The sequence below is a fragment of the Streptomyces albipurpureus genome (assembly GCF_023701525.1).
In the GTDB taxonomy this organism is placed as follows: Bacteria; Actinomycetota; Actinomycetes; order Streptomycetales; family Streptomycetaceae; genus Streptomyces; species Streptomyces albipurpureus.
In genome coordinates this window covers 157,268-201,028 of record NZ_JAMQAW010000009.1, presented here as the reverse complement: position 1 = coordinate 201,028, position 43,761 = coordinate 157,268, and the positions used below count along the sequence as shown (strand labels likewise).

At 67.2% G+C, this 43,761-nt stretch carries 34 protein-coding genes; 14 read left to right on the top strand and 20 right to left on the bottom strand.

Annotation, left to right across the window (positions count from 1 at the left end; genetic code table 11):
* Nucleotides 1-683: 683 nt before the first annotated feature.
* Nucleotides 684-2,435, bottom strand: a complete 1,752-nt coding sequence (locus NBG84_RS11870) for a peptidoglycan-binding protein (RefSeq protein WP_250919317.1) — start codon at nt 2,433-2,435, stop codon at nt 684-686.
* 933 nt (nt 2,436-3,368) lie between these two features.
* Here NBG84_RS11870 and NBG84_RS11865 point away from each other — a divergent pair.
* The gene (locus NBG84_RS11865; RefSeq protein ID WP_250919370.1) at nt 3,369-4,289 is read left to right on the top strand and encodes an endonuclease/exonuclease/phosphatase family protein; all 921 of its coding nucleotides are present in this window, start codon (nt 3,369-3,371) and stop codon (nt 4,287-4,289) included.
* Between the two features lie 519 nt (nt 4,290-4,808).
* On the opposite strand, the gene NBG84_RS11860 is transcribed toward NBG84_RS11865, so the two are convergent.
* A complete protein-coding gene (locus tag NBG84_RS11860; protein WP_250919316.1) occupies nt 4,809-5,159 on the bottom strand; it encodes a hypothetical protein in 351 nt (116 codons plus the stop codon).
* 500 nt (nt 5,160-5,659) lie between these two features.
* Between NBG84_RS11860 and NBG84_RS11855 the strand changes: the two genes are divergently transcribed.
* On the top strand, nt 5,660-6,064 hold the full coding sequence (locus NBG84_RS11855) for a hypothetical protein (protein ID WP_250919315.1): 405 nt from the start codon (nt 5,660-5,662) through the stop codon (nt 6,062-6,064).
* Between the two features lie 383 nt (nt 6,065-6,447).
* Here NBG84_RS11855 and NBG84_RS11850 read toward each other — a convergent pair whose 3' ends face one another.
* Nucleotides 6,448-6,927 carry a DUF7144 family membrane protein gene (locus NBG84_RS11850; protein ID WP_250919314.1) on the bottom strand — a complete coding sequence of 160 codons (480 nt, stop codon included), beginning with the start codon at nt 6,925-6,927 and terminating at the stop codon, nt 6,448-6,450.
* A 59-nt stretch (nt 6,928-6,986) separates the two neighbouring features.
* Nucleotides 6,987-8,432, bottom strand: coding sequence for a hypothetical protein (locus tag NBG84_RS11845; RefSeq protein ID WP_250919369.1), 1,446 nt, complete (start codon nt 8,430-8,432; stop codon nt 6,987-6,989).
* Between the two features lie 403 nt (nt 8,433-8,835).
* On the opposite strand from NBG84_RS11845, the gene NBG84_RS11840 reads away from it, so the two are divergent.
* The gene (locus NBG84_RS11840; protein WP_250919313.1) at nt 8,836-10,140 is read left to right on the top strand and encodes a chloride channel protein; all 1,305 of its coding nucleotides are present in this window, start codon (nt 8,836-8,838) and stop codon (nt 10,138-10,140) included.
* A gap of 99 nt (nt 10,141-10,239) precedes the next feature.
* Here NBG84_RS11840 and NBG84_RS11835 read toward each other — a convergent pair whose 3' ends face one another.
* Both NBG84_RS11835 and NBG84_RS11830 read right to left on the bottom strand, forming a co-directional pair.
* Nucleotides 10,240-10,647 (bottom strand): hypothetical protein, encoded by a 408-nt coding sequence (locus tag NBG84_RS11835; protein WP_250919312.1) that lies wholly within the window; start codon nt 10,645-10,647, stop codon nt 10,240-10,242.
* A gap of 195 nt (nt 10,648-10,842) precedes the next feature.
* Entirely contained in the window at nt 10,843-11,322 is a 480-nt protein-coding gene (locus NBG84_RS11830) for a hypothetical protein (protein ID WP_250919311.1), read from the bottom strand.
* A gap of 678 nt (nt 11,323-12,000) precedes the next feature.
* Between NBG84_RS11830 and NBG84_RS11825 the strand changes: the two genes are divergently transcribed.
* The gene (locus tag NBG84_RS11825) at nt 12,001-13,335 is read left to right on the top strand and encodes an NsdA family TPR-like regulatory protein (protein ID WP_486679373.1); all 1,335 of its coding nucleotides are present in this window, start codon (nt 12,001-12,003) and stop codon (nt 13,333-13,335) included.
* A gap of 19 nt (nt 13,336-13,354) precedes the next feature.
* On the opposite strand, the gene cutA is transcribed toward NBG84_RS11825, so the two are convergent.
* Together cutA and NBG84_RS11815 are read right to left on the bottom strand one after the other, a co-directional pair.
* Complete coding sequence (gene cutA, locus NBG84_RS11820) at nt 13,355-13,672, bottom strand: divalent-cation tolerance protein CutA (RefSeq protein WP_250919309.1); 318 nt, start codon at nt 13,670-13,672, stop codon at nt 13,355-13,357.
* Nucleotides 13,673-13,832: 160 nt separating this feature from the next.
* Nucleotides 13,833-16,328, bottom strand: a complete 2,496-nt coding sequence (locus tag NBG84_RS11815; RefSeq protein ID WP_250919308.1) for a hypothetical protein — start codon at nt 16,326-16,328, stop codon at nt 13,833-13,835.
* Nucleotides 16,329-16,701: 373 nt separating this feature from the next.
* Here NBG84_RS11815 and NBG84_RS11810 point away from each other — a divergent pair, with 373 nt between their 5' ends.
* Nucleotides 16,702-17,811, top strand: a complete 1,110-nt coding sequence (locus NBG84_RS11810; protein ID WP_250919368.1) for a magnesium and cobalt transport protein CorA — start codon at nt 16,702-16,704, stop codon at nt 17,809-17,811.
* Between the two features lie 311 nt (nt 17,812-18,122).
* On the opposite strand, the gene NBG84_RS11805 is transcribed toward NBG84_RS11810, so the two are convergent.
* Nucleotides 18,123-18,326, bottom strand: coding sequence for a hypothetical protein (locus tag NBG84_RS11805; protein WP_250919307.1), 204 nt, complete (start codon nt 18,324-18,326; stop codon nt 18,123-18,125).
* A gap of 740 nt (nt 18,327-19,066) precedes the next feature.
* On the bottom strand, nt 19,067-19,405 hold the full coding sequence (locus NBG84_RS11800) for a hypothetical protein (protein WP_250919373.1): 339 nt from the start codon (nt 19,403-19,405) through the stop codon (nt 19,067-19,069).
* 42 nt (nt 19,406-19,447) lie between these two features.
* On the opposite strand from NBG84_RS11800, the gene NBG84_RS11795 reads away from it, so the two are divergent.
* From NBG84_RS11795 to NBG84_RS11775, 4 genes are all read left to right on the top strand, one after another.
* Nucleotides 19,448-19,645 carry a hypothetical protein gene (locus NBG84_RS11795; RefSeq protein ID WP_285366626.1) on the top strand — a complete coding sequence of 66 codons (198 nt, stop codon included), beginning with the start codon at nt 19,448-19,450 and terminating at the stop codon, nt 19,643-19,645.
* 399 nt (nt 19,646-20,044) lie between these two features.
* Complete coding sequence (locus NBG84_RS11785; protein WP_250919306.1) at nt 20,045-20,818, top strand: bestrophin-like domain; 774 nt, start codon at nt 20,045-20,047, stop codon at nt 20,816-20,818.
* A gap of 350 nt (nt 20,819-21,168) precedes the next feature.
* The gene (locus tag NBG84_RS11780; protein WP_250919305.1) at nt 21,169-22,251 is read left to right on the top strand and encodes an LLM class flavin-dependent oxidoreductase; all 1,083 of its coding nucleotides are present in this window, start codon (nt 21,169-21,171) and stop codon (nt 22,249-22,251) included.
* A 2-nt stretch (nt 22,252-22,253) separates the two neighbouring features.
* Nucleotides 22,254-22,865, top strand: a complete 612-nt coding sequence (locus NBG84_RS11775; RefSeq protein ID WP_250919304.1) for an FMN reductase — start codon at nt 22,254-22,256, stop codon at nt 22,863-22,865.
* On the opposite strand, the gene NBG84_RS11770 is transcribed toward NBG84_RS11775, so the two are convergent.
* The gene (locus NBG84_RS11770; RefSeq protein ID WP_250919372.1) at nt 22,823-23,116 is read right to left on the bottom strand and encodes a hypothetical protein; all 294 of its coding nucleotides are present in this window, start codon (nt 23,114-23,116) and stop codon (nt 22,823-22,825) included. The two genes, NBG84_RS11775 and NBG84_RS11770, sit on opposite strands and share 43 nt — an antisense overlap.
* Before the next feature lie 285 nt (nt 23,117-23,401).
* On the opposite strand from NBG84_RS11770, the gene NBG84_RS11765 reads away from it, so the two are divergent.
* Nucleotides 23,402-26,530 carry an ATP-binding protein gene (locus tag NBG84_RS11765; RefSeq protein ID WP_250919303.1) on the top strand — a complete coding sequence of 1,043 codons (3,129 nt, stop codon included), beginning with the start codon at nt 23,402-23,404 and terminating at the stop codon, nt 26,528-26,530.
* Nucleotides 26,531-26,540: 10 nt separating this feature from the next.
* On the opposite strand, the gene NBG84_RS11760 is transcribed toward NBG84_RS11765, so the two are convergent.
* The 5 genes from NBG84_RS11760 to NBG84_RS11740 all read right to left on the bottom strand — a co-directional run bounded on the left by NBG84_RS11760 (nt 26,541) and on the right by NBG84_RS11740 (nt 31,710).
* Entirely contained in the window at nt 26,541-27,620 is a 1,080-nt protein-coding gene (locus NBG84_RS11760) for a MerR family transcriptional regulator (RefSeq protein ID WP_250919302.1), read from the bottom strand.
* 457 nt (nt 27,621-28,077) lie between these two features.
* A complete protein-coding gene (locus NBG84_RS11755) occupies nt 28,078-28,941 on the bottom strand; it encodes an ABC transporter permease (protein ID WP_250919301.1) in 864 nt (287 codons plus the stop codon).
* The gene (locus NBG84_RS11750; RefSeq protein WP_250919300.1) at nt 28,938-29,906 is read right to left on the bottom strand and encodes an ATP-binding cassette domain-containing protein; all 969 of its coding nucleotides are present in this window, start codon (nt 29,904-29,906) and stop codon (nt 28,938-28,940) included. The genes NBG84_RS11755 and NBG84_RS11750 overlap by 4 nt, the downstream gene beginning before the upstream one ends.
* Nucleotides 29,907-30,320: 414 nt before the next feature.
* Nucleotides 30,321-30,884 carry an NADPH-dependent FMN reductase gene (locus tag NBG84_RS11745; RefSeq protein ID WP_250919299.1) on the bottom strand — a complete coding sequence of 188 codons (564 nt, stop codon included), beginning with the start codon at nt 30,882-30,884 and terminating at the stop codon, nt 30,321-30,323.
* A gap of 448 nt (nt 30,885-31,332) precedes the next feature.
* The gene (locus NBG84_RS11740) at nt 31,333-31,710 is read right to left on the bottom strand and encodes a hypothetical protein (protein WP_250919298.1); all 378 of its coding nucleotides are present in this window, start codon (nt 31,708-31,710) and stop codon (nt 31,333-31,335) included.
* 268 nt (nt 31,711-31,978) lie between these two features.
* Here NBG84_RS11740 and NBG84_RS11735 point away from each other — a divergent pair, with 268 nt between their 5' ends.
* Nucleotides 31,979-32,824, top strand: a complete 846-nt coding sequence (locus NBG84_RS11735) for a hypothetical protein (RefSeq protein WP_250919297.1) — start codon at nt 31,979-31,981, stop codon at nt 32,822-32,824.
* A gap of 367 nt (nt 32,825-33,191) precedes the next feature.
* The gene (locus tag NBG84_RS11730) at nt 33,192-34,211 is read left to right on the top strand and encodes an endonuclease/exonuclease/phosphatase family protein (protein ID WP_250919296.1); all 1,020 of its coding nucleotides are present in this window, start codon (nt 33,192-33,194) and stop codon (nt 34,209-34,211) included.
* A gap of 215 nt (nt 34,212-34,426) precedes the next feature.
* Here the strand turns inward: NBG84_RS11730 and NBG84_RS11725 are convergent, their stop codons facing one another.
* Entirely contained in the window at nt 34,427-34,825 is a 399-nt protein-coding gene (locus tag NBG84_RS11725) for an RNA-binding S4 domain-containing protein (RefSeq protein ID WP_250919295.1), read from the bottom strand.
* Between the two features lie 421 nt (nt 34,826-35,246).
* The gene (locus NBG84_RS11720) at nt 35,247-37,313 is read right to left on the bottom strand and encodes a PhoX family protein (protein ID WP_250919294.1); all 2,067 of its coding nucleotides are present in this window, start codon (nt 37,311-37,313) and stop codon (nt 35,247-35,249) included.
* Nucleotides 37,314-37,626: 313 nt separating this feature from the next.
* On the opposite strand from NBG84_RS11720, the gene NBG84_RS11715 reads away from it, so the two are divergent.
* Nucleotides 37,627-39,780 carry a VWA domain-containing protein gene (locus tag NBG84_RS11715; protein ID WP_250919293.1) on the top strand — a complete coding sequence of 718 codons (2,154 nt, stop codon included), beginning with the start codon at nt 37,627-37,629 and terminating at the stop codon, nt 39,778-39,780.
* A 35-nt stretch (nt 39,781-39,815) separates the two neighbouring features.
* On the opposite strand, the gene NBG84_RS11710 is transcribed toward NBG84_RS11715, so the two are convergent.
* Nucleotides 39,816-41,003: a sensor histidine kinase gene (locus tag NBG84_RS11710; RefSeq protein WP_250919367.1), complete on the bottom strand. Its 1,188-nt coding sequence runs from the start codon at nt 41,001-41,003 to the stop codon at nt 39,816-39,818.
* A gap of 101 nt (nt 41,004-41,104) precedes the next feature.
* Nucleotides 41,105-41,758, bottom strand: a complete 654-nt coding sequence (locus tag NBG84_RS11705) for a response regulator transcription factor (protein WP_250919292.1) — start codon at nt 41,756-41,758, stop codon at nt 41,105-41,107.
* Nucleotides 41,759-42,025: 267 nt separating this feature from the next.
* On the opposite strand from NBG84_RS11705, the gene metG reads away from it, so the two are divergent.
* Complete coding sequence (gene metG / locus NBG84_RS11700) at nt 42,026-43,645, top strand: methionine--tRNA ligase (protein WP_250919291.1); 1,620 nt, start codon at nt 42,026-42,028, stop codon at nt 43,643-43,645.
* The last annotated feature ends 116 nt before the right edge of the window (nt 43,646-43,761 follow it).

The following is a 43,761-nucleotide window of genomic DNA, read 5'->3' as shown; positions in this document are numbered from 1 at the left end:
GCCACCAGCAGGTCATGGGACCTAGCGACCGAGAGGCCGCCGTACCCCTATTTCTTACAGTGCTTGTGCCTCTTGCTCACGTTTCCGGGCTTGGTCGCAAGGCCGCACGGCCACGCGACTTCATTGGTGTCCAACCAGCCTGTGTGTGCTTGGCCACCGACGACTGAGCGGGCACGAGACCCTGCCTGGTGGACAAGCGGGGTCCCGGGCCGCGTGGGCTATTGGCCTCCGGCTTGCCAGAGAGCTACCGCCAGTGCAGTGCAGGATGCTACTGCGGCAAGGGATGGTAGAGGCCAGCGGTTCCGCTCAAGAGCGTCTAGACGCTCCTCGTGATCGCTGAGGGTTCTGTCTGTCTGATCGGCCCGCTGGAGCAGGAGTGCCAAGTCGCCGCGTGTCGTGGCGAATCCGACGTCGATGGATCGGCGGAGGCGTTCGAGCTCGATCGGTGTGCTGGTGTCAGGGCCCTCCTTGAGTGTCATTCAGTCACCTCTGTGCGCGCCAGTGTCGGTCCGGGACACGAGGACAGTGGGTCTCCACTTTCCGGTCGGGAGTTTCCTCTCTCTTTTCCCTTGCTAAAGGTGGAGCTTTACCTGCGGGGCGTACGGTGTCTTTGTTGAGGGAGACCTTGACGGCTCGTCCTGGGGCGGCGGCACTTCCACTGCCGCCGCCCCAGTTGTGAGCTGTCAGCTCCGTGGGACCTTTAGTTGGTCCCAGGTGGTTTTGCCGGGCCAGCCGTCTGCCGCGGTGCCCGTGTAGCCGAGCTTCTGCTGCCAGTTCTGGTAGGAGAGACGATCAGCCTCAGTCCACTGCGGACCAGGGCTGTGTTCGTAGTCGCCGCAGCCTTCCGCGACCAGGCGCTTGCCCATAGCCGTGATGATCGGGCTGGACGGGTTGGTCTGGAACCATGCGGCGCTCGGGAAGGGTTCGAGCTGGACTGGTGTCTGTCGTGGGACCTTGAGTTGGTCCCAGGTGGTTTTGCCGGGCCAGCCGTCTGCCGCGGTGCCCGTGTAGCCGAGCTTCTGCTGCCACTTCTGGTACGAGAGACGATCAGCCTCAGTCCACTGCGGACCAGGACCACCCGTATAGACGCCACAGCCTTCCGCCACCAAGCGCCTGCCCATAGCCGTGATGATCGGGCTGGACGGGTTGGTCTGGAACCATTCAGGCCCGGGGTAGGGCTCGTATTCCACCGGCGTTACCCTCGGGACGCGCAGTTCGTACCAGGTTGTTGCACCGGGCCAGCCGTCTGCCGCGGTGCCCGTGTAGCCGAGCTTCTGCTGCCAGTTCTGGTAGGAGAGACGATCAGCCTCAGTCCACTGCGGGCCGGGGCCGGTGGTGTAGGTACCGCAGCCTTCCGCCACCAGACGCTTGCCCATTTCGATGATGATCGGGCTGTTCGGGTTGGTCTGGAACCATTCCGCGCCGGGGAAGGGTTCGTAGTCCACGGGCACAGGCGTGATGCCTTCGTCAGGGACCTTGAGCTGGTTCCAGGTGGTTTTGCCGGGCCAGCCGTCTGCCGCGGTGCCCGTGTAGCCGAGCTTCTGCTGCCACTTTGTGTATGAGGCGCGGTCGGTGTCGGTCCACTGCGGGCCGGGGCCGGTGGTGTAGGTACCGCAGCCTTCCGCGACCAGTCGCCGACCCAGCGCGGTGACGATGGGGCTGTAGGGCAGGGCTTTGAACCATTCGGTTCCGGGAAACGCGACGTATCCGGCCGGGGGCGGCTCTTCTCCGCCGTTGTCTCCTCCCCCGGGTACGTCCTGACCGAGGGGGACTCCGCGGGCAGGGACGGTGAGCTGCTGTCCGACGATGAGGTTGTAGGGGGACTGCAGCCTGTTGACGGCGATGATGTACGAGCGTGGGACGTTGTACTTGAGGCTGATTTCTCCGAGTGTTTCGTTGACTGCGACGGTGTGTGTTCCGCCGTCATACAGGGTGCCGGGGTCGAGGGTTCCGTTTTGGACGAGGGCGTACATCGTGTTTCCCGGACACAGGGTCGCGAAGCCGTCCCGATGGCCGCGGATCTCGTTTCCCGCGCCGTTGCGTCGAAGGTAGGCGATGGCGTCCTGGATGCCGGTGATCTGAGACTGAGTCGGCTGGGTGATCCCGGTGTTCCCGAGGAACGTGAGTACCGCTACATGGTCGCGGTTCAACTGCGTCCCGCCATTCGCTGCGCTTTGGTTCCCGGCGCCCCTCCCTTCGAACACGTAGCCGTGCTGGCAGACACCGAGGTTGTACGCGATGTCGAAGTAGTCCTCCTCCTTGTTGTTCAGGTGGTCCGACTGGACGTGTCGCATGTGGCCGGCGCACTCGTGGTGCTCACGACCGCGGTAGAAGGCTCCGAGGTAATGCACCTTCACACCGCGCGGCGACGGCAGTGGCTTCTGGCTCTCCCGAGCCGGTTGAGCGCCCCATTGAGCGCGCGTGACGAAGCGCATGATGTCTCTCCTTCGCTGTCGGTCTCCCCGCCAGGGGCTCTGATGTGCTCCCGGCGGTGGGTCCAGCCTCACATGATTCGAACGTTCATTCGTATTCTTTTTCGGACTGATGTTCGATTCAAAGGGCTGGAACCGCAGGCGTGTCGGGAACCTGGCAGGGGTAGATGAACGTCCCTTCCCTGTATGGAGCGACGAACGAAAGCACCCTGGGCTGCGGGGTTCCTGTTACTGGCGACGAGCGGGGTGGTGGGCTACGGCACGCAGCGCTTGTCCCGTGAAGCCCGCCGGACGTGCGCGCTGGTCCTACGCGAGCACCCCAGCATTTTCGATTTCTGGACATGGGAGGCGCCGCTGACAGTGATCGTTATGGCGTTGGTCGGCTTGGCGGCTTGGGCCCTGCCGGCGACAGTCCTTCGCCAGGCACCCCGCCCCGTACGCCTCTTGATACCCGCGGCAGTTTTCACCCTGACGCTCGCCACGCTGGTACTCCTGCACTTCGTCTGGCTCGGCACACCCATCGAGGGAGCAAGCGAGTCCCCGGAAGTGTGCACAGAGGACCACGTCCCGCCGTGGTGGCCGCGCTGGCTCCCCGCCTGACAACGAACGGCGAACGCCAAGCCGCGTCCGCTGCCGACGCGGCTCACCGCGATATCGGTTCCGACGGGGTAGGTGAAACCACATCTGTCGTCCGCGAAGGGCCAGTGTCCACCCTGTATTGCGCGTAGGGCAGTTACTCGTCCCACGCGTTGATTCTTCACGCCCTGAGGACGGGTGAAGCCCAACGCAAGGGTACTGGCGGGTGCGTAGTGACGATGTGAGGCCTGGCCGCAATTCAAGCCTCGGGAACCGGAGACGAGCGAGTTGACGAAGCATGTTGATGGAGCGGCGGTGGATGTGGAGTCGCCAACGTGGGCCCGGTGGCACCCGCGATGTTTGAGCCGAGGGCGCAGTGCCCTTGTTGCCAGTTCCCTGCTTGTGGCCGGCTTGCTGACCTTTCCCGGTGCTGTTCCCAACGGTGGTGTTCGTCTGGGTAGCTTGCTGGAGACGTTCCTGCCCTGGCTCGGCCTGGCGATACCGGTCCTGATAGTCCTGGCTTGCCTGCGGAGATCGGTCATCGTGTGGTCTGCGTTTCTGGTGCCCGTGGTGGCCTGGCTCGCCCAGTTCGGCGGCCTGTTGCCGCTCCAGCCTGGCGCGGGCTACGACCTTACGGTGGTGCAGCACAATGTCAGCGACGAGAATGCGGATCCCTCGGGCACCGCACGGAAGCTCCTCAAGGCCAATGCTGACCTCATCGCGCTCGAGGAGTTGACTTCCTCGTCTAGGCCGACGATCGGGGCTGTCCTGGCACCGGACTATCCCCACCACGTGGTTGTGGGAACGGTCGGGCTCTGGTCAAAGCTCCCCCTCACCGATGCGCGACGCGTGGACATAAAGCCCAAGGCCGTCGGTGAGGGTTGGGATCGCGGCATGCGGGTCACCGCCAAGACAGAACATGGAGACATCGCTGTCTACGTCGCCCACCTGCCCTCTGTCCGACTCAGTCCAAGTGCAGGATTCCGCTCCGCGTGGAGGGACGAAAGCGCCGCGCTTCTCGGCATGGCGATAGTTGCCGAGCGGCTAGAGAAGGTGATCCTCCTGGGAGACCTCAACAGCACAGTGGACGACCGCGGCCTCAGCCCGCTCACCTCACAGCTAGATCCACCACGCACAGGCCTCGCATTCAGCTGGCCCGCACGATTCCCCCTCGCCCGCATCGACCAAATCATGACCCGAACAGCCACAGCCACACACATCTGGTCACTGCCACCCACCACCAGCGACCACCTACCCATCGCCGCCCACATCCGCCTCTGAACCTCAAACCAGAGGACGCCTCCCGCTTTGGTGAAGTCGCCGTTCTTTCGCCGCGTTAGCTAGCCGCAGTCATAGCCGACCCACCCTCTGGAACGGTGTACTGGCGAACTGGGGGAATGGTCCGCCGCCTCAGCTACCGGACTGCCAGGCGCTGCCCCTCCCCTACTCGCCATTCGGCGTCTCAGCGCGCCAGTGCCTCCCAGCATCAAGCACCCGGTTGGGCTGCCGGCTTGCCGTCATCGGCAGTCACGTCGGATGCCGCTGTGCAGAGACTGGGCGACTGCCGTTGCTTTCCTGGCTGATGCGTCGGTGTAGCTGGCAGTCGGAGTTCGGGTGGGGATTAGGGGCTGACCGTTGGGCGGCCAGACGCCGACCGTCTGAGGCGGTTCTTATCCAAGCCAGTCCTGCCTGGAGGGTGGCGTCGACGTCGATTCATCTGCCACCGCGACTTCCGGAATCACCCATAGAGCGGCAAATTACGCCCACTACTCGCAAAATCTGCGAGTTACTACGGGAATCTCACGCCATCGAGTGAACGCCCTCTGACCTGCTGACCAGCCATGACGACGCCCCACCGAGATGCCAGGAACCCACCGGGACTCCACTTCTATGCGTCATCACGGTGGTAGACAGATCCACCAGCAGATTGCGCAGCCGTGCCTCTTCCGATTTCTCCGCGTCGGTGTAACCGGGGCTGTCCGGCATCCCGCCCACACGTCCGTCACTGTGGAGTTGCTTGTCGCCTTCCCACCCTGGCGCGGGCTCGAACGACCACGGCAACGTCCGGCACAGCTCCTCATAGGCGATCCGAGTCTGATGGAGTCGGAGCTGCGCATCGCGCAGGTCCGGGGGGAAGTCAATGTCGACCATGACCGGGATCATCTCTTTGTTCGAATACATGGGACGGTGTGCGACACGACCCAGGTGGCGGGTGGGTGTGATTGGTCGAGATAGATAGGTGTCATCTCGCGTCATCTGTCACCGCCCCCTCGCGGATGGGCGGAGGAGGTTGAGGTCGAGCCTGCTGGAGCAGGAGCGTTTGGCAGCATGAGCCCGTGACCATCGTCGACGACTCGAGGGACCCCTCCGGCTGCTTCTGGGTCGGGAGGTGAGCGCCGTCTGCTTCGTGCGCGATTGCGTCGAGCTCCACTTCGACGGACCGGTCTTGCGGGCGCTGAGCAACCCCTTCGGCCTGTCTGGCTGTCGCGGATGGCACTTCCCTGGGCAGGGATCGCTGGAGCTTATGCGCTCCTTCATGGGCAAGACCGTCGACGGTGTCGGCGTACTCGCGTGTGCCGAGGTGCGTACGGATGAACGTGCAAAGCAAGTAGCCGCCCGCTGTGCTCATTGCCATACGAGAGGATGGGGCGGTGCATCTTCGTTACTTCAATCAGACCGGCTGGACCGCGATCTTCAACGGCACCGAGACCGAGATCGGCCGCATGGTGCGGGTGGAGGCATGGGACCCGGCAACTGGAACGGCGCTTGTAGTCGACCCGAAGCGAGGAGCTATGCGTCCCGTAACGGACTACGAGGACTTCTCCCACCTTGAGAAGGCCGACCAGGTCGTAGCCGCAGTTCCTGGCGGCGGGTGGCGGGCCCACTGGAAAGATGAGGGCCCAGGGAATACCCCGCTCACGGAACAGGTACTCGCGTGGCTGATCACCTCGCAGGGCCGGGCAACGGCCATCACGATGGACGCTCACGGGCATGTTGACGATGCCGACAGTGCCGACGCCTTCATCCCGCCGGGCGAGGAGCTGGACCAGGATTGAGCTCGCGCATCAGGCGACTTCCGTCTCGCGCTCGATGGCTTTGAGACGGTTCTTTGGTCGGTAGCTGGTACCGCCTCGTCGGCGAGCACGACGTCGCACTGGGATGGAAGGCGTTCTCTTACGACGGCAGATCGTGGCAATTGAGGCGAGCGCGCGAGCCCGCCCAGTCCATCCCTACTACCCCTCGCAACGACCATCCGATGAGCAGTGAGGACACGTCGTTATGCTGCCGGTCCCCCAGGATCAAGGTACTCGCATGCCCCTCCTCATACGACATCGTCGGACTCCAGGACCACAAGCAGGTCCTGGAGTCCGACGTCACGCTCGGGCCGGAATTCGCCAACAGCGTCATGGAGTGGACCGGGCCCGCAGGAACGCTGTCGTCAGATCAGGTCCCGGTTTCTGTCCTCCGGGTGGTACACAGCCAGCGCCCAGATGATGAACACGTCGATCGCGATCATGATCACAGCCCAGATCGGGAGATAGGGCAGGAACAGGAACTGCGCGATCAGACTGATCGAGGCGAAGAAGATGCCCGTGTACCGGGCCCAGGACTGGTTGGAGAGCACACCCCAGCCGGTGATCAGCAGACAGACACCGAGGACGAGGTGAATCCAGCCCCAGCCGGTGAGGTTGATCTTGTAGACATAGTCGCCGACCCGCGTGTACACGTCATCCTTGGCAACCGCTGAGATGCCCTGAAGGATGGCGAGCACCCCGTTGCACACCATGAGGATGCCCGCGAAGACGACTCCTCCGACCGCCCAGCCGCTGTTGTGACCGGAGTCATGTGCGGAACCGTGGCCGGTGGCGTGGGTGGGTCTCGGCGGTGGGGTCCCGGTCGGCTGCGATGCACTGCTCATGGGACGTCCCTTCATTGACTTCCTGTCCCGTACGCCCATCGCGGACGGGAATTCGAGCGTCAGCCCGCTCCCGTGCCACCGCCATTCGAATTCGGCCGTTCGGGTGACGCGGACCCCTCAGGAGCCGGTGGGGTGCCTCGGCCCGAAACACCACCTGAGCTGGCAGTTCTCCCCGTCCCCGAACCGGAATCCGAGCCTGCGGTACTCCCCGTCCCCGAACCGGGATGCGAAGGCCCAGGCTGCCCGCCCACCGCGGCAACCGGTTCCCCCGCCAGGAACTCCACCACCGCCAGGGCGAGCAGCAGCGCCAGCGCCAGCCCCACCACCACCCATCCGGTCGGATAGCTCCACAGCAGATAAGCCACCACCGCACCCGCCACCAGCAGCCAGGTGATCCAGCGCCGATAGCGCCGCACCCACGGCCCCACCGGGCCGGTCCTCATCCCCGCCCGGTCCGCCGCTCCACGCACCGCCCCGATACCCGTCTGCCACAGCTGCCGTACGAGCAGGGCCCAGCGCCCCCGGCCGGTGAGCCAGGCCGCCAGCGCGACCACGATTCCGAGCGCGATCACCATCCGTACCGACGCCCGCAAGTACCTGGTCAGCGCGTCGTACACCGACTCAGCCGCGGGCTGGGACACCTCAAGGGGCAGCGCGTCCAGATAGACAGACCGGAAGGCCGTCAGCGCCACGCCCAGCACCGCGAGCGCGAAGGCCACTCCCAGCGCTGCGGCGACCAGCGCCCTCCGGCGGCGTACCGCCAGCAGCACTCCCACGACGACCAGCAGCAGCGCCAGGACCGGGAGCCAGTAGCCGGCGAGCTGAAGCAGTCGGAAACCCGTCTTGACCTTGCCGATGTCATCCGATCGGAAGATCGTGATCTCGGTGTGGACCTCGGGGATCTTTCCCGCGACCGTGAGACCGTCCGCCACCAGTCGTTGCTTGACCTGGTCGACGACCGGGCCAAGATCGATCTGTACCGAGTCATCGGTGAGTTCGACCGCTCCCCCGCCGCTGCCCGTGAGGGCCTTGTCCACGGCGGCATGGGCCTTGCGGTTGGCATCGATCCAGATGGTTTTGAAGCCATCGGACGCGACGACCGCTTCGGCCTTGTCCTGGACGAAGCTGCGCAGTGCGCTCTCCAGGGAGCCGCCCAGCTTGCCCAAAGCCTTGGCCAACCGAGGGCGATCGGCGGGGGCCACACCCTCCAACAGCGAGTTGAGGTCGATATGGGCCATCACGGCGTTGGTCACCCGGTTCGCCACGGCGCTCTGAACATCGGCGTCGGAAGCGAGCGGGGCGACCGTATCCACATAGCGGCCGGTGTCCCCGACCTCATCGGCGGCCCAGACGGCGACGGCGCTCAAGGGAGCGAGCACACAGCCGATGACGATCAGCAGGGCGGAGAAGAACGAACGCACCCGATGGTGGGAGGTCGGGACCGCAGGGGTCGACGAGGCTTCCAGGGCCGCCACCCGGGCGCGTAGGCCCTGCAGCTCATTCATCTCCGCCACGACCGCTTCCCTCCGCTAGCAGGCTGCTGCGCTCCCCCGCAACCCCGCCCTGGCCGTGGCAGTCCTGACCGCAACCGTCCTGGACGTGTTCGTCCGCAGCCGTCCGTCCTCGCCGTCATAGCGGTCATCGCCAGGACGGATGTACGCCTCCCCCGCCACCGGCCAACCCCCCGGTCCGTCATCGCCGTCATCACCGCACCCCTCCGCTCTCCGTGCAGCCAGCGAACCCGGAGCGGGTACGGGCGGCGAGTCCTGGACGGCCGTCCGGGTGGAGTCACCCAAACGCCGCGCGCCCAAGCCGGTCGGCCCACCTCCCTCTGCCCTTGCATGGGGCTATGCACCGCCAGGGAGAGCGCACCAGGACGATTAGTGACATCAGCAGGGGGCCGGGCGAGTGAGCGCGCCAGCCGAGGCCATCCCCGAAGCCCCGACCATCCATGACATCCTCCGCAGCCGCGGCTACCGCAAACTGCTGCTGCTCTCGGTCCTCCTCGGCGTGCCCATCGCACTGGCCTGCTTCTTCTTCGTCAGTGCGCAGCACGCCCTCCAGCACGCCATCTGGGAGGACCTCCCGAACGCCGTCGGCTATGGCCAACCGCCCTGGTGGTGGCCCCTGCCCGCGCTGCTGCTCGCCGGGCTGCTGCTCGCGCCCATCGTGACCCGGGCCCCCGGCGGTGGTGGTCATCAGCCGGTGAACGGTCTCGGTGGCCCACCGCTGGGGCCCGACGCGCTGCCCGGGGTGATCTTCGCCGCGCTCGCCACCCTGCCGCTGGGTGTGGTGCTGGGGCCCGAGGCGCCGCTGATGGCGTTGGGCAGCGGGCTCGCCCTGCTCGCCATGCGGTCGGCCAAGCGCGCCGAAGACCCCAAGGCAGCCCTGGTGGTGGCCACAGCCGGTTCCACAACGGCGATCTCCACCATCCTCGGTGGGCCGTTGGTCGCGGCCGTGATGGTCGTCGAGGCCGCGGGGCTCGCCGGGCCGCAACTGGTGCTGTTGCTCCTGCCGTGTCTGCTGGCCAGCGGGGTGGGCGCGTTGGTCTTCACCGGCTTCGGCAACTGGACCGGGCTGGCCATCGGCGCCCTGAAGCTGCCTTCCGTCCCTCCCAACGTGGGCCCGGACGCCGGTGACTTCCTCTGGGGCGTACCGATCGCCGTGCTGATCGGTGTGGTGGTGTCCTACGCCCACCGGCTGGGCTATCTCACGGCCGACTGGACCGCGCGCCGTACGGCGGTCCGTACGGTGGTGTGCGCGGTCGCGGTCGGCGTATGCATCGCCGCCTACGCACTGATCACCGGTCGTTCACCGGCGGAGGCAGCACTGTCGGGGCAAGTGACCCTGGGCGCCCTGGCCGCCGATCCGCACTCCTGGTCGGTAGGTGCGTTGATCGCACTCGTGGTGTGCAAGGGCCTGGCGTGGGGCATCAGCCTGGGTTCGCTGCGCGGTGGGCCGATCTTTCCCTCGGTGCTGCTCGGCGCGGCCATCGGGGTTGCCTGCGCGGGGCTGCCGGGGCTGGGGGTGACCCCCTCGTTGGCCCTCGGAATGGCCACGGCCTCGGCGGTGGTGACCCGGCTGCCCGTCACCAGCTCGGTACTGGCCGTACTGCTCATGGGCAGTGACGCGACCAATCAGATGCCGTTGATCGTGGTCTGCGCGGTGGTGGGTTTTGTCACGGCGCAGTTGTTGGAGAAGCAGCGGCGCTGAATCGGCGCAAGAAGACGGCCTCGCCAGAACACAGCCTCCGCCTGGGCCAGTCGACCGCACTCCCCCGACCGCACCGAGCGGTCGACAGGCTCAGGCGAATCACACCCTCCGGGGTCGTACGGAACCAGTCTCAGCGAAGGTGGAGGCCAGGTAGGTGTCGGGCAGATCGAGACCAGCGGTTGCGTAGACCAGGGTGAGCCGGCGCTCCGCTTGAACCACATGAATCGGCCGGAGTCGCACGGTGTCATCCGTGAAGCGCGTGTACGGGCGGATCAGCCGCGAGTCCTCCCCGCGCAGGAGTTGGTGACGCTCCACCACATGGCGGGGAGTCGGGGTGCCCCAACCCTGCTCCCACACCACGCGTTTATGTGCGAAGGGATCGATCCGGACCGGCTCGGGCGCCTGCGCCGGAGACGCGCTCACGGCACTTGCCGCCGCGTGCTTGCCCCGAGGCGGGAGCAGAAGGTTCAGAACCCACGTCAGGGCACGGCGGATAAGGAGGGTCATACGGATACAGCTCCACTTCAGCTGTTGATGGAGCCCTGGCAGGTCGGTCCTTACCCGATCTGCCAGGGCGTTCAAGGTTTCGGGCCCGCCCGGCGATCACCCTTACGCACCCACCGGGCGGGCCCGCCACACATGCCGACCGGGCGGGAGGCAGCAGGTCGGCACGGGGTCGGTCAGCCGTCGAAGCGACTGTCTCTAGCTGAACCACGAGGAGTCGAAGGGGAGTCGCTGGGCAAGCTCCCGCCGCAGCGATGTGCGGCCCGCTTTCGCCCATGCCCACCGTTCATAGGAATCCCACAGGCGAAACGAATGGGCCCCAGCGTGCCCTTGGAAGAAGTCGCATGCCCGGTCATGGCCAACGGGCTTGCCATTGACGGCAGGACAATCCTGTAGGGGCTCACATCGCTCCGGCACCACGCCGTCCCGCCAGAAGAGCCACACCTCGACACCGATGAGGTCGCGGGACGACACCTCCCATACAAGGTCCGCGTGGTCGCCTTTGTGCCCCCGGGAGAGAGGGCACTGGACGTCCTCCTTGATGTCCCGCGCCGAACACCCCAGGTCTGTATACCGCTCACGCATCGACAACGCGGTGAACAACGGCACTCGTGCGGTCGCCCCACAGTCCCGCCAGAAAAGCCCTCGCAGTAGCCGCCGCAGCATCGCGTGTGCCATCAGCGCCGCCCCCACGGAGCGAGGGACGGGTGGTTCTCATCCAGGGCAGCGCACACGGTCTGATGGTCGTCAGACCCGACGAAGCCCTCGTACCGAACATCCCAGAGACGGAACGAATGCTCCCCGGGATGCCCGGAAAACAGAGTGCAAGCCCCATCAGACCTACCTAGCGGCCCGTTGCGCGCGGGGCAATCGGCACGGATCGAGAAATGGAGTTCACCATCGCCGTTCCAATGCCCCCACACTTCGCCCTCTTGGTCGGCCCCGGCCCATCGATCCAGTTCCCACAAGAGGGACACATGGGGACCCGTGTGGTTTCGCTGAAGGACACACCTAGCCGACCCAGCGATGTCGGCCGGGTCTGCTAATTGGCCATAGGCCAAAACCAGCCGACGTCGCGCATGGGGAGCGACGAGAACCTCGGCGCCGCAAACCGATCGGAACTGGCGCCGAAGCAGACGGCGCATCAAGAGCGAAGTTCTGAGACGACACAGCAAACCCATCAAGCCCCCTTGACAGAAGATCACGGCCCCCGTACCAAAATCTGATCGCGCGGGTGCTGTGGATTAGCCTTGCCGTCTTGAGTGAGTACGGCATCCCTATCTCAGGGACCCCCATGGTGGGGATACCCTCAGATCGATCGAAGCAGGGACACCAAGATGCCGATAGGAAACCCCTGTGACTGGGACCGATCCATTAATCGCACTGCCATGCGATTTCCTCAACCGTGATGACGTCAGGCCACTACTGGCCTCACACGACTTTGGAGCCGTCTTTCGGCTCATGCGGATTCATGCCGGAGTCTCTTACTCCAGGATCTCCGCTCACTGCGGGATCAAGCCCGAACGCGTAGGTGCTCTAGCACGAGGGGAAGGCGCGATCACCACCTACCAGAAGATGATCGAGATCGCCGACGCGTTCCGTATCCCCGGACACATGATTGGGGTCACACCACGCACTTGGGAGACGGAGGCGACCACCGGGTACAACTCTTACGACAAGAGGACCGGAGGGAAGGCTGACGCTGTGGAACGTAGAAGGTTCATCGGTGCGTCAACGGGGGCGGGGTTAGCCGCAGCGTTACCCGAAATGAAGGAGATCAGCGCACCAGGGCAGCGGATCGGGCGGCGTACTCCCGACGAATTACGCCGTCGCGCCGCCCGCCTTCGTCGACTAGATGAGATCTTGGGAGGCGGTGACACCTATCGGGTCTACTTGGCCGAGTATCTTTCGACAAAGAGGCTAGTCAAGGAGGGAATCGCCGACTCAGAGACGCACCTATCCATGCTTTCGGTACTTGCCGAGCAAGCGCAGCAAGCTGGTTGGGCAGCGTTCGATGCAGGAAAGCAAGCGGATGCATTTAGCCTATACAAGGCCAGCCTGAACGCTGCTACTGAGGCAGGCGACAATTCGCTAGCAGGTAATGCGCTAGCTTTCCTCGCCTACCAGCGAATTGATGAGAACCCTCAGACGGGCCTCTCTACTGCTATCGAAGCGTGCCAGACCGCCGGACCTCAAGCACCCCAAGGCGTTCGCGCTCTATTGAATGAACGCCTGGCATGGTCATACGCACGTGCCGGAATGTCGAAGGAAACCGAAAAGTCTCTTCACGTGGCAGAAGCCGCGCTCGGCGAAGTCAGTCAGAATCCACAGCTAGAATGGACTTCATGGGTTGACAGCACCGAGTTGCAGATTATGTCTGGCCGATGTTGGACCGTTCTAGATCGACCACTTAGAGCAGTCCCAGTCCTAGAGAGCGCACTGTCACAGTACGACGATACTCAAGCGCGAGACAAATCCTTGTATCTCTCATGGCTTGCGGAGTCATATATCTCTGCGCGCGAGGTGGAGCAGGCTGCACTTGTAGTCGGAAAAGCTCTTGAACTCTCCTCAGGCGTAGCTTCAGTGAGACCCAGGAAGCGACTTAGGGATGTCGTCCATAAACTCCAAGCTCATTCCGATATCCCGGAGGTAGCTGAAATCATGGAGCGATCAAGGGTGCAACTGACGTAAGCAGCAGCAGACGCAAGGGTTATTTCCCGTAGTTGTCCATCCATTCAAAGAAGCCCGCAGATCCCCTGACGATGTCGGTAGCCGAGATCTCAGGGTTTCTCCACGGGTGATGGGCAAGGAGGTGGTCCTCAAGTTCTGAGTATCGGTCAGCGCGAGCCTTGAAGAGAATCTGCCACTCTTCACCGGTGCCGAACTCTCCGTCATGCCAGAAGGCCGAGGTGACAGGCCCGATGATCTGCGCGCCGGCCGCCAGTCGCGCCACGACAACTGATCGAGCCAGTGATTCTGCTGATTGACGGTCCGCTGTGGCGGTAGACACCTGAAGATAGTCAGCCATGGGGGAAGCCTAGTAGCGCTCCAACTAGCCAGGTAGCAGTCGCTCCGCAGTTCGCGTAGGGCGAGTCTGACAAGTCATGCTCCGTGGAACTCCCACTCCAAGGGTTCAGCGTTCCATGTTCAGCGGCGGGCGGTGATGGTGGGCCGCCCCCGGCGAGAGCTCAACCCTCCCTGCCGCATGAGGTGGAGCGGCAGGAGAACGAGACCCGGTAGGACGTCTGCGACGCGGACTCCGGGAGCCCGAGGACCAGGATGGTCGCGGGGGCCGGGCCGGTGGTGGGCTCGCGGGTGGAGCACTGGAAGGCGCCCGGGCGGGAGGGTGCGCAGCCGTTCTTCAGCGCGCTTCCGTAGAGGGCGGGGACCGCGGTGTGACCGGGTTCGCTGGCATCTGTGCCGGTGGTGATGTCGGCGTCGAAGCGGTCGCTCCTACCGGTGGGCAGCACCGCGCAGAGTGCGGTGCGCTGCTCGGTCAGAGTGCCGGTGAGCGGCCCGAACCCCTGGCTGACGTCGGCGATGTTCAGGCACTCCGGGGCAGGCCCTGCCGCCGTGCCGATCCGCAGGGCGTCAAAGCGGTAGAAGCTCGCGATCGAACTGCCCTGCGGGACGGTGACGATGACTTGGTAGCTGGTGGACCCGGTGACCGCACAGGAGCGAATGCTGTAGCGGCAGGTGGTGATCGTGCCGTCATCGCCATGAACGGTGGTGTAGGTGGTGGCCTCGCCGTCGCGGGCGTTCAGATGGAGGGTGTCCCGTGCGTCGGCAGTGGTGACCTGACGGCAGTGCAGGGTGCCCGGTTCACCGGGTCGGCCGATGGTGGACGGACCGCCCACCGCGGTCGCCGGGTTGGGGATGCACCCCTTGGCCGTGGCGGTGACGTCGCGGCGGGTGAGGGTGTACGTACCGGTGGCGTCCTCGCCCGAGACGAGCACGGTGTACGCGGTGCCGGGAGCCAGGACGCAGGTGGCGTTCGCGTACTGGGCGGGCCGCAGGGCGCAGACCTTCGTGCCGGAGGTGTCGACCACGGTGGTGGTGACGTTGGTCGGGCCCCTTGCCGCGTGGATCTGGAGGTTCTCCCTGATGCTGTGATCGCCCGCGGGGATGGTCAGACAGTGGGAGAAGACCCCGTCACCGGTGGTGAGGGCGGCCGCGGCAGTCGTGGCGCTGAAGTCACCGGCCGGGAGCACGGTGCAGTTCTCCGCGGTGTCGGTGCGATACAGGGCCAGCGCGTAGGCACCGGTGGTGGGAAGGTCCCCCGCCGCGGTGATCAGCGCACGGTGCGGACCCTTGCCGGTCAGTCCGCAGGTGCCCTGCTCCAGAGCGGCACCGTCGCAGCGCTGGACACCGTCGGCGTCGACGACCCTGACCTGGGGGGCGACCTTGACGGCGCCGCGGTTCCCCAGTGCCGCCAGTCTGGCCCCGGGGGCCAGCGGCAGGGCCAGACAGTCCACCTCTCCCGTGGCGTCGATGTCGCCGAGGTGGTTGCCGAGTGAGCCTGGCTGACACCCGGCACTGGAGGTGTGGTCATACACAAAAGTGGCTTGGCTGGTGACCAGGGTGTAGTCCCCGGCGGCGGGCAGCGTGCACTGCCCCCACGGCTTGCAGACGGTCTTACCGGCCCTGTCGTAGACCTTCACTCCGGACCGCACGCCGGCGGGGTCGATCCGGTGGATCTCATAGCTTCCAGCCGCGGGGGCGGGGAAGATCTTGCACCCGGCGCCGGCGGTGGGGGGCGTGGGCGGGGAGTTGTAGGCGTTCAGCGGGGAGTACTCACAGCCCGAGGGGTCGGACAGCCGCCGGATGCCCAGGGTGTAGGCGGCGGGGAATCCGCTGCTGGACTCCCGGACCCGGGCGATCACCCGGTAGGGGCCCGTACCGGGAAGTACACAGCCATCGCTCTCGTCGGCGTTGACGCGGGGGCAGATCCGAGCGCCGGAGGGGTCGGTGATCCACCCCTCGCCTGGGAAGTCGACCGCGATGCGCTCCCCTGCCTCGGCCGTGAACGGCTGGCACTCCAACTCCACCGCGCTGTCCACCGAACCGGTGGTCGCGGGCGTCGCCCAGGAAGTGTCGGTCCCCCCGCGGCACCCGGTGGTGTCGGCGAGCGGAACGACGGCCAGGCTGGTCCCGCTGTCAGCCTTGCCGTAGTTGGCCACCTTCACCGTGAACTCACCGGCCCGGGGCAGCTCGCACCAGCCCGGGCCCGCGGTCGGGTCATAGCAGTCGAGCTGAGTGGCACCGTCGAAGACAAGGGCGTACGCGTTGCCGAAGTGTCGTTCCAGCAGGACACGATGGAGTCCGGCGCGCCCGGTGGTGACGGAGTAGCAGACCGAACCACCGGCGGGAACGATGGACTTGCCGACCGCGTCGCCGGGATCGCCGAAGGAGGAGAGCGGGAGTGTGGTGCACCCGGAGCGGTCACCGGGCGGGGTCGCCGTGGCGGCCAGGTGCGGCGGGCGCGGGTCAACCGGCGTGGTGCGCACCGATGCGGCGACGGAGGCGTTCTCGGGGTTGTTGACGGTACCGTCCGTCGACCCCTGCCGTGGCGCTTCCCTGCCGCGTCCCGGAACCCAGTCGACCACCGCGGGCACCACCATGGACAGCAGCACCGACAGAGTGAGCAGCACGGCGATGTACAAGGTGGACTTCAGGAATCGCACGGTCGTGGAAGGGTTCTGGTGCAAGACGTCCCCCCGGACCGGCGAAATGACGTGGGCCGCGCCGGGGCCAACACCGAACAGGGGCCTGTGTGACGCGTGTGATGATTCCTCGCGATGATCCCATAAATGTCTGTTGAGGGGTACACATAAAGCCAGCTGCGCTGGGCATCTTCGAGCCAGCACGCTGGTGGTCTCCCAGGCGGGGCCGGATCACCCCGGGATTCTCGCGCCTCGACCAGTCCCCACCACACCCCCTTGTCCCCTGGCGCCAGGCAATCCCCTGTGGTATCGCTCTGGCCTGCGGAATCGTGCCGTCCATCGCCATCCGATGACACACTGACGCCCGGTCCTCCGAAGGAGCTTCACCGTGCCGATGCTGCGCAAATTGCGCCGAGTGATAAGTCGTACCTACCGCCGTGCCACCGTCGATCTCAGCCACCCGGGGCGTTCCCCGCTGGGTAGCACGGTGGTGAATTGCGTGGTGTACGAGGACGGCATACGGCAGCCCTGTGACGGTGACGCGCAGAACGCCCTGCGGCAGGTCCGCAAGGCCGGCCGCGGGTTCGTCTGGTTTGGGCTGCACGAGCCGACCGCGATCGAGTTGGCCGTGTTCGCGGAGATGTTCGGTCTCCATCCGCTGGCCGTCGAGGACGCCGTCCAGGCCCAGCAGCGGCCCAAGCTCCAGCGGTACGAGGCCGCGCGCGGCCAGACACATGGGGACACCCTGTTCGCGGTGTTCCGTACCTGCCGCTATGTCGAGCACCGGGAACAGACCATCACCGGAGAGGTCGTGGACACCGGAGACCTCATGGTCTTCATCGGCCCTGACTTCGTCCTCACCGTCCGCCATGGAGGCCACGGCTCCCTGGGCCCGATGCGCGAGTCCCTGGAGGCAAGACCGGATCAGCTGGCCAAGGGTCCGGCGGCCGTCCTGCACGCCATCGCCGACCAGGTCGTCGACGACTACCTCACCGTCGCCGACGCCGTACAGCACGATGTCGACGATGTGGAGGCCGCGGTCTTCAGTGAGCAGGCCGGGCGCTATGACGCCAGCCGCATCTATCTGCTCAAGCGGGAGCTCATGGAACTCAAGCGGTCGGCCAGCCCGCTGGAACGCCCGATCCGGTTGCTGGCCACCACTCCGCTACCGCCGACCGGCGCCGAGATGCAGCCGTACTTCCGCGATGTCGTCGACCATCTCGCCCGACTGAGCGAGCAACTCGGCTCCTATGACTCGCTCCTCGACTCGATCCTCCAGGCCCATCTCGCCCAGGTGACGGTCGCCCAGAACGAGGACATGCGCAAGATCACGGCATGGGCGGCGATAGTGGCCGTACCGACCATGGTGTGCGGGATGTACGGAATGAACTTCACGTACATGCCGGAGCTGGGTTGGACCTATGGGTATCCGCTGGTGCTCACGGTCATGGCCACCGCGTGTGTGCTGATCCATCGGAGTTTCCGCCGCAATGGCTGGCTCTGAACCGGGCCTCTCGCCGAGCCGACCCTTCGGGGTGGGAGGGCCAGGGGCCGGCCGTTCGTGACGCGGCTCGTCGACGCCCGAGCACAGGGTGAGCGCTGTCCTGCGCGGAGACGGGCCGTACGCGACACACCAGGGCGACGACCGTCCGAAGTGGGTCGACGCTCCGGGCCCGGCCAACCATCCTGAGTCGGTCGTCGAACCGGGAGCAGGCGTCGAGGGCCGCTCCAGGTCGGCGTCCGCCGACTCCCAGCGCCGCGGCGGTGACGGTGACACCACGTCAACCAACCGATCCCGCAGACCTGGTGCTCCCGCTACAGCAGGGTGACGAAGAGCCCCAGGGTCATCAGGGCGATCACACAGCCGTAGATCGCGAGCACCACCGAACGCGCCTCGTCGGAGGGGTCGGTACGGCCCGCGCTGGAGAAGCGGAGGGCGGAGGTGCCGAGCAGCATGAGCGCGACCACGGAGCAGGCGGCGACCATGGGGACCGACAGGGCGGCGATCAAGAAACTCATCACCCGGCGAACCTCTCACGGGTCATCAGAACCCGCATTCCGAAGTACTCCGCGCGGGGCGCTGAGCCCGTGCACTGATGCAGGGATCAACCTATGTGACCCCCGCGCCGAATGTGGGACATGTGGGTGAGGTATCAGACAAACGTCTAATTGATTTATCCGGACGATGGTCCACTCTGTGCCCCGCTGTGCCCCTACCGTACGAATGTGGCGGGATGGCAGCAGTTGAGCGCGCTGGGGATCGCGGCGATTGTCGGCTCGCAGGGGGTGGCTGTGGCCACTGCTGCGGGCGGTGCCGGGACAGAGACGATCCATGCGTCGGCGTCCGCGGAAGCGGCCGCGTCGAGGACAGGAAGCGGAGTCCGGGCGGACGACGGAGCAGCTGAACGAGCCGGCCGATCTCAGCGGTCCGGTCAGGCCGTTGACTCGTACTCCGACGGCGCAACGGCGGAAGAGACGGACCCGAAGCCGGGAGCGACCTCGGCGGGGTCGACCGGTGGGCCCGAGGCAGGGTCCAGGGCCGAGGCAGAGTCCAGGGCCGAGGCAGAGTCCGCGTCCGCTCCAGAGGCCGGGCCCAGGTCCGGGACCGAAGCCAGTGCCGAGGCCGGGGCCAAGGCGGGGACGAGGGTCAACTACGGAGCTGAACCATCGATCGGGATTGAGCCCAAGGAGCCCTCGGAGCGGGCGAAGTCCCACCCGGCAGCCTCAGCACCGAAGACTTCCACCGAGGCCGCTCGCGGTCAGGCGCAGACCCCTCTCGCGGACGAACCGGCCCCCACCGCAACCGGTGCGGCGGGTCGCCGCGACACAACGGCCTCAGCGCTCGTACCCGTACCCGTAACAGTGCCCGTGGAGCACACACCGGCACCGACGGCGGCAGCGGCTCGGAAGCACCGGCAGAAGCCCGCCAGCTCCGTTCCACGGCCCGTGTTCGCCCCGTCCCGGGCGGCGGGCGCGTTCCGCACGGCGTTCCCCATCGATGTGTCGTCGTATGTCTCGGTACCCGGGCTCGTCTGTGGCTCGGCGTCCGTGTCCGTCGACGGGCCGTTGCCCATCTCCGTCGACATCTCGGTGTCCATCCATCTCTTCACGGACTGCCCGCCACCGCCTCCACCGCCACCTTGCCCCACCCCGACACCAACACCAACACCGACACCCACGCCCACCCCGACGCCCACGCCGACTCCGACGCCAACCCCGACTCCGACCCCGACGCCCAGCCCGACTCCGACCCCGACGCCCAAGCCCACTCCCAGCCCCACGCCGCCCCCCGCGCCGACGCCGACACCGCCCCCGGCGCCCGCACCGCCGCCCGCTGAGGTCCCGCCGGCTCCTCGCGCGCCCCGGGTCGAGCCTCCCCGCGCTGTGTCCCCCGCGCTTCCCGGGCCCCGGCCGCTGCCTTCGGCGACGCCGAGCAGCCCGCCCCCCAGTAGTTCGCCACCGGCCGAGCCGCCGCAGGCCTTCCCCGTACGGAAGTACCACCCGATTCCGCGGAAGCAGCGTTCGGACGGGCTCCCCCTGGTGATCCTGACGCTCACGACCACCACACCGGCCATCCTCGCCGCCGCCATCCTGCGGCCCCGGCGCGGTCGCTGACGGCCCGTCCAACCCCGCAGTACCGGCCGAGCGGGCCGCTGAGCGGCCTCCCGCGCCCGAAACCACCCCAGCGAACCGAAGTCACAGCACAGCAAACCCCCCGAACAGCACGGAGAACCCCCATGTCCGAATGGCTGGTCCTGGCCATCGCGATGGCCGCCGCCTGTGCCGTCGTCCTCACCGCCACCCTGTTCAGCCAGCACAGACGCGAGTCCCGGGCAGTCCCGGACGACGACCACGACGAGACGCCCGACGTCCTTGAGTACATGACGATGATGGTCGGCGTTGTCTACGCCATCGTGCTCGGCCTCGCGATCGCCGGAGTCTGGGAGGCGCGCAGCACCGCCCAGGACGATGTACGGCGAGAGGCGCAGTCGCTCTACGAGATCACCCAGCGGGCGGAGGTCTTCCCGCCCGATGTCCAGGAGAAGCTGCGCGAGGACATCGACGCCTATGTCTCCTATGTCGTCGACAAGGAGTGGCCGCGGATGACGGCCGGCGATGAGCTGTCCGACCGCGGCAACCAACTGCTGGACACCGTACGGACGGACATCGCGCAACGTGCCCCCTCCGATGAGCTGGAGGCACAGGCGTACCAACCCATGCTGGACCAGGTCTCCATCGCGGATGACGCCCGCAACGCACGGGAGCAGAACGCGGGGGCGACCCTGCCGGGTGTGGTCTGGTTCGGTCTGATCATCGGGGCGCTGGTGACCGTCGGATTGATCTTCACCATGCATATCGGCCGCTCGCCGAGGGAGCTACTGCTCGCCGGGCTCTTCAGCGCGCTGATCGCCTTCCTCCTCTTCCTGGTGTGGGACTTCGACGCCCCCTTCGGGCGCTCGGGCTCGGATTCGGCGGATGCGTTCAGACAACTCTTCTCCGCGGCGAAATAGCCGCAGACGGCGGTTCGACAGCCGCCTCGACGACCGGGCTCGACAGTCGGTCGAAAGCCGTGGTGCGGGCGGGGCGCAGGCGCATTGCAGGCGCCGCGTGATGATCCAGATGTAGCAGAGCGTAATGACTTGTTCGTATATGGGCGGAATACAGACAGGACCTCACAGGAGGAGCGACAGAGCGGCGAAAATGTTCGACCGATGCCATAACACCAGTCGGGAAGGGGTTTACGAGGGGTCGGACCACAGGGTGGACCCGGGCAGGAATAGCGGCGAGGGGGCTCTCGTTATAGGGTTTGATTCAACATTCAACCACTTAGGTTGAAGCCCTACCCCGAGAGGTGAGCTCCATGCAGTTCGGCATCTTCACCGTCGGCGATGTCACGACCGACCCGACCAACGGTCGTACGCCGAGCGAGCACGAGCGGATCAAGGCGACGGTCGCCATCGCTCAGAAGGTCGAAGAGGTCGGTCTCGACGTCTTCGCCACCGGCGAGCACCACAACCCGCCGTTCGTCCCCTCGTCCCCCACGACGCTGCTGGGACATATCGCGGCCCGTACCGAGAACCTGATCCTCTCCACCTCCACCACCCTCATCACCACCAATGACCCGGTGAAGATCGCTGAGGACTACGCCTACCTCCAGCACCTCGCCGATGGCCGGGTGGACCTGATGATGGGCCGGGGTAACACCGGTCCGGTCTATCCGTGGTTCGGCAAGGACATCCGACAGGGCATACCGCTGGCCCTGGAGAACTACTCGCTGCTGCACAAGTTGTGGCGGGAGGACGTGGTGGACTGGGAGGGCAAGTTCCGAACCCCGCTCCAGTCCTTCACCTCCACCCCGCGCCCGATGGACGGCGTCCCGCCGTTCGTCTGGCACGGCTCGATCCGCTCCCCCGAGATCGCGGAGCAGGCCGCCTACTACGGTGACGGCTTCTTCCACAACAACATCTTCTGGCCCATGAGCCACACCAAGAAGATGGTGGAGCTCTATCGGAAGCGGTACGCGCACTACGGCCATGGCACGCCCGAGCAGGCCATTGTCGGACTCGGCGGTCAGGTGTACATGCGTAAGAACTCGCAGGACGCGGTCCGCGAGTTCCGACCGTACTTCGACAACGCGCCGGTCTACGGTCACGGTCCCTCGCTGGAGGACTTCAGCGAGCAGACCCCGCTGACCGTCGGATCGCCGCAACAGGTGATCGAACGGACCCTTGGCTTCCGCGACGCCGTGGGCGACTACCAGCGCCAGCTGTTCCTGATGGACCACGCCGGTCTGCCGCTGAAGACGGTGCTGGAGCAGCTCGACATCCTCGGCGAGGAGGTCGTCCCGGTGCTGCGCAAGGAGTTCGCGAAGCTGCGGCCCGCCGGGGTGCCCGAGAGTGCCCCGCTCCACCCCGCCGTCATTGCCGCCCGTAAGGAGGCGTAACGATGAAGACACTGAAGCTGGTGGCTGTGTCCGCCGGTCTGAGCGTGCCCTCATCGACCCGTCTGCTGGCCGACCGCCTCACCGAGGCGGTACGGGCGGGCCTGGCGGGGCAGGGCATGGACGTTGAGGTACGCGTCATCGAGTTGCGTGAGCTGGCAGTACCCATCGCCAACCACCTGGTCACCGGCTTTCCGCCGCCCACGCTCGATGAGGCGATCGAAGCGGTGACCCAGTCCGATGGTGTGATCGCCGTGACCCCCGTGTTCACCGCCTCGTACAGCGGGCTCTTCAAGTCGTTCTTCGACCTGATCGATCCCGATGCCCTGACCGGGAAGCCGGTGTTGGTGGGGGCGACCGGTGGCACGGCCCGGCACTCGCTGGTGCTGGAACACGCGCTGCGCCCGCTCTTCGCCTATCTGCGGGCGATCGTCGCTCCGACGGCCGTGTACGCGGCCTCGGAGGACTGGGGCGGTACGGGCGACGCGCTCACCGACACCCTGCCGGTGCGGATCGACCGGGCGGGCGAGCAGTTCGCGCGGCTGATGGCCAGCACCCCCCGCCGGGAGCAGGCCTACGACTCGTCCTCGCCGGTGGCGGCACTGCCCATCGCGTAGTGGCGGTGGGAGCGACAACGCCGTGCTGAACGGTGCCGAAGGCCCGAGTCCGCGATGGCTCGGGCCTTCGTCGATTCCGCGTGGCACTGGGCGCTCCAGGTGCGGGTGATGTTGCCGGTGCGGGTGTGGGTGCGGGTGCCGTTGCCGGTGCGGGTGTGGGTGCGGGTGCCGTTGCCGGTGCGGGTGTAGGCGCTGTCGGCTTGGGCGCTGTCGGCTTGGGCGGCGCAAGACCGTGAAACGAGCGAAAGCACCACCGAACGGCAGCATCACCGAACGAAACCCGACTTGGACCATAGAGGACAGGCCCGGGGCGGCCGGGACAGAGCGGAAGGGGCGGGTGAGGGGTAGACGGGGGGCGGGACGGCGACCTGGGGGCCGGGCGGGGAGCGAGGCGAGGAGCGAGGCGAGGGGCGAGGAGCGAGGCCGGGCGCGGGCCAGTCCGAGGCCGGGCGAGGAGCGAGGCAAGGGCCAGTTCCGAGGGCGGGCGGGGGAATTCCCCCATGCGGACTGTCAGTGCCACCTCCTATGGTTTCGACATGACCCCTGCACTGATCGGACGCGACCATCCCGCGGGCGTCCTCAGGACCGAGATCGGCCGGGCGACCGAGAGCCACGGCGGTCTCGTGCTGGTCACCGGTGAAGCCGGGATCGGCAAGACCTCGCTGGTCACGGATGCCGCCGACGAGGCGCGGCGGCGTGGCGCCCTGGTGCTCGGTGGCTCCTGCTGGGATTCGGACAGCGCCCCGGGGTACTGGCCCTGGGTCCAGGTGGTGCGCGCACTTCGGCGTAGCGCCGGGGACGACTGGCCCCAGCTGGAGAAGGCGGCGGGAGGGCGGCTAGGCGCACTGCTCGGGGAGGAGTTGGGCGAATCCCGCGAGGGCGGCGAGAGCTTCGCGCTCTATGACGCGGTGACGACCGCGCTGGTCACCTTCTCCCAGCAGCGACCGCTGGTCGTGGTGCTCGATGATCTGCACTGGGCGGATTCGGCCTCGCTCAAGCTCCTTGAATTCGCCGCACAGCACGCCTGGTTCGAGCGGTTGCTGCTGGTCGGCACCTACCGGGATGTGGAGGTGGAGGCCGCCGACCATCCCCTGCGGCACCTGATCCTTCCCCTGACCGCCCGGGCCGCGGCGACCGTGACACTGACCGGTCTTGGTCGGGACGAGGTGGGTGCGCTGATCGCGCTGACGGCGGGGGTCGAGCCGGAGCCCGCGATGGTCGACGAGGTCTTTCGGCGCACGGGTGGCAACCCGTTCTTCGTGGAGCAGACGGCCCGGATCTGGCGTAGCGGCAGCCCGGTGACCACCGTTGCCCCCGGGGTGCGGGAGGCGGTGCGGCGACGGCTGGCGCTGCTGCCCGACTCGGTGAGCTCGCTGCTGGAGACGGCCGCCGTGCTCGGGCGGGAGTTCCACCGCCAGGTGCTGGCGGCGGCGGTGTCAGCGCCGGTGCCGCAGGTCGACCGGCTGCTGGAGCGCGCAGTCGCCTCCCGGCTGGTGACACCCCGCGCGGGCGGGCGATTCGCCTTCGCGCACGACCTCGTACGGGAGACGCTGTACGACGAGTTGGCCGAGGCCGAGACCAGGAGCAGGCATGCCGCGGTCGTCAGGGCGTTGGATGCGGCACCGGTGCTCAACGACAAGATGGTGCCGGCCGATCTGGCGCGGCACGCCTATCTGGCGGGGGAGGAACTCGACCGGGAGAAAAGGGTCGAGCTGCTGTTGGTCGCCGCGCGCAACGCTTCGGGCAGACTCGCCCGCGAAGAGGCCATGGGTCATTTCCGGCGGGCGATCGAGGCCGCCGGAGACGACACCCGCAAGGCGGCACTGATCCATCTGGAACTGGGTGGGGAGTGTGGTCACCACGGCGATGCGGAGGACAGCCAGCGTGCCTTTGAGCAGGCGGTGGCGCTGGCAAAGCCCCTGCGTGACCCGGAGCTGCTGGCCCGAGTCGCGATCACCCTCCATCAGAACGACTACTTCACCACCCGCAAGGCGGAGAACACCCAGCTGCTACGGGACGCGCATCGGGCGCTCATCGGCAGTGGGGACGAGCCGGCGTTGCCGCCCGAACTGCTCGCGCAGGAGCTGGCGGTACAGACGACGGCGCTGGCGCGCAGCGGGGACGACGATGACGCGCTGGCGTTCTCGCTCTGGGCTCGGCATGACGCGATCTGGGGGCTCGGGACCTCCGAGGAACGGCTGACGCTCACCGACGAGATGATCGAGGTGGGCCATCGCACCGAGAACCGGGAGATGGAGCTCCACGCCCAATCGATGCGCTGGGTGACCCTGCTGGAGTTGGCCGACCCGCGCTATCTGGATCAGCTGCGCACCTTCAGCTCGGTCGCCGAGCGGGCGGGGCTGCGCCGTTTCGAGTTGGCGCATGTGATCGACAATGCGCTGATCGCGGGGCTGTGCGGACGGTTTGCACAGGCGCGCGAGGGGATGGCGAGACTGGCCCAACTCCAGGAGGCCCATGGGCCCTTCGACTTTATGCAAGCACATCTGGAGTGGGCGCTGGATCTGCTCCAGGGACGATTCGACGCGGCCCAGGCTGTGGTGGACCGCCTGGACACCACCGGGCACCCCTACCCGGAGCTGCTGGTGGGCCTGACGGCCGCCGAGCGCGGTAACACCGCCCTCGCGGTGCGGATGGCGGACGCGGTGCAGGACCTCCCGGAGCCACTGCCCAGGATGTTCACCCCGTTGTGGATGCGACTCCGCGCCCAAGCCGCGGTGCTCACGGGAGACAGAGAACGGATTGCCGAGGCGAGAGCCGCGCTCGCGCCGTACCGCGGGCAGTGGCTGGTCTCGCTCTATGGATGCGATCTCGGCGGACCGGTGGATCTCTGGCTGGGGCTGCTGGATGAGGCGCTGGGAGATCGGGACGCAGCGGAGGCCGAGCTCACGGCGGCATATGAGTCGGCGGACCGGATGTGGGCAAGGCCCTGGTCCGTGCGGTCGCGGGCGGCGCTGATCCGCGTCCTGGGCGCCATGGCTCCGGCGGAGCTCATGGGGCTCACGCACCGGGACGCAGCGGAGTTGGGGCTGACCCATCTGATCGCACCGTCCGAGCCAGGCCCCATCAGGGAACCCATCGAGCCTGCTCAGCCCGCCCCGGATCAGGAGTTCCGCAGGGATGGGGCTGTCTGGTCGCTCACCTTCGCGGGCCGTGAGGTTCATATGCCGGAGGCGAAGGGCCTACGGGATCTCCACGCCCTGCTCTCCCACTCGGGTGAGGATGTGCCCGCGGTGGCACTGCTTGACCCGGCGGGTGGCGCCACCGTCCTCGCAGCCCATCGCTTCGGCGCGGACCCGGTCCTCGATGAGGAGGCCAAGTCCCGCTACCGGCTTCGGCTGGAGAGGCTGGATGAGGAGATAGACCGTGCGGCAGAGCTGGGCGACACCCATAGGGCTGCGGAGTTCGACCGCGAACGAGTCGCGCTCCTCGATGAGTTGCGCACGGCAGCGGGCCTGGGCGGGCGTACCCGTCGGCTGGGGGACGAGGCGGAGCGCGCCCGTAAGACGGTGACAGCGCGCATCCGCGACACCCTGCGCAAGCTGGACGCCCTCCATCCTGAGCTGGCCGCGCATCTGCGGGAGTCGGTGACCACGGGCGCGCACTGTGCCTACCGTCCGGTGGCGCCCGTGGAGTGGCGACTATGAGAATGCGGTGCTAGATCGGGACCACATCCGCCACCACACAGGCGATGTTGTCCGGGCCGCCCTCACGATGGGCCAGGGCGATCAGCTCCGACACCGTCTCTTCCGGGTCCGCCGCTGACTCCAGTACCCGTCGTATCCCCTCGTCCGGCACCACCGTGAACAGACCGTCCGAGCAGAGCAGATACCGATCCCCGGCGCGCGCCTCATGCAGCCGCAGATCCGGACGGGCGGGTGCCTCACTTCCGCCGAGAGCGCGCAGCAGCAGCGCCCGTTGGGGGTGGGAGGCCGCCTCCTCCTGGGTGAGGCTGCCGGCGTCCACCATGGCTTGGGTCACCGTGTGATCGTGGGTGATGCGGAAGAGCTCACCGCCACGCAGCAACTGGGCCCGGGTGTCGCCGATATGGACGAGGGCCAGCCGGGAGCCGGTCCACACCATCGCGGTCAGGGTCGAACCGGAATCGGGATAGTCGTGGAGGGCCGTATCGGCCTGCTGCACGGCGTCTTCCAGGGCGTTGAGCAGATCTCCGGCCCGGGTGGACGGCTCGCCCCCAGCGGGGGAGCCGTCCAGCTCCCGAAGGGCGTCGATGGCGGCCAGGCTGGCGGTCGCGCCCTGGCCTCCGTAACCGTCGGCGACGGCGAGCAGCCGTGAGGTGGCGTATGCGGCGTCCTGATTGGTCTCGCGCACCAGACCGGGGTCTGTCCTCGCGGCATAGCGGATACCGAGTGAAGTCATGGCGGCTGCCTCTCCTGAGAGCTGGGACATCTGATCAGCGAGGAAGAACGCCAGGTCGCGGCGGGTGGCGACATCGGCCTCCACCTGGGCCCAGTACGCCCGTACGGCGTGGGCCGCGGCAGTCGGATCGGACTGATGGAGATCGCAGACCTCACCGATCCGGGCCAGGGGCATCTCGATCCGGCGTAGCCAGGCGACCAGTCGGGCCCGCTCCAACTGGCTCACGTCGTAGTACCGGTAGCCCGAGGACTCATCGACGCTCGCCGGTGGCAACAGACCCAGGTCGTCATAGCGGCGCAGCGCTTTCGCGGAGAGCCTGGACGCCCGGGCGAAGGCCCCGATCGTCAGCTTGCCCATGCGGTTCCTCCTCGCACCGGGTTGAACCTCCCGGTGCTCTCGATGCTGGGGCTTCCCCTGGGAGGAAGGTCAACGGTCCCTGTTCCGCTCCCCCAGTTCCGTTCCCGTCGCCCCGTCGCCCCTCATTCTCATTTTCTCTGTGCGTTGTCCCGTTCCCGCTGGCCCGTTCCCGCCGTTCTGTTGACGTTGTCCTGTTCCCGCCGACCCGTTCCCGCCGCCCTTTTCTGCTGTTGCGTCGTCGACGGTGCGCCGGGGACACGGGAGGGCGTTGCTTGAGGTGGGCCGGGCCCCGAAGCGCCACGGAGGGCCAGGGGACTGCCAGGAAAGGGCAGGGGTCCAGGGGGCTCGCCTGCCTGGACCCGCAGGGATGGGGGGCCCGCCTGGAGACACGGAAGAGCGGCGGGCATCCCCGTCCCTGAGGAAACCCGCCGCTCGGTCCTTCACCCTCGGGTGGGGCTCACTTGCGGTTGTAGAGCCGCATCGTCAGCGAGCCGAAGATGACCACGAACAGCGCTGACCATCCGAGCGACCAGGCAATGTCCGCAGCCGGCCACTCGCCGGCCATCAGGTCACGCACCGCCGTGGCGACATGGGTCACCGGGCTGTTGTTGACGAACGCCTGGAGCCAGCCGGGCATGGTCTTCGGGTCGACGAAGACATTGCTCAGAAAGGTCAGCGGGAAGATCACCATCATGCTGACGCCCATCACCGACTTCTCACTGCGCAGCAGCAGTCCGAACATCGTCCAGACCCAGGAGAACGAGAACGCGAAGACCAGCAGCACCAGGACGCCGAGCAGAACGCCGCCGATCCCACCGTCCGGGCGGTACCCGATGATCATGCCGACGGTGAGCATCACCAGGGAGGCCAGCAGATAGCGGATGACGTCGCCGAGCAGATAGCCGACCATCGGTGCGGGTCGCCAGATCGGCAGCGTACGGAAGCGGTCGAAGACACCCTTGGTGATGTCGGTGTTGACCGCGACGCCCGTGTACATCGTGATCATGACGACGCTCATGGTGAGGATGCCAGGGAGCAGGAACTGGATGTACTCCTCGGTGGACCCGGCCAGCGCACCTCCGAAGAGGTAGGTGTACATCAGCACCATCATGATCGGGAAAGCCGTCACATCGAACAACTGCTCGGGAACGTGCTTGATCTTCAGCATCGCTCGCCAGCCGAAGGTGATGGACGCCGAGAGCGCACTTGGCCTCGGTGGTCGCTCTCTGCTCACCAGCAGTGCGGCCAGATCCTCCGTCTTGGGCGCCTCAAGGGAGAGGTCGGCGTCGTTGAGGGACTTGGTGGTGGTCGCGGTGCTCATGCCGCCCCCTTCTTGTCGGTCAGGGCGAGGAAGACCTCGTCCAGGCTGGGCTGACCCAGCGCGAAGTTGTCCACGGTGATTCCGGTGCGAGCAAGCTCAGCCAGCGCCTTGGCCGCCTGTTCGGCCGCGCTCTGCTCACTGCCCTGCGCGTTGACCCGAGCAGTCAGTGCGAGCGGATCAGCATCAAGCAGCACCTCGACGCCGAGCGCCGCGGCCAGCACCCGCTCGGCTTCGGGGCGCTGGTGTGCGTCACGAAGGCGTAGATGGACCGCGCCCGAGCCGACCGAGGACTTCAGTTCGCCCTTGGTGCCCTCGGCGATCACCTTGCCGTGGTCAATCACCGCGATACGCGAGGCGAGTTGGTCCGCCTCGTCCAGATACTGCGTGGTCAGCAGGACCGTGGTGCCCTGTGCGACGACCGCGCGGATGATGTCCCAGACCTGATTGCGGCTGCGCGGGTCGAGGCCGGTGGTCGGCTCATCCAGGAAGAGCAGATCGGGTGTGTTCAGAATCGACGCGGCGATGTCGATACGCCGACGCATACCGCCCGAGTAGTTCTTCACCTGGCGATCCGCGGCCTCGCTGAGTCCAAAGGCTTCCAGCAACTGCGCGGCGCGCGTTTTGGCGGCGGCCTTCCCGTGCCCCAGGAGCCGACCGAGCAGCAGCAGGTTCTCCCTGCCGGTGAGGTCCTCGTCCACTGAGGCGTACTGGCCGGTCAGGCTGACCCTGCTACGGACCGCGTCCGCTTCCTTGAGCACGTCCTTGCCGAAGACACGGGCCTCGCCGCCATCCGGGCGCAGCAGGGTGGCGAGCATCTTCACCGTCGTGGTCTTCCCCGCGCCATTGGGGCCGAGGACCCCGTAGACCGTGCCCGTGGGCACGCTGAGATCGACGCCGTCGACGGCCCGATTCTCACCGAAGACCTTCACCAGGCCCTTGGTCTCGATTGCCAGTTCTGTACTCATTCGTCTTTTCCTTTGGAGGTCCTGTGAGGCTTGGTCCGCAGAAGTCGCCGTGAAGATCACCCTGAGGCTCGCCCTACGGGTGGATCTGGAGGTCTCCGGCGGTCGGTGGCGACCTACGGGCTCACGGTGCGCGGTGTGCAGTTTCGGCCTTCGGTGCGCTGGGTGCGCTGTGCCGCTCTGTAGTTCTTGGCTGCTCTTGGTTGCTCTGTCTTCTTGGCTGCTCTTGGCTGCTCTTGGCATTTCTGGCTGCTCTGCGGCCCTATGGGTCGCGTTGCGGGTTCTAGGGGGTTCGACTCACCGGCTCGGCGGAAGTCATCGGTCGGCGGCGAAGGGGATATGACGTGACAGTAATAAATCCGTGGAAATCATCAAAAGTAGTGCCGGTGGAACAGGGGTAGACAGCGGTTGAAGCAGTTAGGAGCAGTACGGTCGGGCGGCGCGGGCCTCTCTGAGAGCAAGCCCCCACCACCCGAGCTGGTCGAGCATCACGTGGGCGGCACCGTCCCGGTCCTCCCAGCTCTCGTCCAGGAGGTTGATGGCTACGCCATTGCGCAGGGTGACGGTATGCAGTTCGGTGAAGACCGAGCGCAGCTGCTCCACCGCGTAGAGCCCTTGGGAGCCGTGCCCGTAGCTCACAAAGGCGACCGGCTTGGCGTTCCACTCGTCGTAGGCGAAGTCGATGGCCTGCTTGAGGGAGGCGGGAAACGACCGATTGTACTCAGGGGTGACGACCACGAACGCATCCGCCCGATCCACCTGGGCCACGAAATCATGGATCGGAGCGGTCGCCTGATCCGGATACCGGGCAGGGAACTCAAAGTCGATCAGATCGATGATCGAGAGCTCAAGGTCCGTACGCCCGCCGGCATGCTGGGCGAACCAACGGCCGACGCCTTCGCCCACCCGTCCCTCCCGCGTACTGCCGATGATGACGGCGACACGCAAGGGGGCCGTGGACTGCTCGCCACTCTCCCGCATGGGACGCGCCCTCCTCTCCTCCGACCCGAACCGGTCGCTCATAAGAAAGGCGCGAGACCGCGACGCGCGGTCGCCAGATCACATCTAGCGACCCCGCAGAAGAAGGCGGGCGCTGGTCCTGGCCTGCTAGATCAAGTCGAGCGCCTTCCACCACCCAAGCCAAAATCACCCCGAAACGCTGAAAACTACCTCTAGCTACCTCGAACTGCCCCGAACCACCCGCCAGGACCCCACCAGGACCCCGCTGGAACCACCCGGCCTGGCGGACGGCCGACACCGCTCAGTGGTCGTCGCGCACCCAACGGTCCGGACGCGGCAGCTCATGGCAACCCAGTCCGGACCGCAGCCAGTCCCACCGCTCAGCCCGACCAGTCACGCCAACCCGACCAGTCAGCCCCAAACAGTCAGGCCAACCGGTCAGGGCCCAGCACTCATCACACGGGTGTCCTCAGCTGTCCTTCACGTAGAACACGTAGAACGACACCGCCAGCGTGACCGCGCCGATGATCAGCCCCATCCCAACGGCCCGCAGGATGCTGCACCCGGTCAGGCTGTGCAGAAAGCCGACCGACATCCCGCCCAGCGCGCCGTAGGTCGCGGCCCTGAGCTCCGTCGGCATGGAGCGCTGGACGCGGCCGACGCCGTAGGCAACTGCGGTGAAGATCAGTCCGGCGACCACTCCGTAGAGCACGTCCCACCAGCTGACGGCCTCCCCGGTACGGCGGAGGAACCCCGCGTAGAAGCCGAAGAACGCGCCAAGGGCGACCGGGATCGCCAAGCCGAGAGAAACGTGGTGCCGTGCGGACAGCGTTGCGTGTGCGGCCATGGCCAGGACTCCTTCCCTCCGAATTCCCTTCTCCAGGGCACACCCATGGGAGAGAGCCGGCAAGTCAGGGCCGGACCGTCCACCACCGAGGCGGCACCGGCGCTCCTTCCGCCGTCACCCAAGGTGTCGGTTTCGGGACTGCGGGTGCACCCCTCGCTACCTGGAGTCAGGTCGGCACGGAACCGCCGTGGCGGCTGGTCCGGTGGTGGCGCGCCCGGTCGGCGGAGCACCGGTCGCGCCACCACCGGGGCCCGCGTTCCCTTGAGGAGTGCGGAGCCTTCTCTCAGCGGTGTCGACGGTGCTACTCGTGCTCGTCGCCGTCCTGACGCCGCTCAGCACACTCGCCGTCTGGGCGGAGCGGGAGATCGGTGATTCGGACGGCTATGTCTCAGCGATGGCACCGCTCTCCTCCGACCCCGCGGTAAAGAACGCCGTGGCCAACCGCATCACCGACGAGGTGCTGAAGAAGGTCGACGCGGGTCCGTTCACCCCGGCCGTACGGCAGCTGGTGCACGACGCGGTTCTCAGCTTTGCCGAGACCGACGCCTACAAGACGGCTTGGAACACCGTCAACCGGGCTGCGCACACGGCCGTGGAACAGGCGTTGACCAGCAGTGGGGGCAGAAGCGCAAGCATCGACCTGGCTCCGGTGATCGAGCAGGTCAAACGGCAACTGATCATGGAAGGCGTACCGTTCGCCGACCAGATCCCGGTCGGGAACATCACCATCACGCTGGTTGAGTCGGAGCGGCTGGGTGTGGCGCGCGAGGTTTTCGACGCCCTGCAGATCGCCGGCTTGTGGCTCCCCGTGGGCACCGCGCTGCTGGCGGTGGTGGGAGTCCTCGGCTCCACCCGCCGAGGGCGTGCGCTGATCCTCCTCGGCTTCGCCCTCGCCGTGGGTGGGGCACTCCTGATGCTGACGGTCCTGGTGGGGCGAGCAGTGGCCTTGAACGACCTTCCCCCGGATGTGGATCGTGCGGCAGCGGGAGCGGTACTGGATGCGCTGACGGCCTCGCTGCGCACCACATCGTGGTGGCTGATGGGGGTCGGGCTGATCGTGGCGGTGGGCACCTGGTGGTTCCGTCGTAACCGGCCGGCTGAGCAGCAGGTCTGACCCGCGACCAGCGGAGCCCTCGCCCGCAACCTTCGCCACTGGGGGGCACCGGCGAGGGGCCACCTCCAGGGCAACACCAGGTCAGGCACCGGTAGCCCAAAGAACACCAAAGAACAACCAAGGAGCTGCCCGAGGAGCAGCCCGAGGAGCAGCCCAGAAATTGCCCGGAAGTAGCCCACCCCACCAAGGTCTGGCCAACGGTCTGGTTGATGATCCAAAAAAGTCCGTACCAGTTACGGCGACTTGCCGCCAAGAGAGCGAAAGGTGCAACAAAGTCGGTGAAACTGGCGTCATGACAGACGGGTGTCCCGCTACGGCGATCATAGAAAAGTGATCCCGGGACCCATGACCCACTCGGAGGCCGGTTTTGGACAGCGCCACCTCGACCACGGCGCCGGACGCCCTACCGGATGCCCCGCTGCGCCCCCCAGCGCACCGTCGAGCCGCCGGCTGGTTCGCCGCCCTGCTCCTGGTCATACCCACCGTGGTGGTGGCCTGCCGAGTCATGGATACGGACGCGGCCACCCCCATACCCCAGCTGCTGGCCTTCCTGCCCTGGCTGTTGATCCCCGCCGGGGCGGCGCTGCTGTTGATGCTGCTCGCGCGCTGGCGGACGGGCATGGTCTGGGCGGTCATCGTGCTCGGGGTGACCGGCTGGTTCGTCCGTCCCTATGACTCGGGTCTCGCCGAGGACCCAGGGGGGCGGGCCATAGCCCAGTTCGACGTCCTCACCTCGAATGTCGAGTTCGGCAACGCCACCCAGGGCCTGATCGCCACGATCCAGCGCGAACAGCCGGACCTGGTCTTCGTGCAGGAGTGCGCGGCTCAGTGCTCGGACGCCCTGGAATCCGAGATATCCCCCGCCGAGTACCCGTATCGCCATGTGATCGAGGGTTCCATGGCCATCGGCTCGGCGATCCTCAGCAAGTACCCGCTACAGCGGGCACCCGGGATTCAGAGCACCATGGCGATGCCGGGCGCCGTGGCCGTCATCTCGGGTGTTCGGGTCAACATCCAACTCGCCCATCCGCTGCCGCCCATCCCGAGCGGTGTCGACGACTGGCGCAGGGAACTGGAGCTGATGCGGGAGTACGCCGTGGAGGCCAAGGGGCAACCGACCCTTGTCGCCGGCGATTTCAATGCCTCCCAGGACCACGCGGCCTTCCGTCGAATCATGGCTGACGGCGATCTCCAGAACAGCTCGGCCCTCGGTGGAGCGTCCCGTACCCCGTCCTGGCCCACTGCGGTCGGCCGCCCGCTGGGCACCCAGATCGATCATGTGCTGGTCAGCGAGGAGTTCTCGGTGCGCAAGGCCCGCTTCCTGGAGCTGGGCAACACCGACCACCGCTCGCTCCTCGTACGCCTTGATCTCCATGAGGCCAACTGACCCTGCTCGACCGATGCGCCTTCCGCGCGGTTGGTTGGAGGCGATCGCTGTGCGGCACCTTCCAGTCCTGGCGGGCGCCCGCGCTGTCCATCACGGGCCTACGCTGCCGACGGCGGGCGCTCCAGGACGGAACGCCCCCGCAGGAGTTCGCCCAGGCATGGCAGCACCGGCCCATTGGAGACAGCAGGGCCCGAAAGCAGCGGGCCGGGCCCTGTCTAACGTGCGGGTTTCTCCAGGCCGGGCTGGAGTCGTTCCATCTCCCGGCGGTCCCTCTTGGTCGGACGACCCGCTCCCCGGTCTCGTACGGCGACGGGTGCGGTGAACTCCTTCGGCGGAGGCGGCGGGCTGTTGTCCACGTAACACTGCACGGCCACCGGCGCACCGACCCGCTTGCGGACGGTCTTCGATACGACCACCAACCGCTCGCGGCCGCCGACGAAGATCCGCACCTGATCGCCCGCCCGGATCGACTGGGCAGCCTTGACACGGGTGCCGTTCACCCGGACATGGCCCGCTTTGCAGGCCGCGGCAGCCTGGGAGCGGGTCTTGGTGAGCCGTACCGACCAGATCCAGGCATCGACCCGCACCGATCCTTCTGCACCTTCGCTATCCATGCCATCGACTCTACGGCTCGGTCGGGTCAGACACCGGGTGCTTTTCGGCGGGTGGGAACACCGTTCAACGGTGACCCAGCGCTGATCAACGCCGATTCACCGCCGATCAACCGGGTGGCTGCCCCCAGGCCAGGCCCGGCACTCAGCAGCCGCCACCCGGCCCGTACCAGCGCTGACATCGACACAGGGCGGATACGGGCACGGGCACACGCACGGCACCCGGAGGGTGCGAGCCCCAGACGCTGGCGCGGAAGGGGCGAGTCCGTCCACCAAACCAGCGGGGGGGCCGGGGGAGCGGGCCGACAGCGCAGCCAACCGACCAGGAGGGCTGGCCCAGACGCCAACCGACCAGGAGGGCTGACCCAGACGCCGATGGACCGGGAAGGTCGACCCAGACGCGATGGAAAAGGAGAAGGCTGGCTCAGACGCCGATGTTGGAGCCGTCCTTGGGCCAGACCGCGACGACCGACGGACGGACCATCTTCCCCCGCCCGTCCGGCCAGGCGCTCGCGGGCTTCTCCACCGATGCCCCATCCACCTCACCCGGATGCTGGACCGCCACCAGCACTCGACGGTCCTGGATCACCGGACCGCAGGTCTCAGCCCCGATCGGTACGGTGAGGAACTGCTTCAGCTCACCGCGTCGCTCACCGTGTGTCGCCACCCCGAAGAGTCCGTCGTGCGAGCCCAACTGGTTGCCGTCGGTGGATATCCACAGGTTGCCGTGCGGGTCGAAGGCCACATTGTCCGGGCAGGAGATGGGGCTGACCCGGTCCTTCGGGAAGCCGGCGAAGTAGGTCGACGGGTCCTTGGGGTCACCCGCGACCAGGAAGAGCCGCCAGGCGAAGCCATCGCCCGCCGGGTCGTCCCAGTTCTCGGCCAGCTCCAGTATCTGCCCGTGCTTGTTGAGATTGCGCGGGTTGGCCTCGTCCGCGCCGGGCTTGCCCGGCTTTCCGCGGTCGGTGTTGTTGGTCAGCGCCAGATAGACCCGGCCGGTTCGCGGAGACGGCTCCACGTCCTCGGGCCGGTCCATCTTGGTCGCACCGACCTTGTCACCGGCGAGCCGGGTGAAGACGTACACCTCATCGGCGGTCATCCCGGGGACGTGCGAGGTGTCGTCGGTGGCGAGGGGAATCCAGACGCCGGAGCCGTCGAACTCACCGTCGTTGGGCAACTTTCCACTGCCGTCGATGTCCTGCGGGCTGTCGGCGGACAGCTTGGCGACATAGAGCGTCCCGTGGTCGAGAAGGGTGAGGTTGTGCTCCCGCGCGGCTCGGGAGTTGCCCTTCTTCATCCGCTTCGACGAGACGAACTTGTAGAAGTAGTCGAAGCGTTCGTCATCGCCCATGTAGACGACCGGGCGACCGTCTTCGGTGAGTCGGGGCGCGGCGGCCTCATGCTTGAAGCGCCCCAGCGCGGTCCGCTTGCGCGGTACGAAGTCGGCGTCGTAGGGGTCGAGCTCGACCACCCAGCCGAAACGGTGGGACTCGTTCGGTTCCCGCTTGGCGTCGAAGCGCTTGTCGAAGCGCTCCCACTTGCGATCGCTGGGCCCCGCGACGATGCCATAGCGCTTGTCGGTGTCGCTGCCGCCGTTGGCGAAGTACTGGTTGAAGTTCTCCTCACCGTGCAGCGTGGTACCCCAGGGCGTCTCCCCACCGGCACAGTTGTTGAGGGTGCCGCGCACCTTGATGCCCGAGCGATCGGTCGAGGTGCGTAGCAGGGGGCTGCCGGCGGCCGGGCCCGTCATCTCAAAGAGACTGGTCGCGGTGAGGCGACGGTTGAGGTGGTGCCGGCTGACCGCGGTGAGGCTGCCGGTTCGACGCTCCTCCTCGACCACCACGACGGAGAGGCCGTGTGCCGCCCAGGCGATCTCCACCTGCTCGCGGGTCGGCTTCTCGGGGTCGTAGCCCCGGAACATCAGGATCTCGTCGGTGTACTCGTGGTTGGCGACGAGTACCTGACGACCGCGCTCACCGCGAAGCGGGAGCAGCGAGAGGAAGTCGTTGTTGTAACCGAACTGACCGGCCTGTGCCTTGGCGGTCTGCTTGGCCGCGTTGAAGGCGGGGGCACCTCGCAGAATCGGATCGCCCCACCGGATCACGATGTTCTGTCCGTAGCCCGGGGGAACGGTGACCTTGTCCTTCTTGTTGGGCGCCACCGGCTCGAAGCGCAGGCCGCGGGCACCATCAAGCCGACCGCCCTTGCCGGGCTTCTGACCCGGATGGTCGAGGGGAGCGGCTACGGCCTGCCCACTGGCCGGCCCGCCGAGCACGGCGGCGCCGGCCGCGGAGGCCACGGTGACAACGGCCGCGGCCCGCACCATGGACCGGCGGGACAGGGCGCTGGCGATGATGTCGCCCGCGTACTCGTTGTCACTGGTGTTGGGCACCTCTTGGAAGCAGGCGTCACCGCAGCGGTAGCGGCAGGTGAGCGCTGAACGTCCACCCGCGTGGGGCTTGGTGCTCAAGAGTGGCAGCAGTCTGCGCACTTCGTCCTCCTCCGGCGCACCTGCGCCGACAGTCTGTCGGAATGTCTTCCATCGAGACGTTAGGAGGGTATGTACGCAAAGCGGCGGACGTGGGGTGAACGGTGGATGAATGCCCGGAAAGATGTGAGCTAGTACCGGCCATGAGTCACCCGATACGGGGGCGATCGCGGGCGAGTTTCCCTTGAGCCGACCCTGCGGTGGTTTGGGGCGGGTGACCGCTAACCTTACGTGTCCGCCCTGGCCAGGACACACCAAGGACAAACTGGCCCAAGAGTGGATAAAAAACCCCCAACTCATGCGAAAGGTTTCGCACATGGGCATTCGGAGCTTGCTGCGCAAGGTGTTCGGTCGCGATCGTTCGGAGCCCACCGAGCCGGTCGCAGTTTCGGTCCCGACCCAGTCCGAACGTCCAGAACCGGCCACCACCACCGAGGCTACTTCCGCCACCGCCCCGGTCATTCCCTCCCCTGCCGAGGAACCCTCTCCGCAAACCCCGGCAACGGCAGTCACCTCGGCGACCGCTGCTCCGGCGAAGACCTCGGCTCCGGAGGCGTCGGAAGCGTCGGCCTCCGGCGGGTCCGGTCCCACTGCGGCGCCCTCATCGCCGTCCACGCCCTCCGGCCTGGCAGCGGATCTGGTGTCGGCCGCATTCGACAATCCACAACCCCGTGCCCGTGCGGCATCGGTTCCTTCCCAGGGCCGTACGGAGAAGGTCCCGGAAGGCACAGAAGCACCGGGAGGCCCGGCAGCGGAAGCGGCCGAGCCGCCGGAGAACACTGCCGTGGCGGCGGCACCGGACGGGGTGTCTGCTGCGGCGCCCTCTGCCGAGAATCCCGCCGCGACCACGGAACCGGCCCTGGCTGAGCCCTCGGTGGACACCGAGATCGAGGCCACGGACGAGGCCAAGGACGAGGCCAAGGGCGAAGCCCGGGAAAAGGTCAAGGAAGAGGTCAAGGAAGAGGTCAAGGACGGGGCTGAGTCCGAGACCACACCGCAGGAGACCCCCGCTGGCGTCTCCGCCGATACAGCCGCCGACACCTCTTCAGACGTCCCCGCGGATGTCCCCGCGGATGTCCCCGCGGATGTCCCCGCGAACGATTCGGCAGCAGTACTCGCAGATGTAGAGGTCACCACATCGGCGGACAGCGCCGCAGCAGGCACCTCCTCCGAGCCGGTGGTGGCCGCTGTGGAGGGGGACAACGCCGACGCCGACGCGGCGGAAGTCACCGTTGTGGAGCCCGCCGAAGCCGAAGCCGAGGTGGACAGGCAAACGGAAACGGAAGCGGAATCCACCGACGCCTCGGCCACCGCCTCAGAAACCACAGAGGCCGCCGCAGAAGCAAAGCCAGAGCCAGAAGCCCGGGCAGAAGCAGAAGCAGAGGCAGAGGCACAGGCACAGGCACAGGCAACAGAGGAAACCGCAGCGGAAACGGCGGCTCCCGAGACGGCGACCTCAGCGGAGGCACCGGGCACATCGGAAGGGCTGGAGGTCACCGACGCCCCGGCCGAACCCATCGCCGATGAGCCCACCGTCGACCGAACCACCGTCGATGAGACCGTTGCCCAAGAACCCGCTGAGCCCACGGCAGCCGCGGACGGCCCCGAGCCCACCGCGACCACGGAACCAGAACCCGTAGCCGTAGCCGAGCCAGAACCCGAGGCAGAGCCTCAGGCCGAGCCCGAGGTCGCGGCAGCAGCACCCGACGAGCCCGCAAGCGGAACCCCCGCAGCCGGGCCGGACGAGACCGCAGCCGACCCCGTTGCCGAACTCGCCCCCGCCTCCGGGTCCGCACCTGCCCCCCTTCCTACCGCGCTGGCCGCCACCCACTCCGCCGCGGCCACCGCACTCCAGCGCGCCGGGCTCCCTGACACCGCGGCGCTCGTCTATCTGGTGCTCGACCGGTCAGGCTCGATGCGGCCCTTCTACAAGGACGGCAGCGCACAGCGGCTCGGTGAGCGCGCCCTCGCGCTCGCCGCGCATCTCCACGAGGGCACGGACCCGGCCGTTGAGGTCGTGTTCTTCTCCACCGAAGTGGACGGCACCGGCGCACTCACCCTGGACTCCTACGAGGGCAAGGTGGATGAACTCCATGACTCCCTCGGCCGGATGGGTCGTACCAACTACCACCTGGCCATCGAGGAAGTCCTCGCGCTGCACGCCAAGGCCAGCAAGGCCGTACGGGCGGCATCGGGCAGCAGGTCGCGCAAGCCCGTCCCCGCGCTGGTGATCTTCCAGACGGATGGCGCACCCGAGTCCAAGACCGCCGCCACCGCCGCACTGACGGCAGCCGCCAACAAGTCGGTGTTCTGGAAGTTCGTCGCCTTCGGCGAGCACGACGCGAAGGCCTTCGACTACCTCCGCAAGCTCTCCGTCGACAGCACGGGCTTCTTCCACGCCGGCCCCACGCCCAACGACATCCCGGACGAGGAGTTGTTCGACGGCATCCTCCAGGGCTGGAAGCCCTAGCAGGGAACGTCCCGGAACAGGCGCCTAGCCACTCGCTACCGCGCCACCACATCCACCACAGGCAGCGACACGGTGACGGTCAGTCCCCCGCCCCCCGGGCCGGGCCTGGCCGTCACCTCGCCGCCGTGGCCCTCGGCGACCGAGCGCACGATGGAGAGCCCCAGCCCCGCGCCGAGCCCCATCCGGTCCCGCCCCTCCCCGCGCCGGAACGGCTCGAACAGCGCCGGAATGTCCTCCGCGGCCATTTCGGGCCCGGTGTTCTCCACGATCAGCGCTCCCCTGCCCGCCGTGTCGGCGGCCACCCGGACACTGACCGTCCCCCCCGGCACGTTGTAGGCGACCGCGTTCGCCACCAGGTTGCCCACCAGTTGGGCCAGCAGCAGCCGGTTTCCGCGTACCACCAATCCGTACTCCGCGTCGGCCCGCACATCGTGCCGCACCGACTCCTCCCGGGTCAGCTCCCCGAGATCGACATCGTCGTGCTCCTCGACTCCGCGTTCGCTGCGCGCCAGCATCAGCAGCCCTTCGATCAGCCGCTCGCTCCGCCGGTTGGTGTCCAGCAACACCCGCTTGGTGGCCAGCAGGTCATCGGCGGACAACTCGGCGTCCAGACCGACCTGGATGGCCGTGCGCTGGGTCGCCAGGGGCGTACGCAGTTCATGGGAGGCGTTGGCGATGAATCTGCGCTGGCTGTCGAACGCCTTCTCCAGTCGGGCCAGCAGGGCGTCGAGGGTGTCCCCGAGCTCCTTGAGTTCGTCGTCGGGCCCACTCGCCGCGATGCGCTCGTGGAGGGTGCGTTCGGAGAGCCTGCGCGCCTTGGCCGTCATCGCGTGCACCGGCCGCAGCACCCGACCGGCGATCCACCATCCCACCGCGACCGCGCACAACGCGGTCATCAGCAGCGCGGTCAGCGACCAGAAGAGCATCTCCTCCGATGCCGCGTCGCTGACGTTGTCCGTGATCTGGTAGGCCCTGAAGGTGGTGAGGTCACCATGGGTCACCGACCATGCCCCAGGTGACGACGGGTGCGGCTTGACGACGGCCTGACGCGCGATGGAGTCCGCCTGGTCCTCCGTACCGGCGCGGGAGAGCAGATTGACGACCGCGAGCAGCACTCCACCGAGAACGAGGAACACCGCGCCGTAGACGAGGGCGATCCTGGTGCGGATCGTGGACCCGGGCCCCAGCCGTCCGGGGCCGGCATGTCTGATCCTGGGGCCGATCCGGCCGCTCGGAGAACCGATCCGACCACTCCATGCACCGACCCGACCGACCTGGCTGATCCGGGGACCGACCCGGCCGGCCCCCCTGCGGGCCGTGCTTCTCACAGTGCGTACCCCACGCCCTGGACCGTACGGATCAGGGCAGGGTCACCCAGCTTCGCCCGCAGCTTGCTCATGCAGACCCGGACCGCGCCCGTGAAGGGATCGGTGTGGGCGTCCCACGCCCGCTCAAGGAGCTCCTCGGCCGAGACGGTCGCGCCGTCCGCCTCCAGCAGGATCTGGAGTACGGAGAACTCCTTCGGCGACAGGTCCAGCAGCCGCCCCTCGCGCTCGGCTGTCCTGCGTACGGTGTCCAGGCGCAGCCCATGGCGTTCCAGCTGGGGCGGTACGGGACGGGCACTGCGGCGGCGCAGGGCGCGCACCCGGGAGACCAGCTCGGGGAACTCGAAGGGCTTGCCCAGATAGTCGTCGGCGCCCAGGTCGAGCCCTTCCACCCGGTCCTCCATCGAGGCGGAGGCGGTGAGCATCAGAATCCGGGTGCGGGACGCGGAGGCGACGAGCTCTCGGGCGACCTGGTCGCCGTGGACCCGCGGCAGATCGCGGTCGAGCACGACCACGTCGTAGTCGTGCAGTCCGAGGTAGGCCAGGGCAGCGTCGCCGCTGTAGACGGTGTCGACCGCGAAACCGGCGCGGCGCAGCCCGGTGGCGACCAGCTCGGCCAGGATCTGCTCGTCCTCGGCCACCAGTACCCGCATAGCGCGTTCTCCCCTTCGTCCCGGTCCCGCCCCACCGTGCTCCCGGCGGAGAAACGCTGGTGCCCTCGGCATCCTGGAGCCCCCGTGGGGGTCTCGTACAGAGGCGCACAAGGAGGTCGGACCCCCACGGACACCCGCAGCATTCATCCCAGGATGCGTCTTTCTATCCCGAGAGATGTTTCGCGGATGTCTCCGCGGCTGGCCAGCAGTGCTCGGAGGAGGTTTGAGCGTGTGAAGGGACCATCCGGGGGCCGATAAGATTTCGACATGGCGGCCACTGGAACCGAGAAGCAGGGGTCGAAGGCGTTTTACGTCACGACCCCCATTTACTACGTCAACGACGCTCCTCACCTGGGCCACGCCTACACGACCGTCGCAGGCGACGTGCTCACCCGCTGGCACCGTCAGCGTGGCGAGAAGGTGTGGTACCTCACCGGCACGGACGAGCACGGTCAGAAGATCATGCGCACCGCCGAGGCGAACGGCGTTTCGCCCCAGGAGTGGTGCGACAAGCTCGTGGAGGAGGCCTGGAAGCCCCTCTGGGAGCACCTGGACATCGCCAATGACGACTTCATCCGGACGACCGAGAAGCGGCACACGGACCGTGTGCAGGAGTTCGTCCAGGACCTGTACGACAAGGGTGAGATCTACAAGGGCGGCTATGAGGGCCCGTACTGCGTGGGCTGTGAGGAGTACAAGCTCCCGGCGGATCTGATCGACGGGGAGGGCGAGTACGAGGGACAGAAGCTCTGCCCGATCCACAAGAAGCCGGTGGAGCTCCTCAAGGAGGAGAACTACTTCTTCAAGCTGAGCGAGTACGGCCCCAGGCTGCTGGAGTTCTACGGGGCCAACCCTGGCTTCATCCAGCCGGAGTCCGCCCGCAACGAGGTCGTGAACTTCGTCAAGCAGGGACTTCAGGACCTCTCCATCTCCCGGTCGACCTTCGACTGGGGCGTGAAGGTTCCGTGGGACGAGAAGCACGTCATCTATGTGTGGATCGACGCGCTGCTGAACTACGCCACGGCGGTCGGCTACAACGAGAACCCGGCGAAGTTCGCGGACACCTTCCCGGCCGACGTCCATCTGGTCGGCAAGGACATCCTGCGCTTCCACGCGATCATCTGGCCCGCGATGCTGCTGGCGAACGATCTGCCGGTGCCGGGCCGGGTCGCGGCCAACGGCTGGCTGATGGTCGGCGGCGAGAAGATGTCGAAGTCCAATCTGACCGGCATCAAGCCGCAGGACCTGACCTCGCACTTCGGCGTGGACGCCTACCGCTGGTACTTCCTGCGGGCGATCGCGTTCGGTCAGGACGGATCGTTCTCGTGGGAGGACTTCACCGCTCGCTATACGAGCGAGCTGGCGAACGACTACGGCAATCTGGCCTCTCGGGTCGCCGCCATGGTCGGCAAGTACTTCGGTGGGGAACTTCCCGAGGCGACGGCGTCCGACGCCGCTGAGAAGGCGGTCCAGGAGGGCCTGGCGAAGGCCGCCGCGACGGCGGATCGGCTGATCGGCGAAGAGCTGGACTTCCAGGGCGGAATCCTGGCGATCTTCGACTTCGTGAAGCAGGTCAACGGTTATCTGACCGAGCAGGAGCCGTGGAAGGTCGCGAAGGACACCTCACCCGAGGGCCAGGCGCGGCTGGCGACGATCCTGTACACGGCCGCCGACTCCCTGCGGGGGATGGCGGTACTGCTGAACGCCGTGATGCCCCGTACCTCCGAGGCGCTGTGGGAGTCGCTGGGCGCCGAGGCCTCCTTGGGCGCACTGGCGGACCAGCCGGTGCAGAACGCGGGCGTCTGGGGTCAGCTGCCGGTGGGCTCGACGGTGACGAAGGGCGCGGTCCTGTTCCCGCGTCTGGAGGAGCCCAAGACCACCGCGTAGGACCGAGACCACCGCGTAGGACGAGGAGCTCCGGCACTGTGCGGAGGCGCTGATCCGCGTCGCTCACACCGCACGCCACCCGGCCAGCGATCGCAGCAATCGCGGACACAGCCGGT

Bases quoted from the DNA above. Each gene is read 5' to 3' on its own strand.
- NBG84_RS11870 (WP_250919317.1), bottom strand. From the start codon at position 2,435: ATGCGCTTCGTCACGCGCGCTCAATGGGGCGCTCAACCGGCTCGGGAG.
- NBG84_RS11860 (WP_250919316.1), bottom strand. From the start codon at position 5,159: ATGGTCGACATTGACTTCCCCCCGGACCTGCGCGATGCGCAGCTCCGA.
- NBG84_RS11850 (WP_250919314.1), bottom strand. From the start codon at position 6,927: ATGAGCAGTGCATCGCAGCCGACCGGGACCCCACCGCCGAGACCCACC.
- NBG84_RS11845 (WP_250919369.1), bottom strand. From the start codon at position 8,432: ATGAATGAGCTGCAGGGCCTACGCGCCCGGGTGGCGGCCCTGGAAGCC.
- NBG84_RS11835 (WP_250919312.1), bottom strand. From the start codon at position 10,647: ATGACCCTCCTTATCCGCCGTGCCCTGACGTGGGTTCTGAACCTTCTG.
- NBG84_RS11830 (WP_250919311.1), bottom strand. From the start codon at position 11,322: ATGGCACACGCGATGCTGCGGCGGCTACTGCGAGGGCTTTTCTGGCGG.
- cutA (WP_250919309.1), bottom strand. From the start codon at position 13,672: ATGGCTGACTATCTTCAGGTGTCTACCGCCACAGCGGACCGTCAATCA.
- NBG84_RS11810 (WP_250919368.1), top strand. From the start codon at position 16,702: ATGCTGCGCAAATTGCGCCGAGTGATAAGTCGTACCTACCGCCGTGCC.
- NBG84_RS11805 (WP_250919307.1), bottom strand. From the start codon at position 18,326: ATGAGTTTCTTGATCGCCGCCCTGTCGGTCCCCATGGTCGCCGCCTGC.
- NBG84_RS11800 (WP_250919373.1), bottom strand. From the start codon at position 19,405: ATGGACACCGAGATGTCGACGGAGATGGGCAACGGCCCGTCGACGGAC.
- NBG84_RS11785 (WP_250919306.1), top strand. From the start codon at position 20,045: ATGTCCGAATGGCTGGTCCTGGCCATCGCGATGGCCGCCGCCTGTGCC.
- NBG84_RS11780 (WP_250919305.1), top strand. From the start codon at position 21,169: ATGCAGTTCGGCATCTTCACCGTCGGCGATGTCACGACCGACCCGACC.
- NBG84_RS11775 (WP_250919304.1), top strand. From the start codon at position 22,254: ATGAAGACACTGAAGCTGGTGGCTGTGTCCGCCGGTCTGAGCGTGCCC.
- NBG84_RS11765 (WP_250919303.1), top strand. From the start codon at position 23,402: ATGACCCCTGCACTGATCGGACGCGACCATCCCGCGGGCGTCCTCAGG.
- NBG84_RS11760 (WP_250919302.1), bottom strand. From the start codon at position 27,620: ATGGGCAAGCTGACGATCGGGGCCTTCGCCCGGGCGTCCAGGCTCTCC.
- NBG84_RS11755 (WP_250919301.1), bottom strand. From the start codon at position 28,941: ATGAGCACCGCGACCACCACCAAGTCCCTCAACGACGCCGACCTCTCC.
- NBG84_RS11750 (WP_250919300.1), bottom strand. From the start codon at position 29,906: ATGAGTACAGAACTGGCAATCGAGACCAAGGGCCTGGTGAAGGTCTTC.
- NBG84_RS11745 (WP_250919299.1), bottom strand. From the start codon at position 30,884: ATGCGGGAGAGTGGCGAGCAGTCCACGGCCCCCTTGCGTGTCGCCGTC.
- NBG84_RS11740 (WP_250919298.1), bottom strand. From the start codon at position 31,710: ATGGCCGCACACGCAACGCTGTCCGCACGGCACCACGTTTCTCTCGGC.
- NBG84_RS11725 (WP_250919295.1), bottom strand. From the start codon at position 34,825: ATGGATAGCGAAGGTGCAGAAGGATCGGTGCGGGTCGATGCCTGGATC.
- NBG84_RS11715 (WP_250919293.1), top strand. From the start codon at position 37,627: ATGGGCATTCGGAGCTTGCTGCGCAAGGTGTTCGGTCGCGATCGTTCG.
- NBG84_RS11705 (WP_250919292.1), bottom strand. From the start codon at position 41,758: ATGCGGGTACTGGTGGCCGAGGACGAGCAGATCCTGGCCGAGCTGGTC.
- metG (WP_250919291.1), top strand. From the start codon at position 42,026: ATGGCGGCCACTGGAACCGAGAAGCAGGGGTCGAAGGCGTTTTACGTC.